This is a genomic window from Armatimonadota bacterium (assembly GCA_035527535.1).
Taxonomy (GTDB): domain Bacteria; phylum Armatimonadota; class Hebobacteria.
Genome location: DATLAK010000171.1, coordinates 1 through 57,671 on the forward strand (window position 1 = coordinate 1; position 57,671 = coordinate 57,671).

General features: G+C 68.0%; 49 protein-coding genes (1 of these 49 running past the window's edge). 42 read left to right on the forward strand and 7 right to left on the reverse strand.

Features of this window, described 5'->3' with window-relative positions:
• Nucleotides 1–253: 253 nt before the first annotated feature.
• From VM221_11990 to VM221_12000, 3 genes are all read left to right on the forward strand, one after another.
• A complete protein-coding gene (locus VM221_11990) occupies nucleotides 254–826 on the forward strand; it encodes a SagB/ThcOx family dehydrogenase (GenBank protein HUT75539.1) in 573 nt (190 codons plus the stop codon).
• Between the two features lie 663 nt (nucleotides 827–1,489).
• Nucleotides 1,490–2,161: a SagB/ThcOx family dehydrogenase gene (locus VM221_11995; protein ID HUT75540.1), complete on the forward strand. Its 672-nt coding sequence runs from the start codon at nucleotides 1,490–1,492 to the stop codon at nucleotides 2,159–2,161.
• 232 nt (nucleotides 2,162–2,393) lie between these two features.
• Nucleotides 2,394–3,332 (forward strand): uroporphyrinogen decarboxylase family protein, encoded by a 939-nt coding sequence (locus VM221_12000; GenBank protein HUT75541.1) that lies wholly within the window; start codon nucleotides 2,394–2,396, stop codon nucleotides 3,330–3,332.
• 380 nt (nucleotides 3,333–3,712) lie between these two features.
• Here the strand turns inward: VM221_12000 and VM221_12005 are convergent, their stop codons facing one another.
• The 3 genes from VM221_12005 to VM221_12015 form a co-directional block, all read right to left on the reverse strand.
• Complete coding sequence (locus VM221_12005; GenBank protein HUT75542.1) at nucleotides 3,713–4,354, reverse strand: hypothetical protein; 642 nt, start codon at nucleotides 4,352–4,354, stop codon at nucleotides 3,713–3,715.
• Nucleotides 4,355–4,499: 145 nt separating this feature from the next.
• On the reverse strand, nucleotides 4,500–4,802 hold the full coding sequence (locus VM221_12010) for a DegT/DnrJ/EryC1/StrS family aminotransferase (protein HUT75543.1): 303 nt from the start codon (nucleotides 4,800–4,802) through the stop codon (nucleotides 4,500–4,502).
• A gap of 3 nt (nucleotides 4,803–4,805) precedes the next feature.
• Nucleotides 4,806–5,921 (reverse strand): M14 family zinc carboxypeptidase, encoded by a 1,116-nt coding sequence (locus VM221_12015; protein HUT75544.1) that lies wholly within the window; start codon nucleotides 5,919–5,921, stop codon nucleotides 4,806–4,808.
• A 667-nt stretch (nucleotides 5,922–6,588) separates the two neighbouring features.
• On the opposite strand from VM221_12015, the gene VM221_12020 reads away from it, so the two are divergent.
• The 33 genes from VM221_12020 (at nucleotide 6,589) to VM221_12180 (ending at nucleotide 45,122) form a co-directional block, all read left to right on the forward strand.
• Nucleotides 6,589–8,904: a hypothetical protein gene (locus tag VM221_12020; GenBank protein ID HUT75545.1), complete on the forward strand. Its 2,316-nt coding sequence runs from the start codon at nucleotides 6,589–6,591 to the stop codon at nucleotides 8,902–8,904.
• Nucleotides 8,905–10,079: 1,175 nt separating this feature from the next.
• Nucleotides 10,080–10,445, forward strand: a complete 366-nt coding sequence (locus tag VM221_12025) for a hypothetical protein (protein HUT75546.1) — start codon at nucleotides 10,080–10,082, stop codon at nucleotides 10,443–10,445.
• A 177-nt stretch (nucleotides 10,446–10,622) separates the two neighbouring features.
• A complete protein-coding gene (locus VM221_12030) occupies nucleotides 10,623–10,916 on the forward strand; it encodes a hypothetical protein (GenBank protein HUT75547.1) in 294 nt (97 codons plus the stop codon).
• A 41-nt stretch (nucleotides 10,917–10,957) separates the two neighbouring features.
• On the forward strand, nucleotides 10,958–11,746 hold the full coding sequence (istB, locus tag VM221_12035) for an IS21-like element helper ATPase IstB (GenBank protein ID HUT75548.1): 789 nt from the start codon (nucleotides 10,958–10,960) through the stop codon (nucleotides 11,744–11,746).
• Between the two features lie 131 nt (nucleotides 11,747–11,877).
• Nucleotides 11,878–13,065, forward strand: a complete 1,188-nt coding sequence (locus VM221_12040) for an ABC transporter substrate-binding protein (protein ID HUT75549.1) — start codon at nucleotides 11,878–11,880, stop codon at nucleotides 13,063–13,065.
• Nucleotides 13,062–14,030: an ABC transporter transmembrane domain-containing protein gene (locus VM221_12045; GenBank protein HUT75550.1), complete on the forward strand. Its 969-nt coding sequence runs from the start codon at nucleotides 13,062–13,064 to the stop codon at nucleotides 14,028–14,030. The genes VM221_12040 and VM221_12045 overlap by 4 nt, the downstream gene beginning before the upstream one ends.
• Nucleotides 14,017–14,925: a sugar ABC transporter permease gene (locus VM221_12050; protein ID HUT75551.1), complete on the forward strand. Its 909-nt coding sequence runs from the start codon at nucleotides 14,017–14,019 to the stop codon at nucleotides 14,923–14,925. Before VM221_12045 ends, VM221_12050 begins: the two co-directional genes overlap by 14 nt.
• Nucleotides 14,922–15,785, forward strand: coding sequence for a carbohydrate ABC transporter permease (locus tag VM221_12055; protein HUT75552.1), 864 nt, complete (start codon nucleotides 14,922–14,924; stop codon nucleotides 15,783–15,785). Before VM221_12050 ends, VM221_12055 begins: the two co-directional genes overlap by 4 nt.
• Nucleotides 15,786–16,214: 429 nt before the next feature.
• The gene (gene ilvE / locus VM221_12060) at nucleotides 16,215–17,102 is read left to right on the forward strand and encodes a branched-chain-amino-acid transaminase (GenBank protein HUT75553.1); all 888 of its coding nucleotides are present in this window, start codon (nucleotides 16,215–16,217) and stop codon (nucleotides 17,100–17,102) included.
• A gap of 61 nt (nucleotides 17,103–17,163) precedes the next feature.
• The gene (locus tag VM221_12065; protein HUT75554.1) at nucleotides 17,164–19,668 is read left to right on the forward strand and encodes an ATP-dependent Clp protease ATP-binding subunit; all 2,505 of its coding nucleotides are present in this window, start codon (nucleotides 17,164–17,166) and stop codon (nucleotides 19,666–19,668) included.
• A gap of 109 nt (nucleotides 19,669–19,777) precedes the next feature.
• Nucleotides 19,778–21,151 carry a DNA repair protein RadA gene (gene radA, locus VM221_12070; GenBank protein ID HUT75555.1) on the forward strand — a complete coding sequence of 458 codons (1,374 nt, stop codon included), beginning with the start codon at nucleotides 19,778–19,780 and terminating at the stop codon, nucleotides 21,149–21,151.
• A gap of 28 nt (nucleotides 21,152–21,179) precedes the next feature.
• The gene (locus VM221_12075) at nucleotides 21,180–22,349 is read left to right on the forward strand and encodes a TRAM domain-containing protein (protein HUT75556.1); all 1,170 of its coding nucleotides are present in this window, start codon (nucleotides 21,180–21,182) and stop codon (nucleotides 22,347–22,349) included.
• A complete protein-coding gene (gene ispD, locus VM221_12080) occupies nucleotides 22,303–23,481 on the forward strand; it encodes a 2-C-methyl-D-erythritol 4-phosphate cytidylyltransferase (protein ID HUT75557.1) in 1,179 nt (392 codons plus the stop codon). Before VM221_12075 ends, ispD begins: the two co-directional genes overlap by 47 nt.
• Complete coding sequence (gene raiA, locus VM221_12085; protein HUT75558.1) at nucleotides 23,481–24,041, forward strand: ribosome-associated translation inhibitor RaiA; 561 nt, start codon at nucleotides 23,481–23,483, stop codon at nucleotides 24,039–24,041. Before ispD ends, raiA begins: the two co-directional genes overlap by 1 nt.
• Nucleotides 24,042–24,095: 54 nt before the next feature.
• Nucleotides 24,096–24,446 (forward strand): hypothetical protein, encoded by a 351-nt coding sequence (locus VM221_12090; GenBank protein ID HUT75559.1) that lies wholly within the window; start codon nucleotides 24,096–24,098, stop codon nucleotides 24,444–24,446.
• A gap of 35 nt (nucleotides 24,447–24,481) precedes the next feature.
• Nucleotides 24,482–24,862, forward strand: a complete 381-nt coding sequence (locus VM221_12095; GenBank protein HUT75560.1) for a cyclophilin-like fold protein — start codon at nucleotides 24,482–24,484, stop codon at nucleotides 24,860–24,862.
• A gap of 21 nt (nucleotides 24,863–24,883) precedes the next feature.
• Entirely contained in the window at nucleotides 24,884–26,071 is a 1,188-nt protein-coding gene (locus VM221_12100; protein HUT75561.1) for a glycerate kinase, read from the forward strand.
• 61 nt (nucleotides 26,072–26,132) lie between these two features.
• The gene (locus VM221_12105; GenBank protein ID HUT75562.1) at nucleotides 26,133–28,148 is read left to right on the forward strand and encodes a PAS domain-containing protein; all 2,016 of its coding nucleotides are present in this window, start codon (nucleotides 26,133–26,135) and stop codon (nucleotides 28,146–28,148) included.
• Nucleotides 28,149–28,239: 91 nt separating this feature from the next.
• Entirely contained in the window at nucleotides 28,240–29,016 is a 777-nt protein-coding gene (gene folE2, locus VM221_12110; protein ID HUT75563.1) for a GTP cyclohydrolase FolE2, read from the forward strand.
• A 9-nt stretch (nucleotides 29,017–29,025) separates the two neighbouring features.
• Nucleotides 29,026–30,282 carry a 3-isopropylmalate dehydratase large subunit gene (locus VM221_12115; GenBank protein ID HUT75564.1) on the forward strand — a complete coding sequence of 419 codons (1,257 nt, stop codon included), beginning with the start codon at nucleotides 29,026–29,028 and terminating at the stop codon, nucleotides 30,280–30,282.
• A 13-nt stretch (nucleotides 30,283–30,295) separates the two neighbouring features.
• Entirely contained in the window at nucleotides 30,296–30,817 is a 522-nt protein-coding gene (locus VM221_12120; GenBank protein HUT75565.1) for a 3-isopropylmalate dehydratase, read from the forward strand.
• 74 nt (nucleotides 30,818–30,891) lie between these two features.
• A complete protein-coding gene (locus tag VM221_12125) occupies nucleotides 30,892–31,812 on the forward strand; it encodes a lactate dehydrogenase (GenBank protein ID HUT75566.1) in 921 nt (306 codons plus the stop codon).
• Nucleotides 31,813–31,829: 17 nt separating this feature from the next.
• Entirely contained in the window at nucleotides 31,830–32,486 is a 657-nt protein-coding gene (locus VM221_12130; GenBank protein ID HUT75567.1) for an MBL fold metallo-hydrolase, read from the forward strand.
• A 26-nt stretch (nucleotides 32,487–32,512) separates the two neighbouring features.
• Nucleotides 32,513–33,367 (forward strand): sugar-binding protein, encoded by an 855-nt coding sequence (locus tag VM221_12135; protein ID HUT75568.1) that lies wholly within the window; start codon nucleotides 32,513–32,515, stop codon nucleotides 33,365–33,367.
• Between the two features lie 99 nt (nucleotides 33,368–33,466).
• The gene (locus VM221_12140) at nucleotides 33,467–34,453 is read left to right on the forward strand and encodes a glycosyltransferase family 2 protein (GenBank protein ID HUT75569.1); all 987 of its coding nucleotides are present in this window, start codon (nucleotides 33,467–33,469) and stop codon (nucleotides 34,451–34,453) included.
• A gap of 6 nt (nucleotides 34,454–34,459) precedes the next feature.
• Complete coding sequence (locus VM221_12145) at nucleotides 34,460–35,962, forward strand: glycosyltransferase (GenBank protein ID HUT75570.1); 1,503 nt, start codon at nucleotides 34,460–34,462, stop codon at nucleotides 35,960–35,962.
• A gap of 2 nt (nucleotides 35,963–35,964) precedes the next feature.
• Entirely contained in the window at nucleotides 35,965–37,020 is a 1,056-nt protein-coding gene (locus tag VM221_12150; protein HUT75571.1) for a glycosyltransferase, read from the forward strand.
• A 40-nt stretch (nucleotides 37,021–37,060) separates the two neighbouring features.
• Nucleotides 37,061–38,536 carry a glycosyltransferase gene (locus VM221_12155; GenBank protein ID HUT75572.1) on the forward strand — a complete coding sequence of 492 codons (1,476 nt, stop codon included), beginning with the start codon at nucleotides 37,061–37,063 and terminating at the stop codon, nucleotides 38,534–38,536.
• A gap of 18 nt (nucleotides 38,537–38,554) precedes the next feature.
• Nucleotides 38,555–40,324 (forward strand): hypothetical protein, encoded by a 1,770-nt coding sequence (locus VM221_12160; protein HUT75573.1) that lies wholly within the window; start codon nucleotides 38,555–38,557, stop codon nucleotides 40,322–40,324.
• A gap of 77 nt (nucleotides 40,325–40,401) precedes the next feature.
• Nucleotides 40,402–41,364 carry a methyltransferase domain-containing protein gene (locus tag VM221_12165; protein HUT75574.1) on the forward strand — a complete coding sequence of 321 codons (963 nt, stop codon included), beginning with the start codon at nucleotides 40,402–40,404 and terminating at the stop codon, nucleotides 41,362–41,364.
• Between the two features lie 44 nt (nucleotides 41,365–41,408).
• Entirely contained in the window at nucleotides 41,409–41,537 is a 129-nt protein-coding gene (locus VM221_12170; protein HUT75575.1) for a hypothetical protein, read from the forward strand.
• A 164-nt stretch (nucleotides 41,538–41,701) separates the two neighbouring features.
• The gene (locus VM221_12175; GenBank protein ID HUT75576.1) at nucleotides 41,702–42,166 is read left to right on the forward strand and encodes an FHA domain-containing protein; all 465 of its coding nucleotides are present in this window, start codon (nucleotides 41,702–41,704) and stop codon (nucleotides 42,164–42,166) included.
• Between the two features lie 64 nt (nucleotides 42,167–42,230).
• Complete coding sequence (locus VM221_12180) at nucleotides 42,231–45,122, forward strand: phosphotransferase (protein ID HUT75577.1); 2,892 nt, start codon at nucleotides 42,231–42,233, stop codon at nucleotides 45,120–45,122.
• A gap of 145 nt (nucleotides 45,123–45,267) precedes the next feature.
• Here VM221_12180 and VM221_12185 read toward each other — a convergent pair whose 3' ends face one another.
• The 4 genes from VM221_12185 to VM221_12200 all read right to left on the reverse strand — a co-directional run bounded on the left by VM221_12185 (nucleotide 45,268) and on the right by VM221_12200 (nucleotide 51,083).
• Nucleotides 45,268–47,652 carry a glycosyl transferase family 36 gene (locus VM221_12185; GenBank protein ID HUT75578.1) on the reverse strand — a complete coding sequence of 795 codons (2,385 nt, stop codon included), beginning with the start codon at nucleotides 47,650–47,652 and terminating at the stop codon, nucleotides 45,268–45,270.
• Nucleotides 47,653–47,850: 198 nt separating this feature from the next.
• Complete coding sequence (locus tag VM221_12190; protein ID HUT75579.1) at nucleotides 47,851–49,197, reverse strand: sulfatase; 1,347 nt, start codon at nucleotides 49,195–49,197, stop codon at nucleotides 47,851–47,853.
• Nucleotides 49,198–49,357: 160 nt separating this feature from the next.
• On the reverse strand, nucleotides 49,358–50,440 hold the full coding sequence (locus VM221_12195) for a trypsin-like peptidase domain-containing protein (protein HUT75580.1): 1,083 nt from the start codon (nucleotides 50,438–50,440) through the stop codon (nucleotides 49,358–49,360).
• Between the two features lie 157 nt (nucleotides 50,441–50,597).
• Nucleotides 50,598–51,083 carry a hypothetical protein gene (locus VM221_12200; protein HUT75581.1) on the reverse strand — a complete coding sequence of 162 codons (486 nt, stop codon included), beginning with the start codon at nucleotides 51,081–51,083 and terminating at the stop codon, nucleotides 50,598–50,600.
• 458 nt (nucleotides 51,084–51,541) lie between these two features.
• Between VM221_12200 and VM221_12205 the strand changes: the two genes are divergently transcribed.
• The 6 genes from VM221_12205 to VM221_12230 form a co-directional block, all read left to right on the forward strand.
• Nucleotides 51,542–53,617 (forward strand): FAD-dependent oxidoreductase, encoded by a 2,076-nt coding sequence (locus tag VM221_12205; protein ID HUT75582.1) that lies wholly within the window; start codon nucleotides 51,542–51,544, stop codon nucleotides 53,615–53,617.
• Entirely contained in the window at nucleotides 53,614–54,339 is a 726-nt protein-coding gene (locus tag VM221_12210; protein ID HUT75583.1) for a methylenetetrahydrofolate reductase C-terminal domain-containing protein, read from the forward strand. The genes VM221_12205 and VM221_12210 overlap by 4 nt, the downstream gene beginning before the upstream one ends.
• Nucleotides 54,336–55,325, forward strand: coding sequence for a methylenetetrahydrofolate reductase (locus VM221_12215; protein ID HUT75584.1), 990 nt, complete (start codon nucleotides 54,336–54,338; stop codon nucleotides 55,323–55,325). Before VM221_12210 ends, VM221_12215 begins: the two co-directional genes overlap by 4 nt.
• 286 nt (nucleotides 55,326–55,611) lie before the next feature.
• Nucleotides 55,612–56,034: a helix-turn-helix domain-containing protein gene (locus VM221_12220; GenBank protein HUT75585.1), complete on the forward strand. Its 423-nt coding sequence runs from the start codon at nucleotides 55,612–55,614 to the stop codon at nucleotides 56,032–56,034.
• 157 nt (nucleotides 56,035–56,191) lie between these two features.
• Complete coding sequence (locus VM221_12225; GenBank protein ID HUT75586.1) at nucleotides 56,192–57,415, forward strand: efflux RND transporter periplasmic adaptor subunit; 1,224 nt, start codon at nucleotides 56,192–56,194, stop codon at nucleotides 57,413–57,415.
• Between the two features lie 8 nt (nucleotides 57,416–57,423).
• Nucleotides 57,424–57,671, forward strand: partial view of an ABC transporter ATP-binding protein gene (locus VM221_12230; protein HUT75587.1) — the start only. The gene runs 694 nt beyond the window's last position; 248 of the gene's 942 nt are visible here — the first part of the coding sequence; its start codon is at nucleotides 57,424–57,426; its stop codon lies beyond the right edge, outside the window.

Sequence of the window (57,671 nt, forward strand, 5' to 3'; positions counted from 1 at the left end):
TCGCAGAAAGGAGGTAACACCAGCCACTCAGACACCGAAGAAACAGTGATCGTCGATCACTGCACGCGACGACCCGGAATCACCGAAAGGTGGTACACATCAGGCGGCGGCCGGTGGTACACATGGGGCGGCTATTGACAGCCCGATTGTGATCGGCGCAAGTTTGAGCATCGCGGGAGGACCAGGATGCGGGCAGAACCCACCCTCCCACCCAGTGACTGCGGGCACCGAAATAGGCCTTCCCGCGCCCCGGATGACGGGGCCGGTCTCCGTCGAGCAATCTCTGGCCCGACGCCGCTCGGTGCGCGAGTTCGCCCTCAGAGATCTGACCCTTGAACAGGTTAGTCAGCTGGCTTGGGCGGCCCAGGGCATCACCGATCCAGCAAGCGGGTTCCGCACTGCGCCTTCCGCTGGCGCGCTCTACCCGCTCGAGGTCTTTCTGGTGAAACAAGATGGGGTGTTCCACTACCTTCCCCATGGCCACAAGCTGGTTCAAATGTCGAAGGCAGATCTGCGGGCTAGCCTCGCGCGGGCAGCGCTTGGGCAGTTGTCTCTGCGGACAGCCCCCTTGGACATCGTGATCACTGCTGTCTACGAACGAACCAAGGTCAAGTACGGTGCTCGTGCCGAGCGCTACGTCCACCTGGAAGCTGGCCACGTCGGCCAGAACATCCAGCTGCAGGCGGTCGCGCTGGGCCTGGGATCGGTTCCCATCGGCGCCCTCGACGACGATGCCGTGGCCCGAGTGCTCGGCTTGCCCTCGGGCCAGCGCCCTGTCTACATCATGGCCGTGGGCTATGCCGAGGAACCCCAAGCCTCGGCTTGAGAAGGATTGCCACGAGGCGCGATAACGATTGTGACGTTTGTGACGTTTCGCGGAGGGTGCTGACGGCCTGCGCGCACGCACGATCACGTTCGCAAAATGCAGCACGCTCTTCTTCCGCGCGCCCCTGCCACATAGACCAGTCTCAAGGCTGTGGCCGTGGCGAGAAGTTTGTTAAAGGCTTCACATCGGGCCCCCGCTTCGAACCAGCGACTACCGCCTTGGCAGCGATGCGTACGGGCGGGAAGATTATCACTTCCGTCCAGCACGGCCCACCATCCCGGAACAGAAGAGATAACCCATCCTGGGGCGGCCGGGGTTCACTACCGGAGTCAACCTCGAGCCCGCAACAAAGCTCACGCCGCCCCCACCGCTACAGCAGTTCCGCGACGCCCTCGGAACTCGACCTCAACCGGAGGCGGATCGAGGCTCTGCAAGAGAGCCAAAAGCGGGCCGGGGATTCGAACCCGCGATCCATCTCCAGGAGGCCGCCAGCCCCCGCGACCGCGGGCGAAGCCGGGTGCAAGGGCAGCGGGGCTAAGCGCAGTGTACAGGCACAGCTCGATGGTCGGGGCAAAGCGAGCCGATGCTTGTCTTCGCCCCACGAGAGGGGTTGCCGATAGGCCAGCGAACTGGCTCCTTAATCTTGCGGTAGGGAGGCGAGAGATGAGATGGCTGGTCGCGCTGCTGGTGGCGTGTCTGGTGATCGGGACGGCAGCGGTGACGGGCATCGGCGCAGATGCGCCGGTCGCGACACCGCAGGAGGTGACGCTCCCCACACCGGTGACGAAGGGGACGATGTCGCTGGAAGAGGCGATTGCGAAGCGGCGCTCGGTACGGGGGTTCCACACCCAGGCGCTGACCGATCAGCAGATCGGGCAACTTCTGTGGGCGGCGCAGGGCATCACCGATCCGGCCACCGGGCACCGCGCGGCCCCGTCGGCGATGGCGATGTACCCGCTGACGATGTACGTGTTCAAGACTGACGGCGTGTTCGCGTATGAGCCGAAGGGGCACAGGCTGATCCGCATCTCAGATCAGGATCGGCGCGCGGAGGTGACGCAGCCCCCCCGCGGAGGGGAGGCGGCGCCGGTGACGTTCGTGTTCACCGGGGATCGGAACAAGATGGGATCGCGGATGGCCGCAATGGTGGATCGCTTCATCTACCTGGAGGTCGGCCACGCGGCCGAGAACCTGGCGTTGGAGGCAACCGCACTGGGGCTGGCGACGGTGACGCAAGGTGGGATCAACCAGCAGGCGGTGGCGAAGGTATTGGGCTTGCCGGAGACGGCGTTGGTGGTTTACTCGATGCCAGTGGGACATGCGGCCACGCGCTAAGTAGAAGGATCGCGCAGAGGAAAGTGCGACGGCAAGCGCACTGACATGGCGGCATCGTAGATCGGGTTGGCGCGCCGCGGAAACGGCCCGCGAGTCCTTGTCGCCGGTCCGTCTTGGCGTGACGGCCGGCGGCAAGGGGAATAGATGGGGCAGCGAGGATGAAGGCTGAAACCGTACCATGACAAACCGAGAAAGATTTCGTCGCGTTCTGAATTTCGAGAGGGTGGATCGCTTGCCCCTGCTCGAATGGGCTGGCTGGTGGGATAAGACCGTAAGCCGCTGGTATGACGAGGGACTATCGAGGGAGCTTCGGGATGCCAGCGCGATTCGGGAGTACCTCGGGCTGGACGTCCACAGGCAATTGTGGATTAGCCCACGCTCTCGATCCTGCCCCAGTCCACCTGGCCCCGGGATGCCCCTGGTAGCAGATCGGAAGGAGTACCTAGAGATCAAAAGGCACTTGTATCCGGACCCGGCTTTCGACGCGGCCCTGGTGCGATCGTGGGCCGAACGCCAGAAAAGCGGAGAGATGGTTGTCTGGATCACTTTGAGTGGTTTCTTCTGGTTCCCCCGGGGGCTGCTCGGCATCGAACCCCACCTGTGCGCCTTCTATGACCAGCCCAGTCTGCTCGCAGAGATCAACCAGGATCTCCTCGCCTTTAACTTGCGTGTGCTCGATCAGTTCTGCGAAATCTGCATCCCTGACTTCATGACAGTCGCGGAGGACATGTCGTACAACCATGGGCCTATGCTCTCGAAACCGCACTTCGATGAGTTCATGGCGCCCTATTACCATCGCATCATCCCTAGCCTCATGGGCCGTGGGATTATCCTATTCGTGGACACCGATGGCGACGTAACGGTGCCGGCATGCTGGTTCGAAGACGTGGGAGTGGCAGCGCTACTGCCGCTTGAGCGGATGGCCGGCGTCGATGTCGCGACGTTGCGCCGGCAGCATCCACGGCTCAGGATGATCGGGGCCTTCGACAAGACGGTAATGCATCTGGGTGAGGAGCGAATCCGAAAGGAGTTTGAGCGGTTGCTGCCGGTGATGCGACAGGGCGGCTTCATCCCATCCGTAGATCATCAGACGCCCCCCGAGGTCTCTCTCGATGACTATCTACTCTATGCTCGCCTACTCAGGGAGTACTGTGAAAAGGCGTGTCGGTGAGGACTGGTGTCGCTGATCTCTGGCCTCCTCGCCTCGCCGGGCTTGTGCTAACGGGTCGTCCGGACACTAGCCCCATGCCTTGATTCACCCCCGATCTGCGGCATCCCGGCCGTCACTGACACGTTCAGCAGATCCAATATGAGACATCGAGCGAGGTGTGAAGATGGGCTTGGGCATTGAGGACCAGGCGCTGATGGGGATGGGGGTGTCACTTCACCACCCAGTGGCGTTTGCTTGGTCGCTGGTTGGTATCGGGTGACGGTTAGATGGCTGCCCGGGCGAGCCGACCGCGATTCGAACCAGCGACCTTGGCCTTCTTGGCGCCCGACACGACGCGAGAGTGACGGGGCCTGGGGCGTTCGCCAGGCCGCAAATCACGCTCAAGATCGAGCTTGAAGGGGATTTCGCGCGTCCAGGGGAGAGGTCTTGTCTTCTTTTCCGCTACGAAGCGCGCCCCCGCTACCATGCTCACTAACGACCTTTCGCTTGCCACCGAGCAGGCGGAAGGCGGCAGGAAGGTCGCCCTTCAGCGTTACGGCGTAGCAAGGGCGACCTTCTTCCATTTGGGCCGGCACCACCACGATCTCGCTCAGCAGGTCGGCTAAGACCTCCCGCGCTCGGGCCAGGTAGCGTGGGTCGGTCAGCTCGGCCAGATCCTGTTTCCCGAAGTATTCTTCGACCGCCTGTGGGACTTGGGCCAGGGCACGCTCAAGTGCCTCCTCGACAGCCCGGCCATCACCAGGGTCGCCAACCCCTGCCGCCAATCGTTCCCGCTCGGCGGTAAGCCGATCCAGTTCCTGGCGCAGCAGCGTCGCCCCGCCATTATCGCCGCCAGCGCGAACCGCAGCCAACACGTTGCCGATCTCGCGCTCCAAGTCCTTGAGCCGACGCCCTCCGGTCTTTCGGCGCCCTGCCTTTGCCCTCGCCTGCGCAGCCCGCGCCTTCAGCCCTTGGCGCGCGTAGCGCATCACCTCACTGAGGTTCTCCTCGGTGAACAGGTGCTTGCGCACCGCCTCCAGCACGCCGGCCTCCAGCGCCGGAGGCCATTCAGCCCCGGCTGCGGACCGGAGAATCGTTCGTCACATACGCCCCGGCACCAACATAGCCCGGGGTATCATTCATGGGGGCAGGCCACCGCCAGTGGAGGATGGGCGAGATGCTGGCGTGCTAGGTGTAGGAGGGCACGATCACCTCGTCGCCGAAGCCGACGCCTGCGGCGAACACGGCCGAGTGCAAGCAAGAGGTGCCGTTGCACTGGGCCAAGGCATAGCGCGTCCCCACCATGGCGGCGAAGTTGCGTTCCAATTCACCGATGATGCCGGTGCCGTCCCCGATGGAGATCTGCCCCTTGCGCAGCGTATCCATGACGGCGGCGATTTCCTCCTCCGTGATCTGGGGATAGTGGTCCACATAAGGAACCGTAATCGCAGGCGGCCCACCCTCGAGCGCCAGGCGGTCACGCTTGCTCATCTTTCAGTCCTCCATGGTCGCTATCGCACGGAAGTACTCGATGCTGCGGGCCCGCAGGTGCTCGATGGTTGGTTGAACTACCGAGCCCTCGTGCTTGACATAGAAGTTCCAGTTGATCTCCAAGATGCCTGCGTGTGCCGCGAACTTCTCGCGCACGTATGATTCGAGCCTGAAGCGCCCGTCGAGAAGGTGCTCGGTGCTCGTGGCCGCTCCCGGCACCCGCGCACACACGTGATCGAAGAATGGATCTTCATCGCGCCAGCGGTACCATCCCTCGTACGGCGGCGTGCCGATCGTGTTTCCCCAGCCGTGGCAGTTGACGAGTATGCGCGGCGTCACCTGGTCCGCCAGCCGCAATTGGTTGCGCATTTCCACGCTGTCGTCGTCGAGGGCGTCCATGACGACGCCCCGCGCATTGGTATTCATTCGCCCGCAGTAGCACCCGTCGGGGTTGACCTCAGGCGCCAGGAAGATCTCATGGCGGGAAAGCAGGTCCCGCACCTGCGGCGTCCGCCGCTGCCGCACAAGCCATTCGATTGCGGTCTCGCAGAACAACTTGCCGCTTTCCTCCACCGCATGCTGCCCGCCGATGAGAACCAGCGCGGGGCGCGATTTGCCGTTCGCGATGCGCGCTGCCAGCACCGGGCGGCCCTCTTCGCTGTCGCCCAGGTGCAGCCGCTCAAGTTCGAACCCGGGCTCCGCAATCTCGGCAAGGTGGTCCATGAACGACCGGCAGTGCTCCCACGGCATGGGGAAGGTCTCCGCAATCCACACGCTCTCGCCAGGTGCGAGATCGGCAGTGAACTCCACTCGGTCGTCAGCGAGAGCCTGGTTTGACGGAGGCACGCGCTCCCAGCGCTCTCCGTCCCTCGACCACAACGACATGCTCCAGAATGGCACATATACGCGTTCGGGCTCCGGCCCGGCGGTCAGGCCGGACAGCGTGATGCGCGCCGGCGAAACCGCAGCACTGCTGGCATTGCGCACGCAAAACCAGTACCAGACATTAGGATACGTGTCCTCCGGATAGTCGTGCGGCGCCACGCTCACCCAATCGGCGCCTGTTGCCAGAACGTCAACCGCACCGTGATCCTCAGGAACGTGCACCTGCAAGCTCATCGCCACCCTTCCCTTGCCGGGTCTGATACTTGATTGCTCAGCCGCGTTCTTTGGCTACCATTTCCCCAAGTCGCAGACACCGGTCCGCCTATAGAATACACGCGGACCGACCCCACTGCAAGCGGGGAAGGTCCCGGCAAAAGTGGTAGGCCGCGCATGGCAATGCGCCCCGCGCGCACAGTTGTGGCTTCAGCCGTTAGGCCCGATACCACACGGTCTCCGAGCAGGGAAACGATCCCGGCGCGCGGAAAAACCCGGTGGACGGGGTCTGTCGCGAGGCGCGACCGCTGCCGCAAGCTCGCGCGGACCGCCCGGGAGGAGACTCGCGACATCGCTGGGGGGTTCCCCTCTGCTTTGCTGGCGGAAATGAGAGCGCCGGCGCACGGCCGGCCCGGTAAGTTCAGGGCCTACGGCGTGCGGTGTGCTTGAAGGTTTGACTACCGTGCGCGGCGGCTAGAATGGCCACAGGATGACCAGCAGGATGAACCGCTTGTTGTGCCACGGAGCTCTGCCCGGTCAGTCGGCACGCAAACCGGATCCGTGCGGTGCGGCTCCAGCGCGCGTCTGTCGGTGGCACCTCCTTCTAACCGTCGCGCTCGCTTGCCTTGCGCTGTTGATATTCAGTCAGGCGGGACAAGGCGCCGCTCGACTGCAGGGCGGTCTGATTATGGTGGACGGTTCGGGCAATACGCTGGCCAGCATTGCCGGTGACCTGGCCAACCCCACCGCCTTTTCCTTTGCCGATGGCCGCGCCGTCTGCGCTGTCGCGCTGTGGCTCAAGGGGCAGCTCACCATGTGCGCGGGCGAATCGCTCGTCATGGAGAATCCACAGGACGAATGGGCCCGGCGGGAGCTGTACCTGCTCGGTCAGATGGATTTCGATGACTGCGAGATTTCTGGCGCTTACTGGGTCGTGGTTGGACCGTCGGCGTCGGGTGTCTGGCGCAACGTTCGTATCGTTTCCGGCCGCAATGCTGACAGCGGCTATCCGCTGCTCTACTACAACTCATCCGACGTGCGCTGGGAGGGCGGCCTGTTGGACGCACACCCCGCGCCTGATGTCTTCACCTCGACGGCGATCAGTTGCCGCGGAGGGTATTACCCAGCAAGCGTGACCAACACGATTCAGAACATCACCATCCGCTCGCGCGACGGTGCATTCGATGATCCATCGTCGTCGGGCGTCAATGTGGATCTCACTTTCGAGAATTGCGTGTTCCAAACCTCGGGCGGCGACCACGCCCATATCGTCTCCGGCGTCAACGCCTCGGACCGGGGGCGTACGCGCGTGGTGCTCCACAACTGTCGTCGCATCAAGGACGGCAGGCCCGTTGCCTTCGAGGGAATCGCCGTCCACGGCTCGACCGGTCAGATCTTGGAGATGACGGACGGGATTGAGCGGCTGCACGTGGCAACGAACCTTATCGCCATCGCCGACGACCCGCCGGCGGGCGTATGGCATCACCTGTCCCGGCTGCCCGCTCTGCGCCACCGAGTCGCTGAACTGGGCAAGGATGCCCGTTTGCGCGGCTCGGTTTACATGCCGAACTACTGGCTGGACTGCCTCGGTCGCATCCGCACTGCTATCGGCTCTAACGGGCGCTATGGGCCAGGCGACGCGGGCCTGGTAGAGCGGCTGATGGATCTCGCTGAGAACGCGTTGGACCATGTGCCGCTGACTGTGCAGACGGGCACCCCGTACCGGCCTCGGCCGGCGCGGCTCGAACCCCCGCCGCCAGACCGCGCCCATCTTGCGGTCATGCCCGATGGCCGCGTACGCGTGGACTCTTATGACAGCGTGCTGTTTTACTCTCCAGGGGGGCCGGGTTCGTTTGCTCGTTTGACCGAGGATAGCACTATCCGGGAGCGACGGGTATTCGATGCCTACCCGAAGTTGGGCGGCCCGTCGTTGCGCACGCTTGCGCCGTCCGACAGCGCGCTCATGCTGTGGGAGCTGCCGTGGGAAGCGCAGATAGTACAAAACAACTCGCCCATCGTCGGATTCAAGGCGACCTTGAAGAATGCCCCTGCTCACGGCGCCGCCGTCACGCACATCTTCTTTCATGATCTGCCGGATGTCATTCTCTACGACGTCGCATCTGTGCAACGCGGGCAGCCCCCCGAGTCAGCACGGGTGCGTTTCGCCGCCTACGCGACACCGCGTCATAAGTCGTACAACGGCATGCGCTTCTGGAGCGATGATCCTCAGGGGGTAGCGGCGCAGACGTCGGACCACAGAGAAACCATCGTGCCCGGCGAGCCGGAGCACGGGCTGTTCGTCTCGCGCGAGGGGAACTTCTGGATGTACCCCCACCTCACACGCGGCGCGCTGATCGCGCAGTGGAACGGCTACAATGACTGGCGCCGCTATCCGCCGGCGGGGTACGTCATTCGCAAGGACGAATGCGCGGCGATTTACCTGAACGCCACCGACTACTACGCGCAGGTGGTCGAGCTGCACAAGCCGCAGCAGACGCGCTACCAACTGCTGTGGTTCGAGGGAGGGGGCCTGCGCTGCTGGGAGAACATCTTTGACCTGGACGACGCGTTCAACCACCCATGCTCAATCGCGCTGCGTTTGGAAGAGGGCAAAAGCGTAAGAGTCGAGGCCGAGGAGACGGCCGGGCTCAACCGCAACGTGGAAATCGTTGTCTTGTCGCGCGTATTCAACGCCCTCAGCAGCGACTTGGCGGTTTTCCGCGGCGACTCGACGATCATGTTGCTGCGCGATGTCAAGGCAGGCTCGCGGCGGTTGCTGGGAACGCTGCCGGTGACGCTGTCGCGCCTCGCGCCTGCGCGATTCGAGATACGCAACGACCTAAACCAACCGTTGGAGCAAGTCGAGATCCGGTTGCCCGGAGCGCAGGGTGTGGCGCGCATACGCCACGGCGACCAGTTGGTGAAGGTGATGGAGCGCGGGCGCGACGCGCTCACTTACCACGCACAGATCGCGCCAGGTTGCACCGAGATCATGGTCGAGTAGATATACGTCTTCAGCGTGCACCGCTGCTCCTTCGAGACAATTGGCGATTGACAGAGCTGCCCCAGCGACAGACGGTCCGGCTTTCGGGGCGGGGGGCGTGAAGTCTGAAAGGATTGTCGAGGGAGCGAACCGAAAGCCACTGAGGAGGAAGTCGCGATGATCAAGGGCATCGCCCACGTGTGCTTCGTGGCGTGACCTGGAGTCTTCGCTGGCCTTATCGCGCGTGGAGACCTCGTCCGGGAGGAAACGCTGGTCCGGGCACTTCAAGCGGGATGGATCGCTGGCGCGGGCTTGGATGCCCCGACGCCAGATCCGCTGCCTGGAAGCAGCCGGCTATGGGATATGCCGAACGCGATCATTAGCCCACATGTGTCCGGCCTCACCCCCAGGCATGGAGAGCGTGCAACCGAGATATTTCTTCGCAACCTGCGCGCCTTCCTTATCGGCAATCTGGCCGCGATGACAAACGTCATAGGCCCCAAGCTGGGGTACTAGCGATTCCCAAGTGCCTCGAAGTGGGAAGGCAACCTGAAGCACGCACTCGCGTAAGGAATTGAGATCTTTCGAACTCTGCCTGGCTTCAGGCCCCCAACATCTGTCTCTGCTCCTCCCACTCTGTCGGCAACCGATAGAGCTTGTCGAGCGATAGGCCGTCTGGCGCCGTGCCGTCGAGGATGGCTTCGACGATGTCCGGCGCCAGTAGTGTAAGTCGGAGCCGGCGGTCGCAAACGCCGGCCACACGCGCTGCGGGTGGTGCTGAGCTACTCCCGCCGGGCCTACAGCGAGGCGGTGTGGCGCCAGGACACGGAAAGCTTCATCCGCTGCCTGGAGAATGCCTTCCACCATTTCGGCGGGGTGCCCCCGGACGCTGGTGATCGACAACCTGCGGGCAGCGGTATCCCGAGCCGACTGGTGCTCAGTTAACATAGTTGTGAATCAAGGACGCCGCAGCCCCCAGGACAGCCGAGGACGGCTGTCCTACCGCGAGAGCGGTGATACCGGTAGGCCAGGCGTCCCGCCTGGCCTCAGATGGCCATACCTGATCTTGTTGCAGGAATACGTTAACTGAGCACTGGTACGATCCGGAGCTGAATCCGAAGGTCGAGGAGTTTGCCCGCCACTACGCCACGGTGATCCTGCCCACCAAGCCGCGTACTCCCCGCCACAAGGGCAAGGTGGAGAACAGCATCGGCTATCTGGCCGGCAACGCGCTCAAGGGCCATCTCTTTTCCAGCCTGGACGCCCACAACCAGCACCTGCGCCAGTGGGAGACGCAGGTGGCCGACCACCGTATCCACGGCACCACCCGCCGGCAGGTGCGGGCGCTGTTTGATGAGCACGAGCGCCAGGCCCTGCTGGCGCTTCCCGAGCAACGATTCCCCTGCTTCCAGGAAGCGCGCCGCAAGGTGCACCGCGACGGTCACATCGAGGTGGAACGCTCCTACTACTCGGTGCCTCCGGAATACCTGGCCCGGGAAGTCTGGGTGCGCTGGGATAGCCGGGTGGTGCGCATCTATAACGACCGCTTCCCCCTTCGCTGAAGCTACGGGGGACAAGTCGAGCAGATCGCCATCCACTGCCGGGCACAGCGCGGCGCCTTCAGCACCCAGCAGGCGCATCTGGCTGCCGAGAAGATCAGCCGGGTCGAACGCGGCGCCGAGTACCTGCTTAGCTGCGCGGGCCTGATCGGCCCCTGGAGTGCCCGCTAGAGCAGGCAGATGATCGAGGCCCGCGGCGTTGCCGGCATCCGGGTGCTGCAGGGTTTCTTGACCCTGGCCCGCCAGATTCCGACCCCAGTCCTGGAAAGGGCCTGCCAAACCGCCGCCAAGCACCAGGTGTGGCGGTTGCGCCAACTGCGCCGGCTCTGCCAGCAACACCGCCAGCAGCCGGAGCTGGCGTTGCTGTCGGAGCATCCCCTGATCCGCCCGCTCGATGCCTACGACGCCATCGCCCAGTTTCCTGGCGTCTCATTCCGACCGCCGGCGCCCGCACCGGAAATACCATATCCATGACGGGCAAAGACTTGTCCGCCTCTGGCGGAAAGGAGCTGCGTATGAACCCACAACTGCAAACGAGCTTGAAACGCCTTCGACTGTCCGGGCTGGCGAGCACGCTCCAGGTTCGCCTACAGGAAGCCAGGACCAACCAACTGGGCCATGAGGAGTTCCTCGAATTGCTGCTCCAGGACGAGCTGGCGCTGCGCGATCAGCGCCTGCTCCAACGGCGGCTGCAGGCCACCCACTTCCGGGAGCACAAGACGCTGGAGGACTTCCACTGGGACTTCAACCCCGCTATCCCCCGCCGCGAGGTAATGGAGTTGGCCACCTGCCGCTTCGTCGAGCAGGGACGGGGAATCCTGTTCATCGGCCCGCCGGGCACCGGCAAGAGCCATCTCGCCCAAGCTATCGGCTACCAGACCATCAAGCTCGGTTACACCGTCCTGTATCGCTCGATCTTTGATCTCGTGCGCGATCTGGCTGCGGACCAGGCGCTCGCCGGCCAGGACAAGCTGCTGGAGCGCTACCTCAAGCCCGAACTGCTGATCATCGACGACATGGGACTAAGACGCATCCCGCCCCACTCGGGGGAGCATCTGTTCGAGATCATCATGCGCCGCCACGAGGTGCGATCCACCATCATGACCTCCAACCGGCCCATCGAGGAATGGGGTAAGCTGCTTGGCGACGTCCCCGCCGCCGGGGCCATCCTCGACCGCTTCCTGCAGCACGCCCAGGTCATCACCATGGCCGGGCGCAGCTTCCGGCTCAAGGACAAGGCCCAAACTGAGGCCACAAAACCGTCAACCAAGCAGGAAAACAGCAAGCCCAAGAAGGATAACTAACTGGCTGGTCTTGAATCGACCGTGAGTGGTTGGTTTTCAACTGACCGGCGACAGGTTCACGCGCGGTGAAGCGGCTCTCTCTCCTGCTCCTGCTCGCACTCCTGCCCTTCGGCTGCCATGGAGGCAAGCCGGTGACGGAGCTCGAACTGTGGATCACCGATGCCCTCCCGGACACGCGGGATTTGATTGACAAGCAGCTCGTGCCGCGCTTCGAGGCCGCCCATCCGGGGGTGAAGGTGAATACCCAGTACATCGCCTGGGCGAACATAGATCAGAAGCTAACCATCAGCTTTGCCGGCGGCGTCCAGCCCGATGTCTTCCAGGTCGGCGCCGAGTACGTCGGCGGGCTGGCCTATCGCGGCATGGCCGAGCCGCTGGACGGTCGCGTCGCCAGGTGGGGCCAGAAGGACGATTTCTTCCCCGCCTCCTGGAGCACGTGCGTATACCACGGCAGGACCTACGGGCTGCCCTATCTCTCCGCCCCGCGGGTCCTGCTCTATCGCAAGGACTTGCTGCGCCAGGCCGGCTTCTCCCACCCGCCCGACACCTGGGAAGAGCTGGCCGCGGCCGCGGAGAAGATGACCCGCCGCAAGGGGAAGAGCATCGAGTTCGCGGGCATGAACCTGCCCGTCTCCTGGCAGGTGTTCGTCGAGTTCCTGTGGGAGAATGGCGGGCAGATCTTCAACGAGGAAGGGACGCGCTCGCGGCTCGACTCGCCCGAAGCGATCGAGGCCTTGCAGTTCTACGTGGACCTCTACAACAAGTACCAGGTCTGCCCCACCGCGCCCATGCCCACCGCCGGCGGCTCCGTCCCGGTCTTCGCCTCGCAGAGAGCCGCGATGCAGTTCATGAACCAGACCGGCATCAAGAACGTGAAGCAGTACGCGCCCGCGCTGCTCCCGAAGGTGGGGATCGCGGCCCCACCGCGGCGCAAGCAGCGCGTCGTCTCCGTGTACACGGACTGGCTGGCGATGTCGCCCCAGAGCCCGCACAAGGACCTCGCCTGGGAGCTGATGACCTTCCTGATGGAGCCGGACAACCTCGCCGCCTACAACTCCACCCTCTTCTTCATCCCCCCGCGGCGCTCCGCGGTGAAGGCGGCGCAGTTCATGCAGCAGAATCCGCAGCTTCAGGAGTTCGTTTCCCTCATGGATCGGTACGGCCGCTCCCTGCCCGCGATCCCGGAGTGGTTCGAGATCCGCACCGGCCTCCAGTCCGCCGTCTCTGCCGCGGTCTATAGGACGAAGACCCCGGAGCAGGCCCTGCGCGACTACTCGAAAGAGCTGGACGAGCTGTTGGCCGAGAGGACGAGGGGATGAAGACCTTCCTGCGCGCCCTACGTTATCTCACTCCCTATTGGCCCTGGCAAGTCGGGGCCCTGGTGTGCGCGTTTGTCGTCACCGCCTCCAGCTTCATCTGGCCCTACGCCAGCAAGCACCTCCTCGATGACGTGCTCATCCCGAAGCAGCCACCGGCCCATCGGGAGCGGATCGTGGTAACGATCGTCCTGGTCACGCTCGCCTGCATCCTCCTGGGCGAGGCCTTCAAACTGCTGCGCGCCTACCTCTTCACCCGTGCGGGCGAGGGGGCCGCCGCCGATCTGCGCCGCGACTTGTTCCACCACCTGCATCGCCTCCCCATGACCTACTTCGACCGGCGCAAGACCGGCGGCATCATGTCGGTGCTGCAGGCGGATGTCGAGGCCCTGCGGGCGCTCTACTCCTCACTCCTCGTAGAGATGATCTCGAACCTCCTTCAGGTCGCGACCACGGTCGCCATCCTCACCGCATACCATCCCCGGCTGACCCTCATCGGACTTCCGATCCCGATCGCCTTCGGCCGCAAGGGCGCGAAGGAAAAGGAGATCGTTGCCGCCGCCCAGTCCGCCAACGCGCACGACTTCATCAGGTCGCTGCCGGAGGGGTATAGCACAGAAGTAGGCGAGGGCGGCACCCGTCTCTCCGTGGGACAGAAGCAGCGCCTCGCCATCGCCCGCGCGAGCCTGCGCGACCCGCGCCTCCTGGTGCTGGATGAAGCGACCCCCGCACAGGACTCCGAGTCCGAGCGCCTGGTGCAGGAGGCCATGGACCGGCTGATGGAGGGACGCACCTCCGCCCACCGCCTCTCCAGCGTGCTGCGCGCGGATCGCATTGCGGTATTGAATGAAGGGCGCGTGACGCAGACCGGCTCGCACGCCGAACTGCTCGCCATGGGCGGCACCTACGCCCGCCTCTACGCGCTGCAGTTCGAAGTTGCGCTCGAGGTAGAACATGGCACCGCCTAGCGCCGCCCGTCGCGAACAGCGCGCCGCCTACCTCTTCCTCACCCCCGGGCTGGCCCTCTTCCTCGTCTTCACCGTCATCCCCGTGTTCGCCGCGCTCTACCTCTCGTTCTGCCGCTACGACGTGATCCACGCGCCGAGTTGGCTGGGGGTGAAGAACTACGCGCGCCTGTGGGAGGACCTGCGCAGCGGCGGCGTCTTCTTCCTCTCCCTGCGCAACACCGCGCAGTACGCCCTCGGCACTATCCCCCTCGGCATGGCCCTCGCGCTCGGACTGGCCCTGCTGCTCAACGCCGGCATCAGAGGCATGGGCCTGTATCGAACCACCTACTACCTGCCGGTGGTAACCAGCATGGTGGCCGTGGCCATGGTGTGGATGTGGATTTACGATCCGAGCTATGGGCTGCTGAACTATCTCTTGGGCAAGCTCTCCTTCGGCCGGCTCGCGCCGCAGGCCTGGCTCGGGAGCCCGGGGGAGGCGATGCCCGCGATCGTCGCCATGTCCGTGTGGAAGGGGCTGGGGTACAACACCGTCATCTACCTCGCCGGCCTGCAGGGGATCCCGGAGCATCTCTACGAGGCCGCGACCATGGACGGCGCGGGCGCCTGGCAGCGCTTTCGTCGCATCACCTGGCCCCTGCTCAAGCCCACCACCGCCTTCATCCTCGTGGTCTCCGTGATCGGCGCCTCCCAGGTCTTCTCGCAGGTGTACGTCATGACCAACGGCGGACCCAACAACGCCACCACCACCATCGTCTACCAGATCTTCCAGAACGCGTTCAGCTACATGAAGATGGGCTATGCCTCGGCCATGGCCTTCGTGCTCTTCGGGCTGATCTTCGTGCTCTCCCTCCTCACGCTGCGGCTCACCCGAGGGGGTCAGGTGGAGTACTCATGAGGCCGAGACTCAGCATCCAAGCCCTCCTCCATCTCTTCCTCGCCCTGGGCGCGGTGAGCATGATCCTGCCCTTCTTGTGGATGCTCTCGACGTCGCTCAAACCGGAGTCGCAGATCTTCGCCTCCCCCACCTGGCTGCCCAAGGTTTGGCAATGGAGCAACTACTCCGCCGCGATGGCCGCCGCCCCCTTCGCCCGATACTTCGCCAACACCGTGCTCTACTCCACGCTCGTCACGACCTCGAACCTCCTCCTCTGCTCCCTCGCCGCCTACGCCTTCGCGCGCCTCAATTTTCGGGGAAAGAACCTGCTTTTCGTGCTCGTGCTCGCCACCATGATGATCCCCGGACAGGTGACCATGGTGCCGGTGTTCGTCATGCTCAAGCATTGGCCTCTCGCGGGCGGCAACCACCTCCTGGGCGCCGGCGGGCACGGCCTGCTGAACAGCTACACCGGCCTCGTGCTCCCGGGCGCGGTGGGCGCGTTCGGCATCTTCCTCCTGCGCCAGTTCTTCATGACCCTCCCCCGCGAGCTCGAGGACGCCGCCCGCATAGACGGCTGCTCCGAGTTCGGCATCTACTGGCGCATCATCCTCCCCCTCTCCAAACCCGCCCTCGCGACGCTGGGCATCTTCACCTTCACCGCCGCCTGGAACGAGTTCCTCTGGCCCCTCCTCATCACCAGCAAGGACTCCATGAAAACCCTCCAGCTCGGCCTCCAGATCTTCCAGACCCAGTACACCACGCGCTGGGACCTCCTCATGGCCGGCACCGTCGTCGTCACCCTCCCCGTCCTCCTCCTCTTTCTCTTCGGCCAGAAGTACTTCACGCGGGGGATCGCGATGAGCGGGATGAAGGGGTAGCCCTGGGAGCGCAGGCGTCTCGCCTGCCGCGCCGCCTGGGCGACGAGGACGGGCGTGTTCCCGATCCGACCAGCTTCCTTCGTAAACGGCCCCCCGCGTCTTCGTGTCTATGAAAGCAGCGCTCCCGAAGGAGAGGACCATGCTACCGTCCCGCCGACTGTGGGTCGGCCTGCTGCTGACCGCGGTTGCGGTCACGCTCTCGGCGGCTCCCGCGTTCAGTGGGTTGCTGATCTTGCAGCAGCCGCCGGTGTTGGTGCAGGGGCATTGGTACGCGCCGGTCCGGCCGCTGGCGGCGTGGCTGGGGGCCTCGGTCACCTGGCAGTCAACATCCTATGCGAAACTCAATAGTGCAGACGCCGCACGACATTGCTTGTCAGTGGGAGGCATTTATGGTATAGTAACGATAATCTCCACCAGAGGAGTGCTAGCTTGGATCGACTGGTCTATATCAACGGCCAGTTTGCTCCCGCTGCTGAGGCGCGGATCTCGGTCTTTGATCACGGACTGCTGTACGGGGATGGTGTATTCGAGGGCATCAGGGCTTACAACGGGCGGGTTTTCCGCCTCGAACAGCACCTGGAGCGCCTATACGACAGCGCCAAGGCGCTCCTGCTGGAGATTCCTCTCTCGGCGGATGAGATGCGGGAAGCGGTGCTGGAGTCCCTGCGTCGCAATGACCTGAGCGACGGGTACCTGCGGCTGGTCGTCACCCGCGGCCGCGGCGACCTCGGCCTCGATCCGCGCAAGTGCCGCGACGGCGCCACCGTCATCATCATCGCCGACAGCATCGAGCTCTACCCGCGGGAGTTTTACGAGCGCGGGCTCGAGGTGCTGACCGTGGTCACCCGGCGCAACCTGCCGGAAGCCATTAACCCAGCCATCAAGTCCCTCAACTACCTCAACAACGTGCTGGCCAAGATCGAGGTCTGCCAGGCCGGGTTGCTCGAAGGCATCATGCTCAACCACGAGGGTTACGTGGCGGAGGCCACCGGCGACAACATCTTCCTCTACGCCGACGGGCGCCTGGTCACGCCGCCGCTGTCGGTTGGCATTCTCAATGGCATTACGCGCGCGGCGGTTATCGAACTGGCCGCGAACTTGGGTATACCGGTATCGGAGGAACGTTTTACGCGCTACGTCGTCTATACAGCGGACGAGTGCTTCCTGACCGGGACCGCGGCAGAGATCATCCCGGTGGTGACGGTGGACGGCCGCAAGATCGGCGAGGGAGTGCCGGGCGCGGTTACCAGGAAGCTGATGGAGCGATTCACGGCACTGACGCGCAGCGAGGGAGTGCCGATCGCACCGCGACTGTGAAGGTGATGGCCGCCCGGGAGGGGGTGCTCGTGGCGGCAGGTGGTTACGGAGGAAAGGGTGGATGTCCGACGGTGAGCTCTGGCAGCGATTCACCGCTCCCGCGACCCGCGTGGTGCAGTATGCGCAGGATGAGGCGCGCAAGCTCGGCGGCAGCACTGTCGGCACCGAGCACGTGCTGCTGGGCCTGCTGCGGGAGGGCGACGGTATCGCCGCTCGCGTCCTGGAGCGGCTGGGGATCAGCCTGGGGCGGGTGCGCAGCGAGATCCATCGCCAACTGGGGCTGATTGACAATCGCATCAGCACCGAGGCGCCGATCAACTGGAGCCCCAAGGCGAAGCGCGTGCTCGAGCTTGCCCTGGAGGAGGCAAGCGAGCTCAACCCTCGCCTCGGCCTGCCCAACTACATCGACACCGAACACATCTTGCTCGGGCTCATTCGCGAGGGCGAGGGCCAGGCGGCGCGCGTCCTGCGCTCAATGGACGTTGACCTCGACCGCGTGCGCAAGGAAGTGGTCAATCACCTCGGAGGAACCCCGGCGCTCGGGCAGCCGCAGCAGCGCGGCCGCTCCAGCACGCCGGTGCTCGACGCCTTCGGCCGCGACCTTACCCGCCTGGCGCTGGAGGACAAGCTCGACCCGGTAATCGGCCGCCAGACCGAGATCCAGCGGGTGATCCAGATCCTGAGCCGGCGCACCAAGAACAACCCGTGCCTCATCGGCGAGCCCGGCGTCGGCAAGACCGCCATCGTCGAGGGCCTGGCGCAGCGCATCGTCCAGCGCGACGCGCCCGAGATTCTCTACGACAAACGGGTGGTCGCGCTCGACCTGGCGGGGGTGGTCGCCGGCACCAAGTACCGCGGCGAGTTCGAGGAGCGCATGAAGCGGGTCACCGATGAGATCCGCAAGAGCGCGGGCGACATCATCCTCTTCGTGGACGAGTTGCACACCCTCATCGGCGCCGGCGCGGCGGAGGGGGCGATCGACGCCTCCAACATCCTCAAGCCGGCGCTCGCCCGCGGCGAGCTCCAGTGCATCGGGGCGACGACGCTCAACGAGTACAAGAAATACATCGAGCGCGACCCCGCCCTGGAGCGGCGGTTCCAGCCCATCACCGTCCCCGAACCGACGCTGGGGGAGACGATTGACATCCTCAAGGGGCTGCGCGAGCGCTACGAGGAGCACCACAAGGTGCGCATCACGGATGAGGCGCTGCTGACCGCGGCGCGGCTGTCGCATCGCTACATCACCGACCGTTTCCTGCCGGACAAGGCGATTGACCTGGTGGACGAGGCATCGTCGCGGGTACGGCTGCAATCGTCGCTGGTGCCGCCGGAACTGAAGCAGTTGCGCCAGGAGCTCGACGGGGTCGAGCGGGAGCTGCAGCGAGTGGTGAACGTGAGTCCTTTCGAGCGCGACTACGAGCGCGGGTTCCAGCTGCGCGATCGCCAGCGCAAGCTCAAGGAACAGGTGCGCATCACCGGGGAGAGCTGGCAGGAGACGCGCTCGGCGTTGCCGCGGGTGGTTGACGCGGACGAGATCGCGCAGGTGGTGGCGAGCTGGACCGGGGTCCCGGTGACGCGGCTGCAGGAGGAGGAGACCGCCCGCCTGCTGCAGATGGAGCAGGTGCTGCACCGGCGCATCGTCGGCCAGGAGGAAGCGGTGACCGCGGTCTCGCGGGCGGTGCGCCGTGGGCGCGCCGGCCTTGGCGACGCGCGTCGTCCCACCGGCTCCTTCATCTTCCTGGGCCCCACCGGGGTGGGCAAGACGGAGCTGGCCCGCGCGCTCGCCGAGTTCCTGTTCGGCAGCGAGAACGCGATGATCCGCATCGACATGTCGGAATACATGGAGCGCTTCAGCGTGTCGCGGCTGGTGGGGTCGCCGCCGGGCTACGTCGGCTACGAGGAGGGGGGACAGCTCACCGACCAGGTGCGGCGCCGGCCCTACTCGGTGGTCTTGCTGGACGAGATCGAGAAGGCGCACCCCGAGCTCTTCAACCTCCTGCTGCAGGTGCTCGAGGACGGGCGCTTGACCGATTCGCACGGCAAGGTGGCGGATTTCCGCAACGCGGTGGTGATCATGACCTCCAACATCGGCACCAGCTCGATGGACCTGGGCCAGACCACGATCGGCTACAGCGCCATCACTGAGGGCGACGATCAGGCCTCCCATGAGCGGATGAAGGACAGCGTGCTCGACAAGGTCAAGCAGACCCTGCGCCCCGAGTTCCTCAATCGCGTGGACGAGGTGATCGTCTTCCACGCGTTGAGCACGGAGCAGATCAAGCAGATCGTGGATCTGATGTTGGAGCGGGTCGCACAGGAAATGCGCAGCCAGGGCATGGAGCTCGTGGTGGATGACGAGGTCCGGGAGTTGCTGGCGCGCGAGGGATTCGACCGCGCACTGGGGGCGCGACCGCTGCGGCGGGCGATCCAGCGCCGGGTCGAGGACCCGCTGGCGGACGCCATCCTGCGGGGGGAATTCACGGAAGGCGACATCATCACCGCGCACCGTAGGGAAGGCAAGGTCGCATTCTGCAAGCAGGACCAGCTTGCGCCAGTAGCTCCTTGAGGGGGGTCGAACATACCGGGCGCACGCTTTCGCCCCCGGCGGTGCGCCGCGCGGGGGCGTTTCCTTTTCCCCGCCTTCCGCTCCGCGCGCCTAACCGGATCGCCAAACCATGAGAGCCGGGGCCATATATGTGTGCCAGCAGTGCGGGGCCGAACACCTGCGCTGGATGGGCCGGTGCCGCGACTGCGGCGCCTGGAGCGCCCTGGTGGAGCAGCGGGTGGAGGCCCACGGCCGCGGCGCGGCCGCGCGATGGCCGCCGCTGGCGCCAGCGGCGCCGATGTGCATCTCCGACGTGGTCGTCGCCGCCACCGCGCGCCAGCCCACCGGCATCGGCGAGTTCGACCGCGTCCTGGGGGGCGGCCTGGTAGCGGGGGCGTTGGTGCTCATCGGCGGCGAACCGGGGATCGGCAAGTCCACGCTGGTGCTGCAGGCGGCTCGCTCCTTCACCGAGGCGCAGGGGCGGGCGCTGTACGTGTCCGGGGAGGAGTCGCCGGGGCAGATCCGGATGCGGGCGCAGCGCATCGGGGCGGTTGACGCCCGCCTGGTGGTGCTCGCGGAAACCAACATCGAGCACATCCTGGCGGCGGTGGAGCAGGTGTCGCCGGGGCTGGTGATCGTGGACTCGGTGCAGACGCTGCACGATCCGGCGCTGGAGAGCGCGCCGGGCAGTGTCAGCCAGGTGCGGGACTGCGCGGCGCTGCTGATGCGCGCGGGCAAGCAATCCTCGCGGCCCATCTTGCTGGTCGGCCATGTGACCAAGGAGGGGGCGATCGCGGGGCCGCGCGTACTGGAGCACATGGTGGACGCGGTGCTCTACCTCGAAGGCGAGCGGCACCATGACTACCGGCTGCTGCGGGCGGTCAAGAATAGGTTCGGCCCCACCCATGAGCTGGGTGTGTTCCACATGCGCGAGGAGGGAATGGTGGAGGTGGCGAATCCGTCCGCGGCATTCCTGGATGAGCGGCGGGCGGAGGCACCCGGCTCGGCGGTGATTGCGAGCATGGAGGGGAGTCGTCCGCTGCTGGTGGAGGTGCAGGCGCTGGCGTCGCCGGCGCCGCCGTTTGGCGCGCCGCGGCGCAGCTCGACGGGCGTCGACCCACGGCGACTGGCCCTGGTGCTGGCGGTGCTGGAGAAGCGGGCGCGGCTGGCGGTGTCGACGCAGGATGTCTTCGCCAACATCGCCGGCGGGGTGCGGGTGGAGGAGCCGGCCGCTGATCTGGGCCTGGCGGTGGCCCTGGCGTCCAGCTTGAAGGATCGGCCGGTGTGCCCGGAGACGGTGTTTTTCGGCGAGGTCGGGCTGTCGGGGGAGATCCGCAGCGTCAACCGTTCGGAGGAGCGAATGCGAGAGGCGGCGCGTCTGGGCTTTCGCCGCTGCGTAGCGCCCGCAGGCGGCGTGTCGCGCGCCTTTGACGAGCTGGAGGTGGTAGCGGTGGCCGATGTCGGCGAGGCCTTCGCCGCCGGGCTGACCGCGGGCAGCTCGTGACTCCGGCGCAGAGAGGAGGTGAAGGACAATGGCAACACGCGTGATGGGGTTCCTCTTCAGCTTGGCGTTCAGCCTGGTCTCGGCGGTCGTGTTCGGGGAGCTCGCCGATATCTATCTGGGGCTGTCCTTCATCAAGAACGCGGAGGTCGGCCAATACTTCGTGCTTTGGTATCGCATTGCGTTTGTCGTTCTTGGACTCCTCATCGGGTTCACGCTGGCCGGCGTCATCTTCCGCCAGATGGTAGGCCTCGCCTGCAACCTGCAGCGGTTCCCCGCCCCGGACAAGGTGGCGGGGGTGGTCGGCCTGATCATCGGTTTGGTGCTCACCGTGCTGCTGGGGCGGTTCGTGCTTATCATCCCGCGACTGGGGCCGTTTCTGGTGCTGCTGCTGGGGGTTGCGTGCATCTACCTCGGCGGCAGCATCGCCATGAGCATGAAGGAGGAGCTGTCGTTCTTCATGCCCAACCTCGTCGGCCGCGCCGGCGGCCGCGACGCCGGAGCGGCCGGCTCGCGCGCGAAGCTGCTGGATACCAACGTGATCATTGACGGTCGCATCGCCGACGTCTGCCGCACCGGGTTCCTCGAGGGCCCGATCCTGGTGCCGGACTTCGTGCTCGAGGAGCTGCACCTCATCGCCGACAGCGGGGACAGCCTCAAGCGCAACCGCGGTCGCCGGGGCCTCGACGTCCTCAACCAGATGCAGGACGAGTTGAACCTGTCGGTGGAGGTCTATGATCGCTACGACATCGTGTTCGGCGACAACGAAGGCGTGGACCTCAAGCTGGTAAAGCTCGCCAAGGCGACCAGCGCGGCCATCGTCACCAACGACTTCAACTTGAACAAGGTGGCCCAGCTCCAGGGCGTTGTCGTGCTCAATGTCAACGAGTTGGCCAATGCCGTCAAACCCGTGGTGCTGCCCGGGGAGGAGATGTCGGTCACCATCGTCAAGGAAGGCAAGGAGCTCAACCAGGGCGTGGCGTACCTCGAGGACGGCACCATGGTGGTAGTCGAGGACGGCAAGCGCCACATGGGAGAGACGGTGACGATCATCGTCACCAGCGTGCTGCAGACAGTCGCGGGCAAGATGATCTTCGGCAACTTGAGGACCGACCCCACGGGGGAGGCGCGATCTGACAGAGACAGCCGGGCTAATAGCGGCAGCAGGCTCCGGAGAAAGACTCGGCTCGCGGCGGAGTAAGGCGCTGACGCCGCTCGGCGGCCGCCCCATGGTCAGCTACTGCCTTGATGCCTTCCGGGCGTCGAGGGTGGGCGAGATCGTGGTGGTCGCTCCGCCCGACGAGGTGGAGCCGTTCCGGCAGCTCATCGCGCACGGGCCGAGCGACCAGACCGAGAAGGTCGTCGCCGGGGGTGGCACGCGCCAGGAGTCGGTGATGAACGGCCTGCGCGAGGTGTCGGCAGGCGTGGAGTGCGTGCTGGTGCACGACGCGGCGCGACCCTTGGTGACGCCGGAGCTGATCGCGGCATGCGCCGCCGCCGCCCGCACCCACGGCGCGGCGGTGGCGGCTCTGCCGGTGAGCGACACGCTCAAGTACGCCGAGGGTGAGCTCATTCGCACGACGGTGGATCGGCACGGGCTGTGGGCGGCGCAGACGCCGCAGGCGTTTCGCGTCGAGCTATTAAGGGAAGCCTACGCGCGGGCGCGGCAGGAGGGCGCGGCCGCCACCGACGATGCGTCCGTGGTCGAGGCGATGGGCGCGCCGGTGCGATTGATCATGGGTTCGCCGCGGAATCTGAAGATCACATACCCGCAGGACCTCGCGCTGGCGGAGATGCTGCTGGCGGCGGGGACGGGGAGGCGCGAGTCGCGCTGCGGCGTGGGCTACGACGTGCACCGCCTGGTCGCAGGGCGGCGCCTGGTGTTGGGGGGCATCGAGTTCCCCGGGGGAGTGGGCCTGGCGGGGCACTCCGACGCCGACGTTCTCACGCACGCCGTCAGCGACGCGCTGTTGGGGGCGGCGGGGTTGGGCGATATCGGCCGCTGTTTCCCCGACGACGATCCGCGTTATGCGGGAGCGGACAGCGTGGAGCTGCTGCGGCAAGTGGCGGCGATGGCGGCGGCGGCCGGATTCCGCGTCATCAACGTGGATGCGGTGGTGGTGGCGGAGCAGCCGCGCATCGCGGAGGCCGTGGGGCAAATGCAGCGGCGGCTGGCGCAGGCCCTGGGCGTCGCGCCCGAGCGCGTCAACATCAAGGGCAAGACCGCCGAAGGATTGGGGGCCATCGGCGCCGGCGCGGGCATCGCCAGCCATGCCGTATGCACGGTGGCGCCGGCTGCGAGCGGTGATGACTGCAGTTCCGAGGAGGGGTGATGGACATAACGTTCACCGGCAAGCAATTCGAGGTCACGGACGCGCTCAGGCGCTACACGGAGCGCAAGCTGAGCAAGTACGAGAAGCAGTTGCGCAAGCTGACGTCGGTGCATGTCGTGCAGAGCACCGAGCGCAACTGGCACAACGTTGACCTGACCGTCACCGCCGACGGCGCGGTGTTTCGCGGCGAGGGCAGGTCCGACAACATGTACACGTCGATTGACCTCGCGGTCACCCGGCTCGAGACGCAGATCAAGCACCGCAAGGGCAAGCTTATCGACCGCGCCCACGGCAGAAGCCCGGAGGCGCGCGCGCCCGAGGCGGCGGTCGAGGGCGCAGTCGAGGCTGACGCCGAGGAGGATCTCGACGCCGAGGAGGCGCCGCGTCGGGTGCGAACCAAGCGCGTGCAGTTGACGCCGATGGCGGTGGAGGAGGCGATTGACGAAATGGAGATGCTGGAGCAGCAGTTCCTGGTTTTCGTCAACGGCGACAGCGGCCGGGTCAACGTCGTCTACCGGCGCGATGACGGGGGCTACGGGCTGGTTGACCCCGACTACTGAGCGCACTTGCGGGAGCGCCGGCCGGGGGCTTGAGATCAGGCAAGGTATGCGCGAGTGAAACTTGACGAGTTCCGCGAGGAGGTCAAGCGGGAGTTCGGCGGGCAATTGCAGCGAGCGACGCCGGCCAACGTCCAGGACTTCCTGGCGCGCATGCAATCTCAACTGTTCGCCGACGCGGGCAAGGCCGGGCACGCGTTCGAGATCAGCGAGTCGGCCCGCGATTACGACGAGATCGTGACGCAGTTCTTCGCGCGGGTGCTGGATACCAAGGCGGAGCAGCTGGAGCAGGCGCTGATGATGCTGTGGCTGGTGGGATTCGAGCTGCACTTCGCGCGCCTGGAGGAGGAGTACGCCGATCGTTTCGCCGCGATGTTCCGCGAACGCGATGCGGAGGACGAACCGTGAGCGCGGGCCCACCGTCCGCGGCGGGGAGGGGCGACATGTCAACCGTGGTACGCATTCGTGCTGGCGATGTCGAGGCGCAGGCCGAGCTCAATGATTCGGCGACCGCGCAGGCGATCGCGCGCGCGCTGCCCATCGAGGGCAGCGCCAACACCTGGGGCGACGAGATCTACTTCAGCATCCCCGTGCGCTGCGACGAGGAGCAGCCCCAGGCGGTGGTGCAGATGGGCGATCTCGGCTACTGGCGGCCGGGCAGCGCGTTCTGCATCTTCTTCGGGCCCACCCCCGCCAGCCGCGGCGCCGAGATTCGCCCCGCCAGCCCGGTCAACATCTTCGGCCGCGTCGTCGGTGACCCCGAGGTCTTCAAGTCGGTGCCCGACGGTGCGCGCGTGGTGGTGGAGGCGGCCGGGCGGGTTTAGGCCGATGAGCGCGGGCAGGTCATGAACATAGTAATCGCACCGGACTCCTTCAAGGGCAGCCTGACCGCGGTGGCGGCCGCCGATGCCATCGAGCAGGGCGTTCGCGCGGTTGTGCCGAGCGCGGAGCTGGTGCGCGTCCCCCTGGCCGACGGCGGAGAGGGAACCGCACAGGCCCTGGTGGACGCGACCGGGGGGCGCCTGGTGCAGCAGCGGGTGTGGGGCCCGCTGCGCGAGCCCGTGGAGGCCTTCTTCGGCATCCTGGGTGACGACACCACCGGCGTGGTCGAGACGGCGGCGGCCTCGGGCCTGGCGCTGGTCCCCGCCGAGCGGCGGGATCCCCGCGTGACCACCACCTACGGCACCGGTCAGCTGATTGCGGCGGCGATGGACCAAGGCTGCACCAAGGTCATCGTCGCGGTTGGGGGCAGCGCCACCAACGACGGCGGCGCGGGAATGGCGCAGGCGCTCGGCGCGCGCCTGACCGACGACAACGGGGAGCAGCTCGGCCCCGGCGGGGCCGAGCTGGCGCGGCTGGCCAAGGTAGACGTGTCGAACATGGACGCGCGCGTGCGCACCACGGAGTTCTGTATCGCCACCGACGTCAACAACCCCCTGTGCGGGCCCCAGGGCGCATCGGCCGTATACGGCCCGCAGAAGGGCGCTACTCCCGACATGGTGCGTGAGCTCGACTCCGCGCTCATGCGCTACGCGACGGTGATCGCGCGTGATCTCAAGCAAGAGGTGGCCGATCGCCCCGGGGCGGGGGCGGCGGGGGGGCTGGGCGCGGGCCTGATGGCGTTTCTGGGGGCGCAGCCGCGCATGGGCATCGCGGTGGTGCTGGAAACGGTTGACTTCGAGAGCTACCTGGAGGCGGCCGATCTCGTCATCACGGGCGAGGGGAGGATTGACTCCCAGACCGCGTACGGCAAGACGCTCAGCGGGCTCGGCCGGCTGGCGCGGCGTTACAACGTGCCGGTGATAGCGCTCGCCGGCGCCGTGCACGAGGAGGCGGAGCGCCTGGCTGAGATCGGCATTGACGCGGCGGTTAGCATTGTGCCGGCGCCGATGACGGAGGCGGAAGCCATGGCACAGGCGGGCGCGCTCCTGCAAGACGCGGCGGAGAAGGTCATGCGGTTGATCTTGACCGGTCGCGAGGTCGGCGAGGGCAAGTGGAAGCTGCCGGCGGGCGGGCTCGGCGGCGAGGGGTGAACGACAGATCTGCGCGCCGGCCGCAGGCGGCGACCGGCTCCGCGCTGACGGGACGATGGTGGTGGATGGCAACGGTCACCGTGTGCACGGTGCGCGGGTATGCGCCGGCCCGGGCAGCCCCGAGGTCGCCCGCGCATTCGATATCCTCGAGCAGCATCCCGGCGCCGTGTGCGTGGTCCGCGCCGCCGACCTCTCGGTGCTGTACCTGAACCGGGCGTGGGCGGAGTTGATGCAGGTGGAGGCGCCGGCGCTCCCGGGCAGGCCCATCGGCGAGGCAGTGCGGCAGGGAGGCGAAGCCCTGCTCAATCTCCTGGTGGCCGCCGGCGGCTCGGGGGCTGCCGCGCGCGTCAGCAACTTCCGGGTGAGCTGCGACGGCGGCTCCGAGCGACTGTGGACCGTGCAGTTGACCCCGCGCTTCGACGACCGGGGAGAGCGCGTCGCGGAGATCATGGTCTTCATCACGGATGTCAGCGAGCGCGCGTACCTGGTGCAGGCGGCCGACCGCGCGGCCGAGCAGGAGCGCCGGCGCGCGGAGCAGTTCGACGCGGTCTTCGCCAGCATCGCCAGCGCCGTCGTGCTGGCGGACAACGCGGGGATAGTCCGCAAGTGCAACGAGGCGGCGGTGGCGCTGTTCGGCCTGGAGGAGGGATCGGGCCTCGGCGTCGAAGCGCCGGAGCTGGCGCTCGTCCGCCCCGACGGAGGCGCGATGGGCGCGCACGAGGCGCCGCTGGCGCGGGCGCTGCGAGGCGAGGTGGTGCGCGGCGAGGAAGCGGTGGTGCTGCGGCCGGGGCACCCCCAACGAGCGGTGTCGGTAGCCGCGGCGCCGGTGATGATTGACGGCGCGGTGACCGGCGCGGTGGCGGTCTTCCACGACATCAGCGAGATTCGCTCCGCCGAGGAGCGCATGGAACGGGCGCTGCAGGCGGAGCGCCGACGGGCGCGGGAGGCGCGCACCCTGTACCACGCGGCGCGGGCGACGTCATCGGGCCTCGACCTCCAGGAATGCCTGCACGCAGTGGCCGCAACCATGGCCGAGGCGGTGGGCGTCAGCCGCTGCCACATCGTCCTGCTGGAGGGAGAAACGATCAAGGGCTTTGCCGCCTTCGGCGCCGGCCCGGAGCAGATCGCGCAGCTGCAGAGCGAAACGCGGCACCGGCGTCTGGACTGCGCCCGCGGCCTGCAGGCGGTGCGGGAGCATCGCCCGGTGTACGTCGCGGACGCGACCACGGATCCACTGGGCGACCACGAACGCGCACGGGCGCTGGCGATGAAGTCGGTGCTGGTGGTGCCGCTGGTCTACGGCGCCCACGTCACGGGCGTCGGCTACCTGGACGAACCCGGGGTCGAGCGCGAGTTCAGCGAGTCCAACCGCGCGATGGCGAGCACGATCGGGGCGCAGGGCGCGGTGGCGATCGAGAACGCGCGACTGTACGAGGTCGAGCAGGGACGCGCGCGCATGCTCGAGATCATGATGGCCGAGCTCAACCATCGCGTCAAGAACAATCTGGCCGTCGTGTCCGGGCTGCTGGCGCTGCAGTTGTCACAGGGCGACCCCGCGGCGACCAAGGAGTCGGTCCTGCGCGACTGCATGACCCGCATCCAGAGCATCGCGCTCATTCACCAACTTCTGCACGCAGAAGACCTGGATGCGGTTGACATGAAGGAAACCGCACGTCGGATCGCGTCCATGGTCGCCGAGACCTTCTCGGTCGCCGGCCAGCGCATCACCTGCCGCGTACGCGGGGACCGCCTGATGCTCCCGTGCAAGCTTGCGACCTCGCTGGGGGTCGCGCTCAACGAGCTGCTATGCAACGCGGTAAAGCATGGCCTGGCGGGGCGCGAGCAAGGGCGGGTTACGGTCAGCATCACCGCCGGCGAGCGCATTTGCATCACCGTCAGCGACAACGGGCGCGGGCTGCGCCCCGGATTCGACGCCGGGCGCGACGGTCACCTGGGCGTGCTGGTGGTGGGCGGCTTGGTGGAGGGAGAGCTCGGCGGCTCTTTCACCCTGCGCAACCGCGCGCGCGGCGGCACCACCGCCGTCATCGCCTTTCCCGCGGCCGCGGCCCGGCGCTGACGCCAGCAGCAGGAATCGCGCTCGGCGGAGAGGAAATCTCCAGCCGGACCTGCCTCTCCGGTCGGACGCCTCGATGACACAACGCCAGACCATGAAGGACGTCGCCGCCGCCCACGACGACCGCGGCGTCACCATCCAGCGCGTCGGCGTCAAGGACGTGCACCTGCCGGCGCAGATACGGCGCCAGGAGGGCGGCTACGACAGCGTGCTCGCCCGCGTCAACCTCGCGGCCGAACTGCCCCACCACTTTCGCGGCACCCACATGAGCCGCTTCCTGGCGGTGCTGTTCAAGTGGAGCCAGCGCCCGGTGGCCAGCCCCGATATTCGCGCCATGCTGGCCGACGTGTGCGCCGAGCTGCAGGCGCCCAGCGCCCACGTTGACATGCGCTTCAAGTACTTCATCGCCAAGCGCGCCCCGGTGAGTGGAGCCGAAAGCTACCTTGACCACGATTGCCAGTTCGCCGGCTCGCTGGCAGGCGACGACTATGTCTTCACCCTGGGGGTGGAGGCGCCCGTCACTTCGCTGTGCCCTTGCAGCCGCGACATCTCGACCCACGGCGCGCACAGTCAACGCGCGATGCTCCGCGTGCGCGTGCGCTACGCCCCCGGAGAGATCATCTGGATCGAGGACCTGGTGTCAGAGCTGGAGCGCCACGGCAGCGCCGAGATTTACCCCGTGCTCAAGCGCGAGGACGAGAAGTTCGTCACCGAGCAGGCGTACGCCAACCCCAAGTTCGTGGAGGACATCGTCCGCGACGCCGTCATCGGTCTGCGCGCCGATCAGCGTGTGACCTGGTTCGAGGTCGAGTGCGAGAGCTACGAATCCATCCACAACCACAGCGTCTACGCATATCAACAGGAGGGATAGCCCCGCCCCATGCCACTTACGATCGCCGAGAAGATCTTGGGGGGCCACGCCGGGCGCGAGGTGCGCGCGGGCGAGATCGTAGTCGCCGACGTGGATTTCACGATGGGCCAGGACGGCACCTCGATGATGATCATTGATGAGCTGGAGCGCCTGGGCGCGGAGCGGGTGGCCGACCCCGCGCGTTTCGCCATGGTGCTCGACCATTCAGCCCCCAGTCCCGTGGCGGGGACTTCGCGCATCCACGCCAAGATGCGGAGCGCGGCCGCGAGGTACGGCTCGCTGCTCTACGACATCGGCGAGGGCGTTTGCCACCAGCTGCTCCCGGAGCACGGCCATGTCTTGCCGGGCGATCTCATCGTCGGCGCTGACAGCCACACCTGCACCTACGGCGCCCTCAACGCCGCCGCCACCGGGGTCGGTTCGACCGACCTGGCGGCCGCGGCGTACACCGGCAAGCTGTGGTTCAGGGTGCCCCAGAGCATGCGCGTGGTCTGCCGCGGGACGTTGCCGCCGGGGGTTTACGCCAAGGACCTGGTGCTGCACCTGGTGGGCGACATCGGCGCCGACGGCGCGACCTATCAAGCGGTCGAATTCGTCGGCGAGACGATCTCCGCACTGTCGGTGGAGGGGCGCTTCACGGTGTGCAACATGGCGGTGGAAATGGGCGCCAAGTTCGGCATCATGGAGGCCGACGACAGGACCCTGGAGTGGGTGCGGGGGCGCTCGCCGCGGGCGGCCCAGCCGGTCGCCGCCGATGACGGGGCGCAGTATGCCGAGGTGCGGGAGTACGACTTGTCCAGCCTCGCGCCGCAGGTAGCCAGGCCGCATACGGTGGACAACGTCGCGCCGGTGGAGGAGGCGCTGGGGACGCCGGTGCAGCAGGGGGTGATCGGCACCTGCACCAACGGGCGGGTCGAGGACTTCGCCGTCGCCGCGCAAGTGCTGGGTGGGCGTCACGCGCATCCCCTCACGCGCCTGATCTGCGTGCCGTCGTCCAAGCAGGTGCTGATCGAGATCATCGAGCGCGGCATTCACCGCGCGCTGCTCGAGGCGGGGGCGGTGTTCGTTACTCCCGGGTGCGGGCCTTGTGTGGGAACTCACGCCGGAGTGCCAGGGGATAACGAGAACGTGATCTCCACCGCCAATCGCAATTTCCTGGGGCGCATGGGCAACCCGCAGGGGGTCAACATCTACCTCGCGTCGCCGGCAACGGTCGCGGCGTCGGCCATCGAGGGGCGCATCGCCGACCCCCGCAGGTACCTTTAGGAGACCAAGGATCATGATTCTGCGCGGCAAGGGGCGGCGGGTTGACCCGCCGAACGATGTCAATACCGACTACATTATCGCGGGTCGCTACAAGTTCAAGTCAGAGGATATGACGGAGCTGGCCCAGCACCTGCTGGAGGACCTCGATCCCGGATTCACCCGGCGCATTGAGCCCGGCGACTTCATCGTCGCGGGCTCCAACTTCGGCTGCGGCTCCTCCCGCGAGCAGGCGCCGCGGGTGATCCTCGCCGCCGGGCTGAGCGCCGTCATCGCCCGCTCCTTTGCGCGCATCTTCTACCGCAATGCCTTCAACCTGGGCCTGCCCTTGATCGAGAGCGAGACCGAGTTCATCCGCGACGGCGACGACCTCGAGTTGGACCTCGACGCCGGGGTGCTGCGCGACCTCACGCAGGGCCGCGAAGTCCCGGTCAAGCCGCTGCCGGCGGTGATGCAGACCCTGCTCGCTGACGGCGGCCTGGTGCAGCATCTCAAGCGCCACGGCGGGTTCGCGCTCGGGGGCGGCGGCGACGTCTAGCGTCGCCGCCGACATCGCGCGCCGATGGGTGCCCGGAGCGGTCGCGGCGCCCGGCGCCACAGGAGGGAGACAAGGTGAAGGTCACGGTGGTGGGCGCCGCAGGCAAGGTGGGAGCGGCTACGGCATTCGCGCTGCAAACCGGAGGCGTAGTGCGTGAGTTGGCGCTCATTGACGTGATGCAGGAGGCGGCTTTCGGGGAGGCGCTCGACCTGCTCCACGGCTCCGCGCTGTGCGGCCCGCTCGACGTGCGCGCGGGCGGATACGAAATGGCGGCCGGCTCCGACGTCGTGGTCATCACCGCCGGGCTGCGCCGCAGGCCGGAGGAGACGCGCCTGCGGCTCACCGGGCGCAATGTCTCTCTCTTCCGCGAGATCCTGGGGCAACTGGAGCAGGTCGCGCTGGCCGATGACGCCATCCTGGTCGTGGTTGCCAACCCGGTGGATGTGCTGACCCACATTGCGGTGGATTCGGGCTGGGCGGCGAACAAGGCGATCGGCACCGGCACCTTCCTGGACACGGTGCGCCTGCGTTCGCTGCTGGCGCAGCGGCTGCGGTGCGACCCGCGCGCCGTGCAGGCGCTGATCCTGGGGGAGCATGGGGACAGCATGGTGCCCATCTGGTCGCGGGCCTGCATCGGCGGGGTCACGCTGGACTCCTACCCCGGGTTTGACGACGGTCTGCGCGAGGAGATCCTCGACCTGGTGCGCGGCGCGGGGGCGGAAATGATCCGCCTCAAGCAAGGCGCCGCCTACGCCATCGGGCAGTGCGTGCGCGAGGTCGTGCACGCTATCGCCGCCGACGCGCGCCGCTTGCTGCCGTTGTCCACGCGACAGCACGGGGCGTGCGGCATCGAGGGTGTGTGCCTGAGCCTGCCCACGGTCGTCGGCGCGCGAGGCGTCTGCGACGTGCTGGAGCCCGCGGTGGCGCCGCAAGAGCTGGAAGACCTTCGCGCCTCGGCCGCGATACTGCGCGAAACCCTCGCCGGCATCGAGTAGGTGCGGGAGGAGAGGCGATGACGATTCGCTACCTGGGCCATGCGAGCTTCTTGGTCGCCGCTGCCGACGGCGCTAACATCGTGTTCGATCCGTATCAACCGGGGGCCTTCAACGGCGCCATCGGCTACGGCCGGATGAGCGAGCCGGCCGCAGTCGTCGCCATCTCCCACGATCACGCCGATCACAACTTCGCGGCGGGTGTGCCGGGCAGTCCGCAGGTCATAAGGACCCCCGGCGCCCATTGGGCGGGCTCGGTGCGGTTACGCGGGATCGCCGCCAAACACGACGCGTCGAACGGGGAGGCACGCGGCGACAACGTCGTCTTCTGTGCCGAGATTGACGGCGTGCGCCTGTGTCATCTCGGCGACCTTGGCCATGAGTTGAGCGATGCGCAGGTGACGGAGATCGGGCCGGTGGAGGTCCTGCTCTGCCCGGTAGGCGGCACCTTCACCATCGACTGCGAGGGGGCGACGCGGGTGATGCAGGCGCTGAGGCCGCGAATCACGATCCCCATGCACTTCAAGACGCCCAAGGCGAACCTGCCGATTGCACCCGTGGACGACTTCCTGCGCGGCAAGCACAACGTACGCCGAGAGGGGGGATCCGAGATCACCGTGACCCCGGAGACCCTGCCCCCCGAGCCACTGCTGATCGTGCTCGAACCGGCGCTATGATCCCTTGGAACCGAAAGGCTCGTCCGGTGACAACGCCCTGCCAGCGGAGCATGGGCGCCTCGCCCGTGATCTCCGCGCGGCGCGCTCGACAACGCGGCGCGGGGCCGGGGGCGGCCGCAGTGACGGCGCTGCTCGCCGGATGGGTCTGCTGGTGCGCCTCGGCCAACGTGTCGGTGCCGCTGAACTGCGCCGCCCGTCAAGTCGTCGCCCCGGTGACGATTGACGGCAAGCTCGACGAGTGGGAGGAAGCCCAGCCAGTAGTGCTGGCGGGGGAATCACACTGGCGCGCGGCCCAGCCCGGGGCGGAATACGGCGGCTCCAGTGACGTAGCCGCGAGATTCTACGCCGCCTGGGACCGTAATCGCCTGTACCTCGCGATCGAGGCCTACGACGACGATCTGGCGCCGCCCGGGGATGCGGAAGATATGCTCCAAGGAGACTGCATCATCGTGGCGGTGGATGCGCGCAACGATGCCACCCAGGGGTATGACGAGGACGACAGCGAGTTCGGCTTCGCCTACACTCCGGCGGGTCCGTACTCCTGGCGCTGGTTCCCGCTTAAGCGCGCGGGCCGGCCGTCGCCGGTCAAGGTGGCGGTGGTGCGGGAGGTGAAGCCGGGAGCGGTGAAGGCCGGCATTCCCCCGATCAAGCTCACCTACGAGATCGCCATCCCCTGGTCGGAGCTGCACGGCGCCAGCCCCGGGGAGGGGGAGGCGCTCGGTTTCGACATCGTGGTCAACGACGTTGACGGCAACCGCCGACACGGCTGGCTCGAGTGGACGTCGGGGATCCTGGGCATCAAGGACCCGTCTCGCTTCGGCAACATCGTGCTGACGGTCACCGCGCCCCCCGCTCCCGAGCAGCCGGCGCCGGCGCCATAGCCTACGTCCGTCGCGCCGCCGCCCGCCGGCGCTTGGCACGGCCGCTCGAAGCGTGTATGATCGTGGTAAGCAGACCACTGGAGGCGGTGGCGTGGCCTGATGGCGCAGCCCGACGCGCGAGAGCTGGACCTATCCATCTGCATCGTCAACTGGAACACCCGCGACTTGCTGCGCGACTGCCTGCGCTCCCTGGAGGCGACCGTCACCGGGCACGGGTTCGAGCGCATCGTCGTGGACAATGCCTCCTCCGATGGCAGCGCGGCAATGGTGGCCGCCGAGTTCCCGCAGGCCCACCTGATCGCCAACCGCGACAACCTCGGCTACGCCGCCGCCAACAACCAGGCCTTCCGCGCCGCCCGCGGGCGCTACCTGCTGACCCTCAACCCCGACACCGTGGCCCTGCCCGACACCCTCGATTACATGGTGCGTTACATGGACGCCCATCCCCAGGTGGGAGTCACCACCGCGAAACTGGTGTACCCCGACGGCTCGCCGCAGAGCTCCTGTCTCGCGTTCCCCTCGCTGCTGACGGAGTTCGCCGACCTCTCGGGCTTGCAGCGCAGATACCCGCGCAGCGCCCTCTGGGGGCGCTACATCATGGCCGGCTGGGCGCACGATGAGACGCGCGAGGTGGATCAACCCATGGGCACCTGCCTGCTGGCGCGCCGGGAGGTGCTGGAGGCGGTGGGCGGGCTGGACGAGCGCTTCCCATTGTATTTCAACGACGTGGACTGGTGCTATCGCATCAAGCGCGCGGGCTGGAGAATCATGTTTCTGGCGGAGCCGCGGCTGATTCACCACCGCCGCGCGGTGGGCGACAAGCTCGGGCCGCGCCGCATCGTCGAGCACTTCCGGGGGAAGCGCCGCTATTTCCGCAAGCACTACGCGCTGCCGGGCTTCATCGCCGACTGGCTGCTCAACGTTGTGTTTCTGGGCGCGCGCTACCTGCGCCTGCGCGGGCGCTGGCAGGTCGCCCGCTGGCGCGGCCGTTCGATTCAGGATTCGCGCATCGGCGAGACGGCGGCGAGCCTCAAGGTGTATCTCGGTATCGGCGAGAGAGGAAGCGGCTGGCGCCCGCCGGAATAGGAAATCATGCGCATCTTGCTCGTGCCCAGGAACTTCATGCCGACCTGCGTCGGCAGCGCAGCGATGTTCACCCTCGACCTCGCTCACGCCCTGGGCGCCCGCGACCAGGTGCGCATCCTGTGGGGCGAGACGGATCCGCACCACCCATGGGAAGGCCCGGCCGCTGTCTGCTCCGGCAGCCACGAAGGGGTCGAGACGACGACGGTCACCCTGCCCGAGCCGGCCGAGCCGAACGAATGCCTGGACCTGGTCAACCCCCTGGCGGTAGAAGCCTTCGGCGCCGGTCTCGACGACTTCCGCCCCGACCTGGTCCATTTTCAGGACCTCGGTCCGTTGTCGGCGGCGGCGGTGTGGGAGTGCGGCGAGCGCGGCCTCCCCGTTGCGCTGACCCTGCGCGACTACTGGGCGACATGCCATCGCCGGTCGCTCATCACCGCCGGCGGACGAGCGTGCGCGGGCCCCGAGGGCGGGGTGCGCTGTGCGGTTGAGGGCTGTCTGCTGCTGCCGGGCGACGAATGGCGTCCCCTGACCGCGGAGGTCCGGCGTAATCTCTCCAGCCTCGGCCGGCGCCAGCGCTCTCTGCAGCGCGCGGCGGCGGAGCCGCCGATACCGCCGTGGTACCGAGCACTGCAGCGGGTGCCGCAGCCGGTCAAGGGCCTCGCCCCCACGTGGCTGCGCCACCTGGCGCGGCGAACCGCGGTCGGCGCAGCGCCCGATCTCTGGGAGCCGGCGTCTCGCCAGGACCGCGACGCTCTGGTCTGGGCCGAATGGGCGACGGCCCACTCCCGGTTTCGGTTTCAGATGCTGGAGCGCACCCTGGCTCGCGTTGGGCTGTTGACAACCCCCTCGCCCGCGGTGCAGGGATCGCTGGAAAGCGCCGGCGGTCAACCTGGCCGCTGCCTGGTGCTGGCCGACGGCCCGCAGCGGGAGCGGCTGGCCGGGTGGGCCCGCAAGGCGGGCGGCAGGCTGACCTTCGCGTATCTGGGCGCCGTACATCCGGCGCGGGGGCTGGAGGCCCTGGTGCGCGCCTTTGACCGCCTGCCGCCGGGAGCCGCTCGCCTCATCATCGCCGGGCCCGCCGATGGCGACTACTTCGCCCAACTGCGCGGGCTTGCCGGCGGCAGCGAAGTGCTGTTCCTGGGGCGCGTGGCCCCGCACCAACTGGCGGCGTTCTTCAGCGAGGTGGATGTAGTCGTACTGCCTTCAGCGCGCCGCGAGCCGATGCCGGGGGCGTTGTCATACGCGCGGCACCTGCGGCTGCCGGTCATCGCTGCCGCTGCGGGCGACCTCGCGCAGGCCGTCGGTGCGCAGGGGGGCGGTCTCACCTATCCACCCGGAGACATCGCCGCCCTGGAGGCATGCCTGAGCCGTTTCGTGGACGAGCCAGGGCTGGCGCTGGCGCTGGGGGAAGCCGCTCCCGCCGTCGCCCCCGCCGAGGAGATCGCCGTGCGGCTGCGGGAGGAATACGAGGGATTGACCGCCTCCGACCGACCTGCGGGGAGACGATGACCATGCGCGTGGGCTTCATCCCCTATGACGACGACATCGCCAATCCGGCCAGCCGCTTGCGGGGCTTCGAGGTCGTCCGCGGACTGCGCGCCCTGGGCGTGGATGCGCAGGTGGTGACACCGCAAGCCGCGGGAGGGTGCGACGCCATCGTCCTCGCCAAGTACGCGCTCAGGAGCGCGCCGGCATGCCTGCGGCTGATGACGGAGCTGCAAGCGCGGGGCGCCAAGGTCATCTTCGACTTCGCTGACGACCTGGAGCGAGTGCTGCGGCAGACGCTGGCGGGCTTGCGGGCGCTGCCCATCCGCGAGCGCTGGTCGGCGCGCCTGGAGCTGCGCCGTCAGGCGCGGGCGTTGTTTCGCATGCTGGCCCAGGCGCACCACGTCACCGTCTCCGCCGGGCCCCTGCGGGGCATCGCCGAGCGGCGGGGTGCACCGTGCACCGTCGTGGCGGACGCGATCGCCCCGGAGTTCTTCTTCGCCCAGAAGCGGCACGCGACCCACAACCCGACGGCGATCGTGTGGACCGGCTACGTGCACAACGTGACGTATATCGAATTGGTGGAGGAAGCGCTGGAACGCCTGGCGCGCCGCCGCGACATCGAGGTGCGTTTCATTACCTCGCGCCGGCGCCTACACCCCTATCGGGGCACGAAAGACAATCGCCAGATCGTCTCCTCCTATCGGTTCCCGGCACGGTTCGTGGAGTGGCGCATGGACAACTGCTGGAGCGAGCTGTTCGCGGGCGACATCGGCATCGCGCCGGTGCCGCCGGGCATCATCAAGTCCGCCAACAAGGCGGCGACCTACATGGCGATGGGGCTGCCGGTGGTCGCCAGTCGCAGCGATGACTATGTGCGCGCAGTCGAGCAACCGGGGGCCGGTTACGTGTGCGCGACTTCGCGGGAGTGGGAGCATGCGCTCGACGAGCTGGTGAGTGCCCCCGAAGCGCGGGCGCGCATGGGCGCCGCCGGCCGCGCCGCGGCCACGGAGATGTTCTCGATGGAGGCGGTGGCCCGCCAATGGCGCAACCTGATCGAACGCGTGCTCGATTCGTCATGACGCGCCCCACACCGCCCGGGGACGACGCGAGAGCTGTGAGATGCGCATCCTGATTCTGGTGCACGCGTTCCCGCCGGAAATGCAGGCGGGGGCGGAACTGGCTACGTTTCATCTCGCCCGGCGGCTGCGGGCGCGCCACGAGGTGGTGGTCGCCTACGTCAGCAATGTCGCTCGCGACCACGACCACATCACGACCGGTACCTACGCAGACGTACCGGTGATCCGTCTTCACTCCCGCCCGCGCCCGGAGCGAGCGATGGCGATGGGCCTGGTGCATCCGGCGCTGGAGCATCTGCTGCTGGAGGCGGTGCGCGCCTTTCGCCCCGAGGTGGTGCACGTCCAGCACGCGATCCGGTCATCAGCCAATGTGCTGTTTCGCCTTAAGGCGGCGGGCTTGCCGGTGGTGTTGACCCTGCACGACTTCTGGTTCCTGTGCCCGCGCATCAATCTCTTCCGCCCGGACGGATCGCTGTGCGCCGGCCCGCAGGGCGGCAAAGCCTGCGTGCCCGCCGGCTGTTATCCGGGCAACGCCTGGTTCGACCCGTACGCGGACCGGGAGCCGGCGCCGGCCGTCGTTGCTCCCGCGCCGGCAGCGCCGTCCTCTCCGCCTCCTGCGAGCCGATTCTCGCGCCTGGTGGGTGCGATCCCGCGCCCGCTGAAGGCGCTGGCGCCGCCCGGGTTGAAGCACCGTCTCGCCTCGCGGTTCGGTGCGCCCACGCCCGTTCCCTCCCCGTTGGTGCCGTCCCCGGCTCCCGCAGCCCCGCCGCCGGCGCCCGATCCCCGCGATGCCATGTTCATGGAGGACCGGGCGCGATTCATGTTCGACGCGCTGGGCGCGCCGGATCACATCATCTCGCCCAGCGCCCACCTGCGTCAGCGATTCGTCGAGCACGGGGCCGCGCCGGAACAGATCAGCGTGATCCGAAATGTCGTCGACGTCGCCGGATTCGGTCGCGTGGGCCTGCCGCCGCCAGCCCCCCCGGTCGTCTTTGGCTACATCGGCACCCTGTGGCCGCACAAGGGCGTGCAGGTCCTGATCGAGGCCGCCAATCGCCTGGCGCCGGAGGCCGCCCGCCTCCTCATCGTCGGCAAGGGCGAGGCCCGCTATGAGGAGAACCTGCGCCGCCACGCCCGGAATCCCGCCATCGAGTTTCTGGGCGAGGTGCCGGCCGAGAACGTCCCGGAGATCTACGAGCGCTTACACGCGCTGGTGCTGCCCTCCATCTGCTACGATAACTGGCCGGTGACCATGCAGGAGGCGGTCGCCGCGCGGCGGCCGATCATCGCCTCCGATATCGGCGGCATGGCGGAGGCGCTGAAGCACGAGCGCAATGCCCTGCTGTTTGCGGCGGGGGACGCGGAGGCGCTCCACAAGCAGCTTGTGCGGGTGGTGGAAGACCCCCAGGCACTGGCCCGATTCGCCGACAACCTCCCGCCCCCCGACGACCCCGAGCAGTCCACTGCCGCTCACGAGGCAGTATATCGCAGGCTGGTTGAAGAGGCGCAGAGGCGATAATCGCCGACGGGGAACACCATGCCTGAGCGCGCACTATTCGTCGTCTCTGACAGCGAATCCATCCTGGAGCGGATGGAGCCGCTGCTGGCCGACCTGCGGGAAGAGGTCGAGCCGCTGGTGGTGCTGCGCTACGCGCCTTCCGCCCAGCGCTTGCGCGCCCTGGGGTATCCGACGCTGCTGGTCAGCGATGTGCTCAACTGGGAGCAACTGCTGCCCTACACGCGCGCGCCGCGGGAGATCTTCGGCTCCGCGGTCACGCCCCAATCCTTCGACGGCGTCGCGCTGGAGCAGGTGACCACCTTCGACCGGCGGCTGGCCGAGATGCAGCGCCGGCCGCGCCAGGCCCGCGCGGTGCTGGTCGAGGCGGGCGAGATAGTGACGCGCTTCCTGTCGCTGGCGCGCTTCTGGCAGCCGAGGCTGGTCTTCGTGTGGAACGGCTATGCCCTTCCGCACAGCCCCATCAAGGCGCTGGCGAAGCAACACGGCGCGTTCACGCTGTGCGCGGAGCGGGGCCTGGTGCCCGATTCGATGGTGATGGATACCGAGGGCGTCAATGCCGGCTCCTACCTGTGCGGGCCGAAGTGGGAGGAGATCGCCGCCCGGCCCCTGGACGCCGAGGGCGAGCAGATCGTCGCTGACTATCGGCAGCGCCACGCCGCCGAGCGCCGCAGTGTGATCGCGGTGGGTTCTGCGACTGCCGGCGAGGACCTGTCGCGGGAGCTGGGAGTCCCCGGCGGGGCGAAGGTCATCCTGTGCCCGGTGCAGTTGGACCTGGACACCAACCCCATCCTCTTCTCCCCCCACTTCCCGACCAACAGCGATGTGGCGCGGGCGCTGGTGGAAGCGGGCGGCGGCCGCGATTTCTACGTCCTGCTGAAGGCCCACCCCGAGGATATGACCGACCCGAGTCGCTACCAGGAGCTGTTGGGCGACGCGGGCCGGGTCGTCGGCAAGGATGTGCCCTTGCACTCGCTGATGGACCTCACCGACATCGTGGTCACGCGCAACTCGACGGTGGGATTCGAGGGGCTGCTGCTGGGCAAGCCGGCGGTGGTGCTGGGGCGCAGCATCTACTCGCACAAGGGCTTCACGCGCGACGTGACCGACGTCGGGTCGCTGCGGCAGGCGCTCGAGGCCGCCGCGACCGAGGGCCTGACGCCCGAGCAGGACGAGGTCTTCCGGCGCTTCCTGGCCTATTTCCTGCGCCGGTACCACTACTACGTGCGGCCCGAGGGCTGGCAGCGGGAGACGAACCAGCGCAAGCTGGAGTTCATTCGCGCATCGCTGCTAGAGGCCCGGCCCGAGTGGGGGGAGGCGACCCCGGGCGAGACCTCCTTCTGGCGGGGGCTGTTGGCGGTCGAGGACGAGCTGGCGCAACTGGGCCGACGGGTATCGCTGCGCGCCGCGGAGGGCGGTGAAGGCCCACCGCAGCGGATCCTCGTGGTGAAAACCTGCCCGCCGGGGCCGCTGGGGCGCTTGGTCGAGCGCCTGCGGCGCGACCTGCCGGAAGTCTCGTTGAGCCTGGTTCTGAGGCGGCCGGAGGAGTTGCCGCAGGCGATATTGGGGCAGTTCGCGGCGCGGTACGCGCTATCAAACCCCCTGCAGGCGGCGGGGGTGTTGGCGCGGGGATGGGATGTGGTCATCTACTGCCTGAACAACGTCTCGGTCCCGCCGGGTCCGCTATTCAACTTCAACCGGCTGGTGCGCGCGCCGACGCGGCTGCTGGCGGACGATGTGGGGCGGCTGCTGGTGATCGGCGGCTCGCGGCCGTGGGCGCCGACCGGGTAACGCGCGCGATGCCGAGGGCGGAGAGGATGCCTGTCGCGCGGAACTAGAAGTCCTGAGTGTCTGTGCAGGGAGACCGCATGAAGCCGGATGCACAAGCGCCGGCCGGAGGCCGGGATGGCGCCGCTCAGCTGCGGGCGCGCGTGGCCGCCCTGGAGCGCGAGGTCGCGCGCCGGGAGGAGTTCATCCAACGTGTGATCACCTCTCGGCCCTATCGGGTTTGGCGCGCGCTCAAGCGAGCGTGCGGCCGCGGCCACCAGGGCCTGCGTTGTCCGCCGGTGGAAGCGCCCGCTCCCCGGCCCGTCGCGCCGCCGCCCGCGGCTGCGCCCGCTCCTGTCGGCAGCCCCCGGCGCACGCCGAGCCGCGGCGAACTCGGCCTCAGGCTGAGCGGCGTGGGAGTGGACATCAGCCCCCTGCACAGCCCGGTCGCAACCGACCCGCAGCGCAGCCGGGTTTACTATGTGGACCGCCTCGAAGCGGAGCAGATACGCCGCCACTACCCGAACATGGTCGAGCGCGGGTTAGTCATGCCCGACGTGGTGTGCGATGGCGGGGCGGGCCTGGCGTTTGGCGACTCGACTCTCAATTTCATCATTGCGAGCCATCTGCTGGAGCATGTGCACGATCCCATCGGCGCCTTGCGGGCGTGGCATCGGGCGCTGCGTCCGGGCGGCCATCTGCTGATGGTCGTGCCCGACCCCGGCAGGTGCGCCGACCGGTCGCGTTTGGTCACCCCCATTGACCACCTCATCGCCGATCACGAGGCGCCGTCGGCAGAGCGCGATCTTGAGCACTTCCGGGAGTGGGCGCAATTCTGGGACAAGTGCGCCGACGGCCTGGCCATCGAGGCGCGGGCGCGCAAACTGGTCGAAATGGGATACGCGATCCACTACCACGACTGGTCGGCAGCGACCCTGGCGCAGGCCATGCAGTGCGTGCAAGAGCGCTACGGCTGCCACTGGCGCGGACTGGTGATACCGGACGTCGCCAGCGCGGAGGGGTTCGTCGGCTTGTGGGAGAAACTGGGCTCCGCGTCGGGATGACGCGGGATCGCCCTTCGTAATCGGCCCGCGGGCGGCAACTGCGCGTGCCCAAAGCCTTTTTCGCATACCCGGTCGGCTTTCGCCCGACCACCGTGGACGGCGTATTCGAGATCGTGTCTTGCCACCATGTCATCAAGCGGGTTGACCTGAACCAACCCTCGTCCGCAGTGTAAGCTATGTATCCGGTACAGTGTAAGCGATCTCTCCGGTCGGGACCCCCTGAGAGGGGGAGGAGATCGCTTGCCCCAAACCAACGCTCCGAGTTCACACCTCGCAGGCTGCAGCCTTGACACCGCCGCGGGGCCGGGCCTAGAATGGACTCGATGGAGGGCGACCGATGCCCGGATGCTCGCGGTGCGGCGCGGAGAGCGCCGCCGATAGCCGTTTCTGCCAGAGCTGCGGGCACGAACTCGAGCGCTTCGCGCCGCTGGCGGATGACGACACCATCATCATGCGGCTGGTGACGGGGGAGAGCGGCTCCCGGCCACGGGAATCCCCGGGGCGCGCCCACCTGTGGCTGCTCGAGCCCACCGGGCGGCAAGTCGAGCGGGCGGCGGAGTTATCCGGTGATCAACCGGTGGTGATCGGGCGTCGCGCCGACTCGACGGTGGTGCTACCGTCCAACACCGTATCGCGCCGTCACGCCCAGATCTGGCGCGACGACGACCGCTACTTCGTGAGCGACCTGGGCAGCACCAACGGCACCCTGCTCAACGGCGAGCCGGTCATCGGCGCCGAGCGCCTGAGCGACCGCGACGAGATCGCCGTCGGCATCTACAAGCTCATCTTCCGCAATACCTGATGCGCGGCGGCCGGGCGCGATCCAGGCGTCGCGTCTGGCGGCGCGACCAACCGGCGCAGCGACCATGCTCTATTCCGCAGCCGCATTCGCTATAGCCTTCGTCCTCGCCCTCGTGGGCACCGCCGTGCTCCGGCGGCGCTTCGGGGATTTCGTCTCGCGCGAGGCCAAGCCGGGCAAGGAGAAGATCCACCGCCTGTTCCCCAAGCCGCGCAAGCCTCTCGGCGGCGGCGCGAGCATGATGGTCGCATTCGCCGTCGGTGCGCTGGTCGCGGCGCGCATGCGCGGCGACGCGCCGCGGGGAATCGAGGCGGTCATCTCGGTCATCGCCGGCGCGTGGCTGTTCGCCGCCATCGGCATGACCGATGATCTGCGCAAGGCTCGGGGACTGGGCCTGTCCGAGCGCGCCAAGCTGCTACTGCAGATCGGCCTCGGCCTGGGGCTGGGGCTCTACCTGAAGCTGCGCCTGTCGGACGGGCAGGTCTATGTGCCGCTCGCCGGTCACTACCTCGAGCTGGGCTGGCTTTACGTGCCCTTCGCCGCGGTCGTCATCATCGCCACCTCCAATGCCGTCAACCTCACCGACGGCGTGGACGGCCTGGCGGCGGGGAGCGTGGCGATCGCGGGGGTGGCGTACTTCCTGGTCGGCCTCATCGGCAGCTCGCTGGTGCAATTGACGGCGCCGGCGCTCGTCGGCGCATGCCTGGGCTTCCTGGTATTCAACTATCCCCCGGCGCGGGTGATCATGGGTGATACGGGAGCGCTGGGCCTGGGGGCGGCGCTGGCGATGATGGCGCTAGTGTCGCTGAGCGAATGGACCTTGGTCCTGATCGGCGGCGTGTTCGTGATAGACGCCCTCTCGGTCATCCTGCAAACGGGGACGGTCAAGGTGGCGCGGGGGCCGCTGCAGCTTTTGCGCCATCGCACCGGCGAGCCGTGGCGGCCGTTCCTGTGCACTCCGCTGCACCATCACTTCCAGTGGCTGGGATGGCGCGAGGGGCGCATCCTGGCGCTGTTCTGGGGCACGGGCTTGGGGCTGGCGCTGCTGGGGGTGCTGGACTACCGGCTGCGGGCGGACTGGCTGTGGGTCATCGGGCTGGCCCTGATGGGCGCCTTTCTCGGCGGGGCGGCGTGGCACAAGGTGGCGCGCGCCAATTTCTTCCTGGGGCTGATGCCGGCGGACGACGGCGAGGAACTGCTGGCCCTGTTCCGGGGAGTGCCGCTGCGGGTGCTGGGACGCGCGCTCTATCGGTGCTGGCGGGTGACGCCGATCGTGGGCCGCGCGATGGGGCCGGTGGCGGCGGAGAATCTGTGGCGGCCGTTGGGAGAGATCGAGGCCGGGATCCTGCTGGGCAAGGTTTACGGTGAGCACAAGCTCTACGACCAGGCGCTGGCGGAGTGGGAGCAGGTGCCCGTGCGCAACCTGGTGTTGCGCCGCGACGTGGCCCTGCGGCTGGCGCGGATCTACTACGCGCGCAATCGCATCCTCGACGCGGTGCGACTGTGGGAGATGCTGCCCGCGGGTGCGGACGAGGCCGGCGGCCTGGGCGCCGTGGTGGCGCGCGCGAAGGCGCGGCTGGCGGACCTGGCGGGCAAGTCCTACCGGCAGGCCATGCGCTCGCGCGAGCGGGGCGAACTCGCCCAGGCGCGGCGGCTCAACCAGGACCTGCTGGAGCTGCTGGTGTACGAACGCGAGAAGATGGAGGCGCCGGGCGGGCAGGCGCGGTCGCCGCAGGACGACCGCCGGCGCAATCTCTTCAGGCGCATGGAGCGGGCGGTGCTGCGCCGCATCGCCGACCTCGACCAGCGGCTGCAGGCGCCGGAGGACGCAGCGCCGCCGCGACCGGCGCTGCCGCAGTGTGACGAACGCACGCGAACGATAGCGCGCCGGCTCGGGCTCAGCGGCGAGCAGTTCGCGCAGGCGTTCAGCGCCTGCCCTTACGGCACGCCGCGGGCGCGCTGGTGCGAGGAGGTGCCGGGGGCCTCGCGCAACGAGATCTACCGCCTCGACGCGCAGTGGGCGGGGCCGGCGACAATCATCGCCAAGTGCTACGATCCCGCGCGCATCCGCTTCTTCGCGGCCTGTTACCGGCGCGAGGCGGAGGTGGTGCGACTGCTGCACGAGTACGGGTGCGCGGTGCCGGAGTTCTACGGCGGCGCGCTCAACCGGCGACGGGCGGTGGGGTTCTTCGAGGACCTGGGGCCGGCGACCTTAGCTCAGCGGCTGGGCGAGGTCGGGCGCGAGCAGCGCGTGCGCGTGCTGGAGCGCGCGGTGGAGGCAGTGGCAGCCATGCACGCCACCGCCCGCCGCCACCTGCCGCGGCTGCGGGAGGAGATCCTGCGCATTGACAAAGAGGCGCTGAGCGAGCGCTACTACATGGACGCATTCAAGATCGCGCTGGGGCGACTGCTGGAGCTGGCGCGGGCGGACCTATCGGTGGATGAGTGGGGCATCATCGAGGGGCAGTTCAGGGAGGTGGCAGCCATGCTGGCGACTCAACCCAGGACCTTCATCCACTTCGAGTTGACGCCGCACCACCTCGCGCTGCGCGGGGCCGCCTTCGTCGCCTTTGACTTCGAGCAGGCCACCATCGGCCCGCCGGAATTCGACGTGGTGGCGCTGCTGCGCTCCCCCGACAGCGACCTGACGGAGCCCGAGGTGCAGCGTTTGCTCGGGCGCTACCACGAGGCGGTCGCCAAGGCCGAGACCGAGCCGCTTCCCCCCGGCGCCCCCGCGGCCGCCGACTACGCGGCGCTGTTCAAGGGTTTGAGCTACGCCGGGGCCGCCGCCAATTTCGCGCGCAAGTTCGGCGCCGAGGCATGGCTGGGGCGGCTGCGCTGGTACCTCGATGACTGGTCGGCGGTCGCGCTCCGCACCTCCGCGCTCGCCGACACGGCGCACATCGTGCGCTCACGCCTGGAGTCCATGCTGCCCCCCGCCAACCCGGATCAGTTATGATTCGGGTTGGCGCCCCGACATGTCGGGGCGGTCAGCGTTCTACGCTCTCCTTTCGGGAAGCAGGGCGCGCGCCCATGCTTGCGCGCACAGTGCGCGGCACTTGAGTACATTCGGGGCGCGTGGGGATGAAGACCGCGCGTCCCCCTCACCGGCGTGGATGCACTACCGCGCGCACTTCGTGGGTCTCATTGTCGTCGTGGGGCGGGATGATGTTGCCCGCGAGCTGCTCCCCGTCGCAGGTGAGCGTGACCTCGCCGCAGCATACGCCCCTGGGCTTCTCGATTACGATGTGATAGGTGGCTCCGCGGAAGGGCCGCGTGACCTCGGCGCGCTCCCACTCGCCGGGCATGCAGGGGTCTATTCTCAGGCCGTCCCACGCCGGGTGGACGCCCAGGATCCAGTCCAAGCACGCCCGCCACATCCACGCCGCGGTGCCAGTGGCCCACGAGAACTCCCCCTGACCGAAGTCCTCGGAATCGGGCCCGCACACGAACTCGGAATAGACGTAGGGCTCAGCCTTGTAGACGTCGGGTTCCTCGCCGCGGGTGATGAACGACGTCCGCCGCCACAGGTCGTAGGCGCGGTCGCCGCGTCCGAGCTTGCATTCGGCGATGATGGCCCAGCACACGGGGTGGTTGAAGATGGTGCCGTTTTCCTTGGTGCCGGGGGCGAAGCGGGTGATGATGCCGATCTCGGGATCGGGCCGACGGTAGGCGGGCAGGAACAGGCACGGGCCGTAGGGGGTGTCGAGATGCTCCGCCACCGCGTCCAGGCACCGCCGCGCGCGCTCGTCGGCGGCGATGCCCGCGATCACGCACCAGGTCTGGGCGTTGAGGAAGATGCGGCCTTCCTCGTCGTGCGCGGAGCCGAGCACTCGGCCCTCATCCGTGGTCGCGCGAATATACCACTCGCCGTCCCAGCATAGGTCATTGACGCGATCGGCGAGCAAGGAGCACTCGGCGGTGTAGCGCCGCGCCCGCCGCTCGTCGCCGCGGCGCTGCGCGAGCTCGCGCACCTCGTGCAGCATCCAGCACAGGTGGCCGGCCACCATCACGCTCTCACCGCGCCCCTCGCGTCCCACGAAGTCGAGGCCGTCGTTCCAGTCGGCGGCGCCCATCAGCGGCAGGCCCCGTGGGCTGAAGCGGCCCAACGTGTAGTCAATCGCCCGCACCAGGTGCTCGTAGACCGTTCCCTCCGGGCCGTCGTGGTAGGGCACGCGCGAGTCCAGGAGGCCGAACTCGCCCGTCTCCTTGAGGTAGAAGACCATGCCCAGAGCGAGCCACAAGGGGTCGTCGGAATGCCCACTCTTGACGCCGATGTCGGTGCGCGGGTCCCAGTTGTGCAGGCAACTACCGTCGGAGAACTGGTGGCGCAGCAGGTAGAGCATGCGCTGCCGGCTCCACCGGGGGTCGTTGGGCAAGACCCCGAGCAGGTCCTGCCAGCTATCGCGGAAGCCCACGATCGAGCCCCCGCCGATGTAGTAGGAGTCCATGCGCGACCAGTGCGCGGTCACCCACGCCTGGTACTTGTTCCAGATGTTGACCGACAGGTCGAAGCGCGGGTCCGGAGTCCGCACCCGGACCCGCGCAAGGTAGGAATCCCAGTATGACTTGACCTGCGCCACGGCGGCGGCGCCCGCGCCGCGCCGGCGGTACTTGCGCACCAGGCGCTGGACGCCCTCGCGGTCGAAGGCCACGCCCAGGATCGCCGCCAGCTCGCGCTCCTCGCCGGGGGCCAGCGATAGGTTGTGCTGGAGTGCCGCCGCCGCCGCCTTGCCGCTGGCGGCGGTGTTGGAGCACGCCCCTCGCTCCACCGCCAGCGGGCAGTGCCACGAGCGGTACATGCCGATGAAGTCCTCCTCCGAGGTGTCGTAGCCGTGCACCTCGAAGTCGCCGGCGAAGAAGGCGAGCTTGTCCCACGCCTCATTGGGCGGCAAGCCGTCGCGCGTCGGCTTGTTCCAGTAGCGCGAGGTGGCGTGGATGATGCCGTCCGCGACCCAGGTCTGGGTGAAGAGCTCGGCGAAAGCGTGCTCGGTCAGGTGGTAGGCGTAGTTGCCCAGGCACCAGTCGGCGTAGAAGAAGAGGTTGAAGCTGCGGGGCTGCGCGCCGGTGTTGCGCAGCTTGACCAGCCACAGCTCGAGGTCGTCGTCGCGTGGCACGACGAACGTGACTTCGCCCTCGAGGTCGAAGTACAGCGAGCGCACCCAGGTATAGCCCTGACCGTGGCCGCTCTCCCAGCGCTCCGGCTCCACCATCGTCGGCTGCCACGTCAGCCCCCAGCAGTGCTTGGGGTTATCCGCGTCGCGCACGTAGATGTAGCGCCCCGGGCGGTCGCGCAGCACCGCCAGCGACGGGTACCCCCCCAGGATGCGGTCATACCCCGCGCTCTCGTAGAACGAATAACCGCCCCCCGTGTGCGAGCACAGGGCGCAGTAGTGTTCATTCGACAGGTAGTTGATCCATGGCCGCGGGGGGGAGTGGGTGGTTATGAGGAACTCCCTGCCGTCATCGCTGAAACGACCGTATTGCATAAGGCCTCCCCGAAGCCGACGGAATGCCGCTCCGCCGACCCGCACTCTCACTTCGCCGGGCGCGAACGTGCCTTCGACCTTGCCCAGGGCAGACCTTGCCAGCGCGGCCGCACAAGGCGCCGCGATCTTGGCACCGTTTTCGCACCTGCGATGGGGTCAAGTAGAGAGTAGCGGCGCCCGGCCGCGCGTCCTGGCAGCTCAGAGATAGCCCAGCGTCCGCAGCCACTCGCGGATGTCGGGGTCGAGCTCGCCCTCCTTGGCGGGAGGCGCGCCGCGGATATAGGTTTGGCGCTCGGCCCACGCCCGCCACAGCGCCGACAGTCGCTGCGCGAGCTCGGGACGACGGGTGATGAGGTTCCGGCGCTCGAGGGGATCCGCCTTGAGGTCGAACACCTGTACCAGACGGCCGCGGTCATTGAAGATGCCCTTGGCGCCCGGGATCTCCACCGCATGCTGAATCCGGGGCAAAGCGAGGCACGTTGAAAAAGCGGCCGGGCGCGCGTTGGCGCGGTCGCCGAAGATCACGCCCGAGGCGTCCAGGCCCTGCACCTGTTCCTGCGGCATCTGGAACCCGCACAGCGCGCCCAGGGTCGGCGCCAAGTCGCTGAGTTGGATCAGGCTGTCCACCTCCGCCGCCGCGCCCTTCACCCCGGCGGGAAAGCGCAAGATCAGCGGCATGTGAGTCATCTCATTGTACACGGTATTGCCGTGCAGGAACTGCCCGTGCTCGCCGAAGGCCTCGCCGTGATCAGCCAAGAGGACCAGCACCGTCTTGTCGAGCAAGCCCCGCGCGCGCAGGTCGTCCACCAGTCGCCCTACCGCCCAGTCGGCGTAGGCCAGCGCCTCGTCGTACATGTCGACCATATGCGTGACATCGCGCGGCGACAGCTTGAGCACGTCGGCATCGCGCTGCAGCAGGAGTTCGCTGGTCGGCGGCAGCGCCCCCCGGTAGTTCCGGTCGAACCGGCCGCGAAACGGCCCCGCGCGCTCGTAGGGGTGATGGGGCGGCATGATGTGGACGTAGAGGAAGAAGCGCTCGTCCCGGTTGTCGTCGAGCCATGCACCCCAGGCCTTGCGCAGCGCGGGGACGCTGCCCTGCGCCGGGTCGCGGTCGAGGATGACCTGGAAATGGTCAACGCCGTCGCCCAAACCGTGGCCGCGAATGATCATCCCGCTGCCGGTGATAACGGCCGTGCGCATGCCCGCCGCGCGACAGGCCTCGGGCAGGGTCACCAACTCGGTCGGGATGCGCATGGAGGCGGTGGACACGCCGTGGGTATCGTAGTACTGGCCGGTGTACAGCGAGGTAATGGCGGCGAGGGTGAAGGGGGCATCGGTCACGGCATGGGTAAAGCGCGTGCCGTGCGCCGCCACGCGGTCTATCTCCGGCGTGGTGGGCCGGTCGTAGCCATAGCAGCCCAGGTGGTCCGCGCGCGCGGCGTCGATGACACAGATCACGATATTTGCCGCGCCGCAAGCCTCCTGCGCCGCGGCAAGGTTCGCGCGCGCAGGGGGTTCGGCCTCGGGCCAGCCGTTGGTGGTCATGCTGCGCGGGCACCCGCCGCCCGCGAGGGCGGCGCAGACCAGGGCCAGCGCGCCCAGGATCCGCGCCCAGCCAGGGCCGCGCGGGAGACTGGGAAGAGTGAGCGCTCGAGTGGCGAGTCGGTTCGTCCATGACCCGGGAGTGAGCCAGTCCATGTCGCGTCTAGCGCTCCCGCGCCATCTCCGCCAGGCGCAACCCGATCTTCCGATCCTCGCCCTCGCGGCGGATGGTTATCGTCAGCTTGTCCCCAGGGCGTTTGGCGCGGATGATGCGCGCGACGTCCTCCCTGCGTCGGACCGCGCGTCCGTCCAGGGCCACGATCAGGTCACCCTGGCGCAGCCCCGCCCGCGCCGCCGGCGTATGGGGCAGCACGCGCTCGACGACCGCGCCCGGTTGCGTCCGCGGCGTCCCGTAGGCGATGCCCAACCACGGGTAGGAGACCTTGCCCGCCCGCACCAGCTCCGGCAGGACGGCCTTCACGGTGTCGCTCGCCACCGCGAAACCGATGCCCTTGGCATAGGGCACGATCGCGGTCGGCATTCCCACCACTTGCCCGCGCAGGTCAATCAGGGCCCCGCCGCTGTTGCCGGCGTTGATTGCCGCGTCGGTCTGCAGCAGGTCCGTCACCGCACTCGCCCCCTCGCCGGCGATGGTACGGCCCTTCGCGCTCAGCACGCCCGTCGTCACCGTGTTCTCCAGTCCGAAGGGGTTGCCGACCGCGATCACCCAACTGCCGACCGCCAGCGCCTCCGAGCTGCCCAGCTCGGCCTCGGGCAGATTCCGCCCACGGATCTGCACCACCGCGATGTCGGTGACCACATCCGCGCCCAGCAATCTCCCGCGCAAGCTGCGCCCCGACGGCAGCACCACCCAAATCGCGCGCGCCCCTGCCACCACGTGAGCGTTGGTCAAGACATAACCGTGCCGCCCATTGACGATCACCCCTGAGCCTTGGCCGGGGTGCGGGAAGAGATCCTGGGGACCCCCAAACAGCCCCGGCAAGAGCGCTCCCGGCCCGGCCCCCGCCGTCGTGTCAATCCGCACCACCGCCGGCGCCACTCGCGCCACCGCCCGGCTGATATCCTCCGGCAGCGCCCCCGCCGCCCCCAGCCGGTAGGGGCGAGCGCCGCGCTCGCGCACCATCCGCCACGTTACCGCCGTGACCGCAATGACCACGAGCACGATCACCACCAGCACCGCCGCCAGGGCTCGCCCGCGGCGGTCGCTCACATCATAAACAGGCAACAGCGTTTCTCCTCGACACGGTGTGCCCAACATCGCAAGGCTACCAACGCCAGCCTCGCGTGTCAAGCGAGCGCGTTACGCAATGAGGTTGGGGGCGGCGCGGTACGCGAGGACCCAACCATGGCGGTACGGCGGATGGCGGAGGAGCGACGGTAGATCAGCGCCTCCGGCGCGCCGCGGGCTTGCCCTTGTGCCACAAGCCCGGCATCATCTGGCGCGCTTCGCCGGTGCGCTCCAGCTCCGCCAGCTCACGCTGCGCCTCCGACTGCTCCACCCCCAGGCGCAGTCCGATGTCGTGCGCGGTCGCCACCACGTGAGGATTGCGCTCCAGGAAACGGCGCACCAGCGCGCCCCCGCCGCCCTGCCCCTTGGACCCCTGTGCCGGCTCCGTCCCAACCTCGTCGTGGAGCGCCCGGCGACTGCGAATACAGCCCTTGGGAATGATCGCCCCGTAGTTGTTGGGGGAGTCGCGCCGGCCGCTCAGGTCCACGTCATCCGCCAGCACCACATATTCGGGCGTTTCCCGGATGACGAAACCAACCGACACCTTGAACAGCCGCTGCGCTTCGAAATCCTGGTCGAGGGTGAAACGGGAGACGATGGTCACGTCCTCCCACTCGATCGCCTCAAGGCGCCACGCCATGGTCCGCTCCTGCCGGCGAGCGCTCGCCTGCTCAAATGCGAAACGTCCCCCACTTGCTTCGGGGGACGTTCATCATGCCCGTGACTGCTGTCTTACCCACGGCTTCGATTCCATCCGGTGATGACGCAGGCACCCGCAGTGTACCATAGCCCCACCCGGCCGTCAATCGTCAGCCCATGCTCCACAGGAGCTCCGGTTCGCGCCGATTGCGCGCGGTGGCGTTGGCGGGTGCCCGAAAGCCCGGGCCCTGTCGCCCCGCAGGACAAGCCACAAGGAGTTTGACCCCGCGGAAGGGAAACATGGATAGTAAAGCGGCACAGGCGCGGTCTCCGGCCAGCAGCACGCAGTCGGCAGTGGCCTGAGCAGGCCGGGGAGGGCGCGATGGTGCCGCATCTTCTTGCCCCGGACGGTGCCAGCGACCCAGCGACGCCGGGGCGAGGGACCTATGGGAGGCGGTAATGGGTACCGAGGTCGAGCCCCAGGCCCCATGCCTGGCGGCGTGTCCGGTGCACACCGACACGCGCGGCTACGCTGAATGCATCGCCGAGGGACACTACGAGGAGGCCCTGGACCTGCTGCTGGCGGCCAACCCTTTCACCTCCGTCTGCGGGCGCATCTGCCATCACCCCTGCGAGCAAAGCTGCCGCCGCGCCCAGGTTGACGCCCCGGTCGCGCTGCGCCAGCTCAAGCGCTTCGTGGTCGAGGCGACCGGCGACTATCGCCAGCGCCGCCGCGCCCCGGTCGAGCATACGCGCTGCGAGCGCATCGCTATCATCGGCGCCGGCCCCGCGGGCCTCACCGCCGCCCACGATCTGGCGCGCGCGGGCTTCGGGGTGACCGTCTTCGAGGCTGCCGACACGCCGGGCGGGATGCTGGGGCAGACCATCCCCCGCTATCGGTTGCCCTACGCGGTGCTGCGCGAGGACATTGACGACATCCTGGCGCTGGGGGTGGAGCTGCGCACCCGGTGCGCCGTCGGCAAGGAAGTCCAGCTCGCCCAACTCCAGCGGGACTTTGACGTCGTGCTCATCGCCACCGGGTTGAGCGAGAGCCGCGCCCTGGGGGTGCCGGGGATTGACAGCCGTGGGGTGCTGCTGGCCTTGCCGTTTCTGCGGGCGGTGGCCGCCGGCCGGCCGCCGGCGCTGGGGGAGCGGGTGGTCGTGATCGGCGGCGGCAACGTCGCCATGGATGTCGCGCGCTCGGCGCGGCGGCTGGGGGCGGGCGAGGTGACGGCGGTTTCACTGGAGTCGCGGAAGGAGCTGCCGGCCTGGGACTGGGAGGTGCAGGAGGCGCTGGAGGAAGGCGTCAAGCTGGCCCCGTCGTGGGGCCCGCAGGAGGTGCTGGCCGAGGACGGCGCCGTCACCGGCATCGTCCTCAAGCGCTGTGTGCGCGTGTTCGACGAGCAGGGCAAGTTCAGTCCGTCGTTTGACGACAGCGAGACGACCGAACTGCCGGCCGACAGCATCGTCCTCTCCATCGGGCAGCGGGCGGATCTGGCATGCGTGGAGGGATCGCAGGTCGCCACCCGCCCGGGCGACCGGCTCCAGTACGATCCGGAAACGATGGCGACCTCCGAGCGCGGCGTCTTCGCCTGCGGCGAAGTCGTCACCGGCCCGGGGGCGGCGGTGGAGGCGGTGGCGGACGCGCATCGCGCGGCGCGGGCGATCTCGCATTTCCTGGACACCGGCGAGCTGCTGCGGCAGGCGCCCAAGGAGGAGTTGCCGGCGCTGAGCGAGCTGCCGGACGACGTGCTGCGGCGCGTACGCAGCCGGGGGCGCGTCGAGGTGCCGCTGACGCCGGCCGAGGCGCGCGTGCGTGATTTCTCCGAGTTCGAGCCGTGCTTCTGCGAATCCGAGGCCTGCGCCGAGGCGCGCCGGTGCCTGGCTTGCACCGCCGGGGCGGTGCCGGACGAGGAGCGCTGCGCCGCCTGTCTGACCTGCGTGCGGGTGTGTCCGTTCGGCGTCGCCACGGTGACCAGCACGGCGGCCATGCCGGCGGAGAAGTGTCAAGCCTGCGGCCTGTGCGCGGCGGTATGCCCGGCAGCGGCGATCGCGCTCAAGCGCTTCGACCCCGACCGCCTGGGGAGCGAGCTTCAGCACCTGGTGGGGGCTCTGGAGGCGGCGGCGCCGCCCACGCTGGTGGTGTCGTTCGGCTGCCTGTTTGCCACTACCAGTCGGCGCTTGCTGGAGCAGACCGCGCAGGAGGTCAAGGACACCGGCGTGGCACGGGTGGTCGTGCCGTGCGTGGCGCGGCTAAGCGTGCCGGACCTGCTGAAACCGTTCGAGATGGGCGCCGCCGGGGTGTGCGTCATCGCCTGTGCCGAGGGTGACTGCGCCTATCCGACCGCCGACGAGCAGTTGGCGATGAGGGTCGAACAGGTACGGCGCATCTTGGACGAGTTGGGCCTGGGCCGCGAGCGGTTGGAGCTGGCGCGGACGGTGGGGACGGCCGAGGCCTCCTGGCCCACCATCTGGGATGACTTCAAGACAAGGCTCGAGCGCGCCCCGGTCGAGCAAAGAGGCGAGGCAGAATGATTGTAGCGGAAGCAAAGTCACTGAGTGAGGTCGAGGGGTTCGTCCGGCAGTACAGCAAGGTCCTGGTCGTGGGCTGCGGGGAGTGCGTGACCGTGTGTCACGCGGGAGGTGAGAAGGAAGTCAAGACCGTCGCCGGCGCGCTGCGCATCGCCGCGCGCCGGGACCAGCGCGCGCAGGAGCTGGTGGAGGACTGCGTCACGCGCCAGTGCGAGCCGGAGTTCGTTCAGCCGATCATCGAGCTGGTGGAGCGCGAAGGCATCGCCGCCGTGCTGTCGTTGGCCTGCGGGGTCGGCGTCAACTTCCTGGCCGAGCGGCTGGGCGAGGTGCCGGTGTTTCCGGGGGTGGACACCAAGTTCTACGGCGCGTGCACCGAGCCCGGGGTCTGGGCCGAGATGTGCGCGGGCTGCGGCGAGTGCGTGCTGCACCTGACGGGAGGGATTTGTCCCGTCGCGCGCTGCGCAAAGTCCATCCTCAACGGCCCGTGCGGGGGCAGCAACCAGGGCAAGTGCGAGATCAGCCCCGACGTGGACTGCGCCTGGGCGCTGATCATCGAGCGCATGCGGAAGCTGGGTACGCTCGACCGGTTAGCGGAGCTGACGCCGGCGCGGGACTGGTCGCACTCGGCGCACGGCGGACCGCGCCGGGTGGTGCGCGAGGATCTGCGCCAGATCGCGGTCGAGGGTGAGGAAACGGCGGAAAAGGAGAGCGTGGCGGCATCATGAACAGCGGCAGCAACCTGGAGCGGGTGTTGGCGGCGGGGCATTTCGCGGTGACCGCGGAGATCGGCCCCCCCATGGACTGCAACGCGGAGGTGGTGCTGGAGAAGGCGCGCCTGCTCAAGGGCTACGCCGACGCCTTCAACATCACTGATTGCCAGACCGCGGTGGTGCGCATGTCGAGCCTGGCCTCGGCGGTGCTCATCATGCGCGAGGGGCTGGAGCCGGTGCTGCAGATGACCTGCCGCGACCGCAACCGCATCGCCATCCAGGCCGACCTGCTGGGGGCGGCGGCGCTGGGGATTCGCAACTGCCTGTGCATCGCCGGCGACCATCAGTCCTTCGGCGCCGCCGGCAGACTCAAGGGCCACCCCGGCGCCAAGAACGTCTATGACGTGGATTCCATCCAGCTGGTGTCCATTCTCAAGGGCTTGCGCGACGACGGCCGCCAGCAGGGCGGGGACGAGATCGAGCTGCGACCGCCGTTCTTCATCGGCGCGGTGTGGACGCCCATGGGCGACCCCATTGACTTCCGGCCGCTGCGCCTGGGCAAGAAGGTCGCGGCCGGCGCCGATTTCATCCAAACCCAGGGCGTCTACGACATGGACCTCTTCCGGCAGCAGATGGCGCGCGCCCGCGACCTGGGGCTGCACGAGCGGACGGCCCTTCTGGCCGGTATCATCGTCCCGCGCAACCTGGGGATGCTCAAGTACATGGACAGCGCGGTGGCGGGGGTGAGCGTGCCCCAGGAGCTCATGCAGCGCATGGCCCGGGCGCGCGACGCTGCCGGCGACGACAAGCAGCAAGCGCGGGGCAACCAGGAGCAGGAGGGCATCCGCATCAGCGTCGAGCTGATCGAGCAGGCGCGGGAGATCGAGGGCGTGCGCGGGGTGCACCTCCAGGCCATCGAATGGGAGCGCAAAGTGCCCGAGATCGTGGAGCATGCGGGGCTGCTGCCACGCCCGGTCGTCGCCCCTGAGTGCGGGGGGTGAACGACCGCGGATGTAGGGGCAAGGGATGCCTTGCCCCTACGAGATCGCGCCCGGGTGTGCGCCCAGCCATCCCAACGAGAAACGGTCACCCCCGGGATCGCATTAGGTGGAACCTGGGCCTCTTGACTCCTTGGGTCCAGTATGGTAGATAATGACCATTTGAGTGACTGCTCACTTTCGAAAGTGAGCAGTCACATCACCTCGCGTTCACGAGAGTGCTGACATGAGTCGGAAGATAGAACCGAATCAGCGCTGGCGGCGTGCAGAGGAGCGCCGCGCCCAGATCATGGAGGCAGCGATCCGGCTCTTCGCCCGTCAGGGCTTCGCCCGGACTACGACCAAAGAGCTCGCCCGTGAGGCTGGTATCTCTGAGGGTACCATCTACAAGCACTTCGCCGGCAAGCAGGACATCCTCTTTGCGTTCATCGAGCGCGAGGCCACCGCGCGTGTGAGGGCACTGCTGCAGCCCCCGCAGGCCGACGGCGACGAGCCCTTCCGCCGGTTCTTCCTCGACCGCTTCTCCACCGCCGCGCAGCCCCTGCCCCTCTTGAAGGTCATTATCGGAGAGGTGCTTTTCGACGAGGAGTTCGCTCGCCGATATGCCGAGGTGGCCAGGCCTAGGCTGGCACTCCTCGAGAAGAGGATCGCCGAGCACACGCGGGCAGGGCAGTTTCGGCAGTCGACACTAAGCTCGCCGCAGGGGCGCTGATCGGGCTTTTCCTCATGGTCGGAGTCATCTTGCCTACAGTGCTTCCCGATGAGATGAGGCGCTACCCACCCAGGCGGGTGGCCGATACGCTGACTTCCATTCTTCTCGACGGCGTGCGCCGCCATCCCGAAAGAAGCAGCGGAAAGGAGCGCCACCGATGAGAAGGCGACCATCCCCATGGCTCGCTGCTGGGGCACTGCTCTTGCTCGGGGCCGCCGCGGCGGCGGTTTGGCATGTGCGGGCCGGCCGTGAGCAGCCACCTTCGGACCGGCTCTTCGGGAACGGCACCGTCGAGGCGACCGAGGTGGACGTAACCACGCAGACGCCTAGCAAGCTGATCTCCTTGACGGTGCAAGAGGGTGACCGGGTGCGGGCGGGTCAGCGCATTGCGTCGCTCGATGCAGCGGCTCTGGACACCCAGGTGGCGCAGGCGCAGAGCGCGGCCCAGACGGCGGAGGCGCAGCTCGGGGAACTGCAGGCCGGCAGTCGTCCGCAGGACATCGCTAGCGCGCGGGCGCAGTACGAGGCGGCGGTGAATGCCAAGGACCAGGCGAAGGCGCGTCTCGATCTCGTGAGGGCCGGCCCGCGCCGGGAGGACATCGCCCAGCTCCGCGCCGGCGTGCGTCAGGCGCAAGTGACGCTCGACTACGCGGAGACAGAGCTTGGCCGGGCGACGCGCCTGGAGGTGAACGGTGCGGTGGCGCGCCAGCAGGTGGATCTGGCGCGCACGCAGCGAGACACCGCGGCCGCGCAGTTGGATGCCGCGCGGCAGCGGTTGCTGGAGGCCGAGCGCGGCTCCCGCCAGGAGGACATCCGCATCGCCCGCGCCGCATTGCAGCAGACCGAGTCGCAGGTGAAGGCGGCCAGGGCCACCCTCGATCTCGCCCTCGTCGGTCCCCGCCGCGAGACCATCGCTGCCGCGCAGGCCCGCGTCGCGCAAGCCAAGGCCGCCGTTGAGACGGCACGCGTGCAGCAGAGCTATGCGGCCATCACTGCCCCTATGGATGGCACCGTGACCTTGCGCAACCTCGAGCCCGGCGATTTCGTCTCCCCGGGCACGCCCATCGTCCGGGTCGCCGCGCTTGACCACGTGTGGCTGCGCGCCTACGTCTCGGAGACAGACCTGGGACGGGTGAAGCTCGGGCAGTCTGCCGAGGTGAGGAGCGATACGTACCTGGGGAAGGTGTACCGCGGCCGCGTCATCGAGATCTCCCAGGAACCCGAGTTCACCCCCAAGAACGTGCAGACCAAGGAGGAGCGCGTGAAGCTCGTGTTCGGGGTGAAGATCGAGGTGGAGAATGCGAACCAAGAGTTGAAACCGGGGATGCCCGTGGACGCCTCCATCCTGGTGGGCGCGCCGCTCCAGAAGGCGAGCCGCTGAGGAGCGCGATGGACCAGCCGCTTGTCTCCTCAGCCATCCGCGCTTCGAGTCTGCGCAAACGCTTCGGCGAAGTGACGGCCGTGGACGGCCTCGCCCTCCAGGTTGCGCCGGGCGAGATCTTCGGCCTGGTCGGACCGGACGGCGCGGGGAAGACGACCACGATTCGCATACTCTGCGGCATTCTCGACGGGGACGGCGGAGAGGCGGAGGTGGCCGGCTTCGACGTGCGCCGCCGGCCCGAGCAGGTAAAGCAGCG

Bases quoted from the DNA above. Each gene is read 5' to 3' on its own strand.
- VM221_12215 (HUT75584.1), top strand. From the start codon at position 54,336: ATGAACAGCGGCAGCAACCTGGAGCGGGTGTTGGCGGCGGGGCATTTC.
- VM221_12185 (HUT75578.1), bottom strand. From the start codon at position 47,652: ATGCAATACGGTCGTTTCAGCGATGACGGCAGGGAGTTCCTCATAACC.
- radA (HUT75555.1), top strand. From the start codon at position 19,778: ATGAGAGCCGGGGCCATATATGTGTGCCAGCAGTGCGGGGCCGAACAC.
- VM221_12190 (HUT75579.1), bottom strand. From the start codon at position 49,197: ATGACCACCAACGGCTGGCCCGAGGCCGAACCCCCTGCGCGCGCGAAC.
- VM221_12220 (HUT75585.1), top strand. From the start codon at position 55,612: ATGGAGGCAGCGATCCGGCTCTTCGCCCGTCAGGGCTTCGCCCGGACT.
- VM221_12160 (HUT75573.1), top strand. From the start codon at position 38,555: ATGCCTGAGCGCGCACTATTCGTCGTCTCTGACAGCGAATCCATCCTG.
- VM221_12210 (HUT75583.1), top strand. From the start codon at position 53,614: ATGATTGTAGCGGAAGCAAAGTCACTGAGTGAGGTCGAGGGGTTCGTC.
- VM221_12165 (HUT75574.1), top strand. From the start codon at position 40,402: ATGAAGCCGGATGCACAAGCGCCGGCCGGAGGCCGGGATGGCGCCGCT.
- VM221_12020 (HUT75545.1), top strand. From the start codon at position 6,589: ATGGTGGACGGTTCGGGCAATACGCTGGCCAGCATTGCCGGTGACCTG.
- VM221_12205 (HUT75582.1), top strand. From the start codon at position 51,542: ATGGGTACCGAGGTCGAGCCCCAGGCCCCATGCCTGGCGGCGTGTCCG.
- VM221_12010 (HUT75543.1), bottom strand. From the start codon at position 4,802: ATGAGCAAGCGTGACCGCCTGGCGCTCGAGGGTGGGCCGCCTGCGATT.
- VM221_12145 (HUT75570.1), top strand. From the start codon at position 34,460: ATGCGCATCTTGCTCGTGCCCAGGAACTTCATGCCGACCTGCGTCGGC.
- VM221_12045 (HUT75550.1), top strand. From the start codon at position 13,062: ATGAAGACCTTCCTGCGCGCCCTACGTTATCTCACTCCCTATTGGCCC.
- VM221_12175 (HUT75576.1), top strand. From the start codon at position 41,702: ATGCCCGGATGCTCGCGGTGCGGCGCGGAGAGCGCCGCCGATAGCCGT.
- VM221_12065 (HUT75554.1), top strand. From the start codon at position 17,164: ATGTCCGACGGTGAGCTCTGGCAGCGATTCACCGCTCCCGCGACCCGC.
- VM221_12015 (HUT75544.1), bottom strand. From the start codon at position 5,921: ATGAGCTTGCAGGTGCACGTTCCTGAGGATCACGGTGCGGTTGACGTT.
- VM221_12030 (HUT75547.1), top strand. From the start codon at position 10,623: ATGATCGAGGCCCGCGGCGTTGCCGGCATCCGGGTGCTGCAGGGTTTC.
- VM221_12100 (HUT75561.1), top strand. From the start codon at position 24,884: ATGAACATAGTAATCGCACCGGACTCCTTCAAGGGCAGCCTGACCGCG.
- VM221_11995 (HUT75540.1), top strand. From the start codon at position 1,490: ATGAGATGGCTGGTCGCGCTGCTGGTGGCGTGTCTGGTGATCGGGACG.
- VM221_11990 (HUT75539.1), top strand. From the start codon at position 254: ATGACGGGGCCGGTCTCCGTCGAGCAATCTCTGGCCCGACGCCGCTCG.
- istB (HUT75548.1), top strand. From the start codon at position 10,958: ATGAACCCACAACTGCAAACGAGCTTGAAACGCCTTCGACTGTCCGGG.
- VM221_12155 (HUT75572.1), top strand. From the start codon at position 37,061: ATGCGCATCCTGATTCTGGTGCACGCGTTCCCGCCGGAAATGCAGGCG.
- folE2 (HUT75563.1), top strand. From the start codon at position 28,240: ATGAAGGACGTCGCCGCCGCCCACGACGACCGCGGCGTCACCATCCAG.
- VM221_12130 (HUT75567.1), top strand. From the start codon at position 31,830: ATGACGATTCGCTACCTGGGCCATGCGAGCTTCTTGGTCGCCGCTGCC.
- VM221_12120 (HUT75565.1), top strand. From the start codon at position 30,296: ATGATTCTGCGCGGCAAGGGGCGGCGGGTTGACCCGCCGAACGATGTC.
- VM221_12180 (HUT75577.1), top strand. From the start codon at position 42,231: ATGCTCTATTCCGCAGCCGCATTCGCTATAGCCTTCGTCCTCGCCCTC.
- VM221_12225 (HUT75586.1), top strand. From the start codon at position 56,192: ATGAGAAGGCGACCATCCCCATGGCTCGCTGCTGGGGCACTGCTCTTG.
- VM221_12115 (HUT75564.1), top strand. From the start codon at position 29,026: ATGCCACTTACGATCGCCGAGAAGATCTTGGGGGGCCACGCCGGGCGC.
- VM221_12050 (HUT75551.1), top strand. From the start codon at position 14,017: ATGGCACCGCCTAGCGCCGCCCGTCGCGAACAGCGCGCCGCCTACCTC.
- VM221_12055 (HUT75552.1), top strand. From the start codon at position 14,922: ATGAGGCCGAGACTCAGCATCCAAGCCCTCCTCCATCTCTTCCTCGCC.
- raiA (HUT75558.1), top strand. From the start codon at position 23,481: ATGGACATAACGTTCACCGGCAAGCAATTCGAGGTCACGGACGCGCTC.
- VM221_12075 (HUT75556.1), top strand. From the start codon at position 21,180: ATGGCAACACGCGTGATGGGGTTCCTCTTCAGCTTGGCGTTCAGCCTG.
- VM221_12140 (HUT75569.1), top strand. From the start codon at position 33,467: ATGGCGCAGCCCGACGCGCGAGAGCTGGACCTATCCATCTGCATCGTC.
- VM221_12150 (HUT75571.1), top strand. From the start codon at position 35,965: ATGCGCGTGGGCTTCATCCCCTATGACGACGACATCGCCAATCCGGCC.
- VM221_12095 (HUT75560.1), top strand. From the start codon at position 24,482: ATGTCAACCGTGGTACGCATTCGTGCTGGCGATGTCGAGGCGCAGGCC.
- VM221_12200 (HUT75581.1), bottom strand. From the start codon at position 51,083: ATGGCGTGGCGCCTTGAGGCGATCGAGTGGGAGGACGTGACCATCGTC.